This is a genomic window from Ruegeria marisflavi (genome assembly GCF_025673445.1).
In the GTDB taxonomy this organism is placed as follows: domain Bacteria; phylum Pseudomonadota; class Alphaproteobacteria; order Rhodobacterales; family Rhodobacteraceae; genus Ruegeria_B; species Ruegeria_B marisflavi.
On the sequence record NZ_JAOVQN010000028.1, the window covers coordinates 1 to 41,371 of the forward strand.

Sequence of the window (41,371 nt, forward strand, 5' to 3'; positions counted from 1 at the left end):
CGGACACAGGACTGTACTGACCAGCCGCGCAATCAGAGCATTTTTTCCTTGCAAAGCAGACGTCATACACACAGGACAAACCCGCCTTTTGCCCACGCGGCTTTCGCTGGCGCAGCATGGCTTCGCGGTCGCAGTGCCCCTTCTGTTGCGAGGCGGCGCATGTCACCGAAGTTGTCGTTCTCCGGAGTCGATCCGGTCCGAACCCATACCACGCTTTCGCTGCCAGAAGTTCAGACCTTCGAGATGCGGGACTTTTCTTCCGGTCGCTGTTGCAGCGATAGCCGCCTGCACGTTCGGCAGACCCGGTGGCGCCCGGTTCATGCGAAGGGTGCAGGTGAACTGCAATGTCGGGAAACTTGATAAGAGCAGCGGCTATCTCGCTGGTCAGACCGGATGCAATCAGTGATTCAGTCGTGTTGCGATCACGGCCTCGCTTCGCGGCGCACAGGCACCACTGCGGTGGGGGGGCGCGTCCTTGCGTCAGTTCCTCAAGTTGCTGTATTTCTCTGTACACCCACTTGGATCAGAGTCCTGCCTGTCTGCCACGTCGCACCACCGTCTCGGACGGCAGTTCATTGTAGACTTGCCGGTACAGAGCGCTCATCCGGCTCGGATCGTGAAACCCTTGACGCATGGCCGCTTGCTTGACCGCGCTGACCGCTCCGGACTGCAACAGCAAGTCCTGGCGAACAGCTACCAACCGCTTCATTCTGTAGAAGCGCATCGGCGTCGTTCCTGTAACCTCTTGGAAAGCCATGTTCAGTGTGGGCGCGCTGACAGCGAGCGCAGAACAGATATCCTTAAGGGTCAGGGATCCCGGCTCAGCCGCGTCGAAGAGCGCAACAGCCTCACCGACTAGCCGGGGAAGACCTCCGGCAACGACGGGCATTTCTGCGGTGGTGCGCCTTGTATCAAGCACCGTCACGGCCAGCGCGTGCACGATTTCCGCTTCGAAGATACGCGCTGCACGCGCCGGTTTCGGGAAAAGCGGTCGGCCGGACGCGCGCGACAGAAGTCGCTCGAAGGTCCGGATCAGCCGAGTTTTCAGACCGCTTGAAACTGAGACGATCCCCTTCTGCATAGCACTCGCCTCCGGATTCCGACCGAGTAGAGCCGTCAATTCCTGCCGCAACGCGTCTTTCGGCACCCTTCCGAAGTAGCCATATCGGCTCGGGGCGTTGATATAGCCTTCATCCATGTCCGCGTTGAAGAAAAAGGCGTTTCCGTCTCCTGATCGGCCATTGATGGTCCAGGTTTCCGCCTGCACAACCGGCAAGGTGAAATTCACGAAAGCCTTGTCCAGCTTCGTACCTATCGTCGCTTCTCCGATCAAGGCGATCCTTCCGAGCGTGACGGTTCCCGTAGCCGCCCAGGCCATGACGCCGCTTGCCCCGCTCGCGGACAGTGGCACGACGTCCATCTTTGGGGCAGCTATCATCTGCTCCACGTCGTCGATGGACCAGCGCGTCACATCTACTCCCAATGCATTCTTAAATTTTTGCATATCAACTTCACACTCATTTTCATCCAGTTGCTGCAGACTGAAATCTGGGATAGTTCGATCCGTGCGTTCGACTTTTCCATTGGGACCAACAAGGCCTTCTGGCGCGCAGTGCGTCAGCCATGGCCCTGCAGGAACGAGCCGAAGAAACCTTAAGAAGAATTGCACAAAAATAACCGGAGTGACAATAAAAGTGAAAAAATCCCTTTTGAGAATCGCATTGTCCTTCGCGCTGATCGGCTTTTCGATGCAATGCGCAGCACAACAGAATCCAGACGAGATCAACAACGGAACCAACCCAACGCTGCTCACAACGCAGATGGGCATCCAGTACCAGTTCAATCAAATCAACTCCAACCTGAACACAGGTCTGCTTGAACTGTTCTATACCAGGCCAATCGGGGATGGCAGCAAGGCCTTGCGGTTCACAGTCCCGTTTTCCGACAGCCCCTTTAATGCCAGCCCGTTCCTGGGTGACGCGGCTGCGGCAGCGGCGCTAAACCCGAATGTTGGCGAAGAGTTGCGGCTGGGGGATATCAGCATCACGTATATTGACGTGTTCTATCTCACCAAGAGAAACGGCGCCGCTTTTACATTCGAGGTGTTTCTGGATACGGCTGAGACAGACTTTGCCGGATACGGCCAGTTGGCGGCCGAAGCGTCAGCCTTTTATGCATGGTTCCTCGACAGCGGCTCGATCTTCGCTCCTGCCGTTGTTCACACCTTCGGCCTTGAGGGAGGGAACAGACAGGGCGCAAACGTCAACACTACCACGGTCGACTTCTACTATGTTCCAAAGCTGAAGAATCGTCGCTTTTATTTGACATTCGACCCGGCGATTATCCACGATTGGGAAGCCGGCAAGACATTTGGCAGCTTTCAAGTCACTGCCGGGATGCTGACGGGCAAGGCCTTCGGGGGAGACGGTCAAGTCTATGTCAAACCGGGCATTCTCATTGGCGGCGACAGGCCAGCCGAATGGTCGATCCAGGTGGGATACAAGGTTCTCAACTTCTGAAGACCCGAAACCCATGGCAAACACCGCTTCAAAGAGAACGAAGCGACCCTATCAAAAGTTCACAACATATCGAGGACACATACAGTGAAAAATCATACTCTGACTGTTCTTCTAAGCACTACGCTCGCCGTTTCGCCAGTTGGCCTCGCCGCGCATGAGGCCAATCACGCCGTCGTACCCGCCGGTGTTGTCGGAGACATCGAAACCACCACGGTCAAGATGAGGTTCGACAACGTGGTGATCCGCGGCGCGCAGGTGTTCAACGGCTGCGATGAAGAGCTTGCGGATGTCGATGTTCTGGTCAGCGGGAAACTGATTTCGACCATCGGCGCCGATGTCAAGGCGCCGGAAGGGGCCTTCGAGATCAACGGTGAAGGCTACACTCTCATTCCCGGCCTGATCGACGCGCATTGGCATGGCATCTTTGCAGAGGCGACGATCGGTCAATTGGCGCTGACCGGCGAGGGATACTGGAACCTGCTTGCGGCCAAGGCGCAGAACAATGCCCTGTCCCGCGGCTTTACCACCGTCCGCGATACCGCCGGGCCGATGTTCGACATCGCCAAGGCCACGAACGAGGGCCTGATCGACGGACCGCGGGTGTTTCCCTCGGGACCGGCGTTGTCGATCACTGCGGGTCACCAGGATTTCCGCCTGACGCGCGAGGTCCCGCAGGCTGCTGGCGAGTTGCACACTTTCGAGCGCGGCAACATGTTCTACATCACCGACGGTGTGCCGGATGTTCTCAAGCGTACACGCGAAAACCTCATGCAAGGGGCGACGCAGATCAAGTTGATGGCGGGCGGCGGCGTCACCTCGGCCTATGACCCGATCCACACGATCCAGTTCACCGACGAGGAGTTCAAGGCCGCCGTAGAGGCGACCGAAGCCTGGGGCACCTACGTCACAACCCACGCGATCAACAACGAGGCCGTTGTTCACTCCATCAAGAACGGGGCGAAAAGCGTTGAACACGCGCATATGTCCACTCGCGAGACCCTGGAGATGTTCAAAGAACACGACGTGTGGCTCAGCATGCAGCCCTTCCTTGACGACGAAGACGCACCGGCCCTGAACGAATTCCAGAAGGCCAAGTACAAGTTCGTGACCGACGGCACCGATTTCGTCTATCGCACCGCAAAGGAACTGGGCCTGAAGATCGCGTTTGGGACCGATACGCTCTTCAGCGCGGACCTCGCCAAACGGCAGGGCGCCGTGCTTGCCAAGATGCAGCGCTGGTTCACACCCTATGAGACGCTGAAGATGGCCACCTGCGACAACGCAGAATTGCTCAAAATGTCGGGGCTGCTGACGCCTTACCCGCTCGGCCCGCTGGGTGTCATCGAGGAAGGCGCCTATGCCGACATGATCCTCGTCAATGGCAACCCGCTGGAAAACCTCGACCTGATCAGCGACGCAAAAGCAAACTTTGGCATGATCATGAAGGATGGCATCATCTACAAGTACGACATGGAGTGACCTGACGTGCTTCGCAGAGCACTGTTCACCTTTGCTCTTGTCCTCGCGGCTGCCGCCGCGGGGGCGCAGGACGATCCCGTCCGACCAATCGTCATCACCAGCGTCAACGTCGTCGACAGGCGGAACGAGGCGCTCATCGAGAACGCCAATGTCGTCATCAATGGAAACCTGATTTCCCAGATCACGACAGAGGAGGTGGCGGTTGCCGGCGGGCGGGTCATCGACGGTGGCGGGCGCACCATGATTCCGGGTCTGACGGATTCGCACTGGCATATGAGCCTTGCAGAGCTGCCGAAGACCGCAACCTTGTTCGGAGATTCATTCGAAGTCGGCGCGCGGACTGTGATTGCAGTCGAGCGAACGCTGATGCGCGGTTTCACCACTGTACGCGATCTGGGCGGTAATTCCTTTGCTGTCCACAAGATGGTCGATCGCGGCGAAACGCTAGGTCCACGGATGCTGGTCTCTGGCCCGCCGCTCAGCCAGACAGGGGGGCATTACGACTATCGCCTTCCCTTTGAGGTACCTGCGCCCGCAGGCGACACGCTTGACTACTGGGGGCGCAATGGCCTCGTCGTGATCGCCGACGGAGTCCCTCTCGTGCAGCAGCGCGCGCGGGAAGTGTTCCGCATGGGGGCCGCGCAGTTGAAGCTGGCCGTGGGTGGCGGTGTCGCCTCTGTCTTCGACCCTCTCGATGTACGACAGTACTCGCTTGAAGAGACGAAACCCGCCGTGGATGTCGCCGAAAGCCACAACATCGACGTCGCCGCGCACGTCTATTCCGATGAAGCCGTGCAGATGGCGGTCAAACCGGGGGGCAAAAGCACTGACCACGGGTTCCTTCTGGGGTGCGAAATGCTGGGACTGATGAAGGAAAATTGCGTGAATATCGCGTTTGGCTCCAACGCGCTTTTCGACAAGGAAACGACGGATCGTCAGGGCAAGTTGTTGACCAAGCTTGAGCACTTGGGTTTCACGCCATTCGAGGCGCTGAAGATGGCGACATCAGACAACGCCGAACTCTTTGCGTTGGCTGGACCGCGGCATCCCTACCAGGAAGGCCCGCTAGGTCAGCTGACCGTGGGCGCCTACGCGGACCTGATCCTGGTGGACGGCAATCCGCTGGAAGACCTGAGCCTGATCGCCAATCCATGGGACAAATTTGACCTGATCATGAAAGACGGCGTGATCTACAAGTTCGAGATGGATTGACATGATCGGCCAGCCTAGAGACTTCGCGCTTTTGCAATCATTTCTTGGACGCCATTCAAGCCGGTGGAGAGAAATAGGGTTAACCCTGTTCCAGGACATCCCCAGCCGCTTCGTGGCTGGGCGCACCTCTCGTTCCGACCCCTCAGGTTTCTGGATTTATGCGCAAGTTTCCATCGCGTTTAACCGACCACCGGCCAGAAGAGCCGGTTGATCGTATGTTGTCATTTGCATTGACCGTAGTTCGGCTGCTCAAGGCACTGGTTCGTTCGTGGAGTGACGAGACATTTCGGGCGACCTTTGCTGTCGCGATGATCATGCTCCTGAGCGGCTCGGTTTTCTATCGCCAGGTTGAAGGATGGTCGTGGATCGACAGCCTGTATTTTTCGGTCACAACGATGTCGACGGTCGGTTTTGGCGATCTCAGCCCGACAACTTCCGCCGCGAAGCTGTTCACCGTATTCTATATCTTCGCTGGCGTCGGCATTTTCGTCGCACTATTCGCCCAATTGGCACGGGCGCTCATCCGATATGACCCGGGCAAAAAGGATGGACCATGACCAGAGATAATGGACCAGTTCCAAAGAAATCCGTTTTGCGCAGTTTTTTCACCACCTGCACCCCCGTACGCTTCGCTCTCTTCGCCAAGAGTACGACAATGGCCTGGTGGATCGCTCTATCGTGTGTCTGGGCGTCCCTTGTCCTGCCTGACAGCGCTTTTGCCGAGCCTGTCGAACTGGCTCGCTGGGGGGCACTGGCTCCGGCTACGGAACCCTATGATGACCCCTTTCTGGAAATGTCATACCAGCAAAAAAATGACCTTCGAACAATCCTCGACGCCGCTGGCAAGGTCGGCGATGCCGAACTCGAACAACGCTCGCAAGAAGCCCGGGCGCGGTTGCGCGACGACGGCTACGACGCTGACCAGCTGTTGGCCCAGCGGCTTGTCGTTATGGAGAAGCGCCGCGAAGAGGCGACCGGCGTAACAGGGCGGTTTCTGGGGCGCGAGGTGCTTGTCGATGGCTACGTCCTGCCCCTACATGCCGCAGACGGCCGCGTTCACAGCTTTCTGCTCGTCCCGTGGGTGGGGGCGTGCATCCATACGCCACCTCCACCACCCAACCAGATGATCCGTGTCGACGTTCCTGACGGCCTCGAAATCGACAAGACATTTCATGCAATTCGCCTGCGGGGCGTTCTTGAACACCAGCCGACTGTCAGCAATCTCTTCCTTGTCGACGGACAAAGGGTGGTCGAGGCCTCCTACACGCTCACCAATGCGCAGGCATGGGGCGAACCGGGCGAGATTCCGGTCGCTGCCGAGGCACCGGTCGACGGCAACCTTTTCGCGCGGGCGCAAATCTGGATCAACAACCTTTTCACCTCGGCCATGCGCTCTATCGAGGACGGGCGGTCACTCGGAGCAGCCGGTTTCGCCTTGATGGTCGCATTCCTTTACGGCGCCCTGCACACCTTGGGTCCGGGACATGGAAAGGCCGTTGTGGTTTCTTACTTCATCGGAGAAGGCGGTAGCCTTCGCCGCGGCATCCTGATGGGAAGCCGCATCGCGGTTTTCCACGTCGTCTCGGCCGTTGCCGTGGTCTTCCTCCTTGATCTGGCCGTGCGGCAGACAACCGGGGCAGCCCCGTCCGACTATCGGCTCATACGGCTTGGCAGCTACGGATTGATCGTTCTTATTGGGGCGACGTTGGTGTGGCAGGCGGCAAAGGCCCTCGTTCATCAACGGCGGCATCATGCCCATGGGCTCGACACCCACACGGGATGCGCTGCCTGCTCTGCCGCCAGTGCGTCCGCAAACCGGTCTGGCGCCTGGATCGCACTTGCTGTGGGCGCGGTTCCCTGCACCGGGGCGCTGATCGTGATGCTGTTCGGTCTTGCGAATGACCTGGTTGTACCAGCGATTCTGATGGTGATCGCGATATCAGCCGGGATGGCGGTTGCCATGTCCATGATCGGGATGGCGGCAATCTGGGGGCGGGCCGCGCTCGAACGCAGGGCCGGAACCAACCCGACCAGAAAAGCGCGGTTCGAAGCCGGTGTACGCCTCGTAGGGGCTAGTTTTGTCCTGCTACTCGGCTTGGCACTGTTTTTGACTACATGGTCCCAACCAGTCGGGACAGGCCCCGCGGCGGCCAGGGTCGCGCTCGCCGAGACACGCATATCAGGCGATATGTGAAGGCTTCGCACTTTGGCCAGCTAATCGGAGCGTCTCCCGCGTTGCTCTCCCGATAAGCTGATCGCGCCACTGCTTTGTTTCGGCAACTGCCACCTTCGCCTTGAGTACTGGGCGCAGTTCCTGTCCGGACGTCTTATTTCGAACTGCTTCTGGCTTACGGCATCATGCCGTTGCTGGCCGGAAAAGCCGTTTATCCGGTTGATCAGATTTCCTCGGCCAGTACTTTCCTGCACGGCGTTTGGTGTTGATGGAATTTACGCAAAGCCACTATCATGGATGAGATCAAAACCGTTGCCCAAGAGAGAGGTATAGAAACGCTTCACCTTGATCGTTGACCGCGTAATCAACGGCGTAGTCCAACCCGAATTTCTTGGCGATACGATACCTCAAGCCGACGCCAGCCGCAGCTCCGCCGTTTTTCGTCGAAATGGCGCTGATGCTTTCACCGCCGCCGCCGAGACCGGCAAACGCGACATAACCGAAACGTTCAGAGACGCGGCCTCGATACTCCACTTGGGCGGAGGCAGACCAGTTTTGCAAATTGTCCAGAGTGCCAAATCCACGCAAGCCATCAGAGAAACCAACACCGCAAGAGTCAAAGAATGGCGCATCACTACCAGCACCGCAGACAGAGGCAATGACAGCAAGAACACCACGTTCCCCAATCGCGTTGTAGGTAGATGCGGAAGCCACGCCTTTGTAGTAACTTCTGTCCGATATCGTCAGCAGGTTTCCGAATGCCTGATCCGTGATGCCCGCGTGCGAAATCTTTCCCGAGATCAGTACGCCGGTCGTCGGATAGAAAGTGTTATCTCGCGTGTCCCAAGTTGCATGTGCGCTGAATTTGACCAACTCGACGTCCAAATCAGGCCGCAGATCAACTGGAAAATCACTCACACGCAGAGTGCCCAATCCAATCGACGTGTCGAGGTATCCCAGGTTGAACCCGATTTTCAGTTGATCCGTAACGTTATAGCCCAAGATGGCGTCAACCGCTTTGCCGGATTGCGTGAGTGGCAACTTGAGCCTGCCAACGGGCAACGTGTAATTGACATCTGCGGTGCCGCCAAAAAGCCCGAGCGTCCAGCGCCCGTTGCCGAAGTTAACAAGCCCACCGCCACCGTAGCCGGTGCTTCCATTATCGGTCTTCAGCGTCGCAACACCGACCCCTGATGGCTTTGATCCAGGGAGGGTAAAAAGATAACCCGCGCCCAGGGAAATTCCGTTGCCGATCACATCGTTGCTGAAAGGGATCGGTGCGATGACCAGCGAGCCGCTTCTAAGGCCGACATCCGTTTGAGTTGCCGCGTCAACAGCGGTATTGCGTTGTTCGAAGAACGGGTTCTGCGCAAGGGCAGCGCCCGATAGGCTACCCGTGAAAAGGATCACCCGTAGCAAGGTGTTCGCTGCACCGGCAAGGCTAGCTCTGTCGCAAAAAGGAACACCGGAACGAAATCCCGATCCGTGCTTACGTGCAAGAACGATCAAACGATCAATCAACAAGATAGGTGCCCCTTTCAGCCACAAGCAAAGTGTCAGCGAAACCGAATGGAAACAAGCCGGGAACTGCTAGTCGAATTCGAACCAAGCTACGCAAGGGCGGTATGACTGCCTTTTAATCCGCACAACGACCGCGCCACTCGGAGAGAGCGGCAGCGCGGTTCAGCTTGAAAATCGTTCGAGTCGTGAGGCTGCGGAGAGAAAGTGGAAACCGCCCGTACAACAGGACCGCAATGCCCGAGCCAATGATGATGGCGTCCCAGCCCTTGTCTTCAGAGGTAGCCAAATCCGCTTTCCTTCGTGTTAAAATGGTTAGGCTAGAAAATCTATCTGCGTGTAAGGCTAACGGTTGGTGGCAACATCCGACTTGATCGCGATCAATTCAGTTGTGACGATCAGTTTCTCGCTTTGCCTTCCCACCAACATGCGCGGCAGGGCTTGCAGGTAACTCAGTAGCTGTTGCGGTTTTCCGTCATTCAAACTTGGCAGGGCGATGGCAAATAGGGGCTCGAGGCCGACTTTCGCGGCAAGTCGCTGCAAGGTCCGCTGTATCGCAATCCGGCCGCGCAGTTCACTGTCCTGGGCGCCTGGGCATCTCGGCTACACGTCCCCTCACTCCTCGACAAAGACCTCCGAGGTCGCCCCCAGCGCCGAAACCAGTGACTGGAACCGCGCCTCGGCCACTTCGCCAAAGAGCGCGGCGGCCTCTTTCGGCAGGTGCAGCTCCAGCCTGCGTTTCTTGGGGAACCAGGTCAGCCGCCCCATTCGCGCGTCGCGTTTCAGCCACAGCATCGCGCCGAACCGCATCGCCTTGCCCAGGGTCTCGGCCTGTTTCTGGCTCTTCTCGTCAAGCAGCGCATAGATCGGGTCGAACCGGTTGCCCTCGCGCTTGTTGCGATAGCGGTGTTGCAGCGCCAGGCCGATGAACACACGTTCGGAATGTTTCAGCCCGCCCAGGTTGGCACGGGTGACGTTGTCGAAACAGATCTCGGCGCGGTAATCGGGATGCGCCCGCCAGCTCACGTCATGCAGCAGGCAGGCCGCCTTGATCAGCCGCACCTGCGCGGGCGGGGCGGATTTGAACAGCGGCATCACAAACTCGAACAACTGCTTGCCGAACCCGGGCAGGCGGGCATCCTTGGCCTCGGCGAAATAGCTCGCCTCGATCAACGGGTCGCGGTCGCGCAGCCGCTGCGGCATCTGCTCGAACAACAGCCCCTCGCGGATCCCGTAGGACGAGATCGCGATATCCTTGGGCTTGAACTCGCGGATCAACCGGGTCAGCACGTCGATCGCATAGGGCACCAGCGATATCCGGGACGAGGACAGCCCGGTCTTGCTCCGCAGCTTCTCCAGATCCGAGTTCTCGATGAACTTCACCGTCTCATGCACGTCGCGCACGGTCATGCGGTATTCGTGCAGCACTTTCAGCGGATAGTTGCGGCGCAGCATGTCGATCCGCGCGATCGCCCGCCAGCTGCCGCCGACCAGGAACAGTCGGTCACGCTGCGGCCCCAGCTGCGCCTTCAGCTCACCCATCACCTGCTTGATATGCGCCTTGCGCCCCTTGCGGCCGCCCTTGATGTCGCGCAGCTTCAGCGGACCCAGCGGCGAGGTCACCCGCCGCCCGACCTGGTTGTTGGCGATCTCGGCCAGTTCCATCGATGACCCGCCGATATCGCAGATCAGCCCATAGGCGCCGGGCCAGCCCAACAGCACCCCCTGCGCCGACAGCCGCGCCTCCTCGTCGCCGTCGATCACCTGGATCTTCAATCCGGTCTCGCGCAGCACCTCGTCGCAGAACGCTTGCCCATCGGTCGCCTCGCGCACCGCTGCGGTGGCCACGGCAGCCAGCGGAGGCAGGTCCAGATCGTCCGCCATATGCTGAAACCGGCGCAGCGCCGCCAGCGCCCGCACCCGGCCCTCGGGGTTCAGCCTGCCGGATTCAGACAGGCCGGCGCCGAGCGCACACATGATCTTCTCGTTGTAGAAATAGGCGGGCGAGCGCGCCGCGCCATCGAACACCACCATCCGGACCGAGTTCGAGCCCACATCCACCACCCCGATTCGCGACAGGGCGCGGGCACTGGGATCGTTGAACAACGGGCGTCCAAAAGGCCCCCAATCCGGGAGGGTCGCTTCCGTAGGTTGGTTCATCTGGCCCTCAGTCTTGCTTGCCGCAGGATGCGGGATCGCTCCGCCCCGGTCAATTGCGCTCTCCCGCCGCACCTTCGTTCAACACCCGAGCCGCCAGCGCCCGGGTGATCTCGCGCCGCTCGGCCAGCGCCAGCCGGTCCAGCGCCGCGACCGTGCGCGCGGCGGCCTCGAAACTGCGGTCCATGTGCTTGACCAGATAGGCGATCACCTCGGGCCCGGGATAAAGCTGGCGGTCGATGAACAGCTTGGCCAGCACCGCGCCCAAAAGTGCATCGTCGGGCGGCTCCAGCGCGACATGCTGGGCGCCTTCGATCCGGCTTGTCAGGTCGGGCAGGGTCAGGTTCCAGAACCCCGGCGCCGACTGTCCGGTCATCAACAGCGCATGCCCCTGCGCCAGCGTCAGGTTGTGCAGGTGAAACAGCAGCGCCTCGCGCTCCCCGTCCCCGGAAATCGCGGGCACGTCCTCGACCGCGACCGGCCCCGCCGCCAGATCGGGAATCATCTCTTCGGTCAGTTCGGCCGCCGCCACGATCCGACCGCCGGTCTCGGCCGCCCAGACATGCGCCAGATGCGTCTTGCCCGCGCCCACGGGGCCGCTCAGCACCAGCTTGCCGCCGGGCCAGACATGGGCCGAGATCATTGCCACCGCCAGCGCGTTGGCGGGCGAGACGAAAAAATCCTCCCGCCCCAGCGCGGTCATCGCAGGGAGGTCGAAGCTGAGTTGTCGGGCCATCTATTCCGTGTCCTGTCCCGCCAGCCCGCGATACAGGCGGCTCCCCAGATATTGCGCGGTGGCAAAGCGCGCCAGAACGCCCAGCGCGGCGGCCACCGGCACCGCGACCAGCATGCCGACAAAGCCAAAGAGCGCGCCAAATACCGACAGCGCCAGCAACAGCCAGACCGGATGCAGTCCGACCGAACTGCCCACCAGCTTGGGCGTCAGCAGATTGCCTTCGACCACCTGCCCAATGGCGAAAATCGCGGCCACCAGCCCGATGGAAAACCAGTCGCCCCAGAACTGGAACAGCGCCAGACCGATGGCCAGCGCGCCGCCGATCAGCGCGCCGAGATAGGGGATGAAGGTCACCAGACCGGCGATCAGCCCCACCACCAGGCCGAATTGCAGCCCAACCAACATCAGCGCCACCGCATAATAGGTGCCCAGGATCAGACAGACCGTGCCCATGCCGCGTACGAACGAGGCCAGCACCGCGTCGATCTCTCCGGCCAGGCGCCGGACTACCGGCGCATGGTCCAGCGGCAAAAGCTGGTCGATGCGCGCGATCATCCGGTCCCAGTCCAAGAGCAGATAGACCGACACCACCGGCACGATGACCAGCAAAAGCACGACGTTGACCGCCGATCCGACCGATCCGGCAATGGTTTGCAGGAACTCGCCGGTGCGCGATTTCAGCATCTCTCCGACCGAGGCGATGATCTGATGCGCATTCGACCCCCGGTCCAGAACCGCCGGGAAATGAGTGCTGACAAAAGTGCGAAAATCCTGGAACAGCTGCGGCAGCGTGTTCACCAGGTCGATCATCTGTGCCACCAGCACCGGCACGATCATCACCATGGTCAGCACGAACAGCAGGACCGAGGCGATGGTGATCACCGCCGTGGCCGCGCTGCGCGACAGCCCCCATTTTTCCAGCCGGTCGGCGACCGGATCGACGAAATAAGCGATCGCCCCGCCGATCACGAACGGCAACAGCACGTCGCCCAGCAGATACAGCACCAGGACGATCACCACCGCCACGATGCTCCAGTATCTCAGTTGGTCCTTGACTGGCAAAGACATGCCGCCTCCGGTTCGATGGGTCCGATTTCGGTTTTCGCCGATGCGGGCGGGGCTTGCAAGCATTCCTTCCTTCGGGAACCATGACCCTGGCCGCCCGGATCGCGGCGTTTCGGGTAACGGGTTGAGGAGAGGGAATGAGTAGCCGCGCAGACCGGCGGGCAGAACAGGCGCAAGACGATCTGGACCAGGTCAACAGGATCGCAATGGCTACCGATATCGGCATTGTCTGGGAACTGCTGGTCGCGAGCCTGCGGTGGTTCGGCTTCGAACGGGTGAACCATGGCCTCACTCGGGGACGCGTCGGTACCAGCATCGGCGATCCGCAGGACGTACTGTTTCTCAGCACCGACGCGCTGGACCGGGTGCGCGCGCATCACACCTCGGGCCTTTACCGCAGAACCGCCGAATACCGCTGGGTGCTGGAAAACGTGGGTGCGGTGTCGTGGGGCTGGGTCCATGCCGAACGTGCCGCCGGCCGACTCTCGCCCGATGAATGCGCGGCGATGGACGAGATGGCGACCAGCCGCCGCCGTGCCGGGCGAAAGCCAGGCCGCGCTCGACGCCCGCTGGCCTGACGTTTCGGCCGCCGTAATGGCATTCTGCAACATTGCCCATCTAAAGATGTCGCAATTGCCGCTGCCGGTGCCGGGCGGTCGGTTCAGTCGCCGCCAGCGCGAGCTCCTGGACTGGGTGGCCGACGGCAAGACCATGCAGGACATCCAGATTCTGGCCGGCCTGTCGCTCAGCGCCATCGAAAAACACATGCGCAAGGCGCGCGACATGCTGGGGGTCGAGACCACCGCCCAGGCCGTGGGCAAGGCGGCGCTGCTGAAGCAGATGTTCGCCGGTCCCGACCATGACCCCGCCCTGTCACGATGAGGATTTCCGCACTCGCCCGGGGCCATGCGCCCATGCACCTTGTCACGGCTTCGTGAGTGAACTCAGGACCCACGGGTGCCTGGCAGGACATTACCGCCTGTCTCCGGGTGCCTTCCCCTTCGGGTCTTGAGAACCGGGACATTTCCCCGGTGAGGCAACAGCGCCGGTCCTTCCCCAGGGACTGGCGCCTTATCCGCCCCAAACCGTGCAAAAAACACCCAAACCCGCGCCCCGAAGTACCGCACGGCGATTGCCTGTCGCGGACCTTTGTCTTAGACCGCTCTGCAACGTTCCTTCACGAAAGACACTGCCCGATGCGCCTGTCGCGATACTTTCTGCCCGTTCTCAAGGAAAACCCCTCCGAGGCCCAGATCGTCAGCCACCGCCTGATGCTGCGCGCCGGCATGATCAAGCAGGCCCAGGCCGGCATCTATTCCTGGCTGCCTCTTGGCTTCAAGGTGCTGCGCAAGCTGGAAAACATCGTGCACGAGGAACAGATCCGCGCCGGTCACATCCCGATGCTGATGCCCACGCTGCAATCGGCCGATCTCTGGCGCGAAAGCGGCCGCTACGACGATTATGGCGAGGAAATGCTGCGCATCACCGACCGCCACGGGCGCGACATGCTGTTCGGCCCCACCAACGAAGAACTGATCACCGACATCTTCCGCGGCCATGTCAGCAGCTACAAGGACCTGCCGCTGACGCTTTACCACATCCAGTGGAAATTCCGCGACGAGATCCGCCCGCGCTTCGGCGTCATGCGCGGCCGCGAATTCCTGATGAAGGACGGCTACAACTTCGACCTCACCAAAGAGGACGCGCTGCATTCCTACAACCGCCACCTGGTCAGCTATATCCGCACCTACGAACGGATGGGCCTTCAGGCGATCCCGATGCGCGCCGATTCTGGCCCGATCGGCGGCGACGACACCCATGAATTCCTGGTGCTGGCCGAGACCGGCGAGTCCGAGGTCTTCTATGACAGCAAGGTGACCGATATTCGCCTGGGCGAACGCGAGATCGACTATGACAGCGTCGAGCAGTGCCGCGCGGTGATGGAGGAGTTCACCTCGCTCTACGCCCGCACTGACGAAACCCATGACGAGGCGGTGTTCAACCAGATCCCCGAGGAACGCCGCCGCAGCGCGCGCGGCATCGAAGTGGGGCAGATCTTCTATTTCGGCACCAAATATTCCGACCCGATGGGCGCCACCGTGCAAGGCCCCGATGGCAAACCGGTTCCGGTCCACATGGGCAGCCACGGCATCGGTGTGTCCCGCCTGATCGGTGCGATCATCGAGGCGAGCCATGACGACAAGGGCATCATCTGGCCCGAGGGCGTGACGCCGTTCCATTGCGGGATCGTGAACCTGAAACAGGGCGATGCAGAGGCCGACGCCGCCTGTGATCAGCTTTATGCCGCGCTGACCGCCATCGGTCTTGAGCCGCTCTATGACGACACCAACGAGCGGGCAGGGGGCAAGTTCGCCACCATGGATCTGATCGGCCTGCCGTGGCGTATCACCGTCGGGCCGCGCGGGCTGAAAAACGGGGTGGTGGAACTGACCAGCCGCAAGACCGGCGAAAGCGTCGAGCTGAGCCCGGAAGAAGCGGTGAAGAAGGTGGCGGAAATCTATGCGCCGCACCATCCGCATCTCGCGCGCGAAGAACCGGTGGCGGGCCGGTCCTTCCACACCTGGCTGTAAGGTATTCAAGGGGGCGGGCCGCCGCCGACCCGGATCCTCAGTGCATCGCGGCGCGGACGGGCGGGTTACGCATCAGGTACCCGTCCGCCGTTCCGCCCGGGGCGGCCTTGACACAAGGCCGGCCCAATCGGTCGATCAGGTGTTCCATGGTCAGGCCCAGAAATCGCAACCCGCACAGACGGGCACCGGTTTCCGTTTCAGTGATGCAAAACGCACCTCCACGAAACGCCAGGCCATAGCCGCGTTTCTGCATGGCATCGATCAGTTCGGGCCAGGATTGTGCGGCCTCGAACAGGGGCAACATCACCGCCCGGATCAGCGCCGCAGTTTCGCAGTCGATCACTGCAGACCCGTTCGGGGCCGTCAAAGGCATGGTTTTGATCGCGTTCATGAGCACCTCTCTCACGATGGCCCCCGCGTGGTAATGATGACAGCAATGGATTGCTGACTCTAAACATGCATGTCCTGCGTGTTAATTTTGGTTAAAATCTGGGGTATTTCGGTGACAATTCCCGGTGCTGCTGCCACAATGTTTCCATAGGCGAAACGCTGAATGGAATGGAGCTGCTGATGTCGCGTGAGTTTAAACAAAGCCGAGGGCAGCCGCGCCGCCCTCGGTACCTCGTGTTCAAGCCCGTCAGGAGAGAAGATCGTACTCGGTCCCGCCGATATTGATTATGATGCTACTTTGCGCGGCCCCATCGACCAGTGCAAAAATCACCTGCCCATTGTAATCGACGAACACTTCCTCAATCGCTTCGTCGCCCGGAGGATTGCCTCCCACGATGCCCGCATGGGTCATGTGAATCACGAAATCGTCGATGCTGGCATCAGACTGACCAAAGACAAGCACGTCGCCTTCATCCGCGTTATAATCCTGAATCCAGTCGGTGCCATGATCCGAGATGCCCAAATGATAGAACCTGTCCGCTCCTTCGCCGCCGTTTAAGCGGTCAAAACCGAAGCCGCCGTTGATGAAATCGTTGCCAGCGTTACCAAAGATCTGGTCGCTCAATCCGTTCCCGGCAAGCACGTCGTCGCCATCCTGCCCGGCTAGGAAATCAGTACCTGCACCACCAGAGATCGTATCCGCTCCGCCACCGCCGTAGACGACGTCGTTACCGCCTCCCGCGTCAACTAGGTCAGAGCTCTCCCCGGCATAAATCCAGTCTCCGAGATCGCTGTCGCTGTCACCGCCGAAAATTGTGTCGGCCCCTTCGGCGCCATTCAGGGTGTCGTTGCCATCGCCGCCGCGCAAAAGGTCATTTCCGGTCTCACCCAGTAGCCTGTCATTACCTGCCGCGCCGATTACAATGTCATTGCCCGCTCCGCCGCGCACCACATCGTTGCCCCCGCCGGCGTCGATCAGATCGTTGTCTGTGCCGGTGTTGAACACTTCGTTGGTGTCATCGCCGAAAAGAAGATCGACATCATCGTTGCCGTCGCTGGCCAGCACGTCTGCGGGCAGCAGTACTCCGTCAATTAAATGAACGATTCCGTTCGCGGCCTGGATGTCGAGTCCGATAATTGAGGGATCGGGCAATTCGGGATCGAGATCGCCAAGGTTGGTCCCGTCCACGGTGATCGAACCGCCCTGCAGCGTCACGATGCTGTCCATAGCGAGCACCTGGCTGGATTGCAGAGACTCGCCCGCAACGTGATAGGTCAGGACCTGAGTCAGCAACTCGATCGGTTCGCCGCCACTCAGCAGGTTCAGCCCGCGCAAGATGAAAGACAGCGCGCCCGCCTCGTCAGTCCCTTCGAAGCCCAGTGTCTGCGCCAGCGACAGGAAGGCGGTGTCGTTTGGGGCAAACACTGTCAGATCTGCGGAGGCGTCGTCCAACGCTCCCCCAAGACCGGCGGCGGACACGGCCGCCAGCAGCAGGTCAAAGTCGTTGCCGTTCTCGTCTAACTCACCCGAGGCTTCAACGATCCCTGTAATCGTCGGGGCGTCATTGCCAGAAAGGTCCATCGGCAGCATAACACGGTCGATGATGTGGACGATGCCGTTGTCTGCTGCCACATCGGTGGTGACAAGTGACGCGTCGATCAGATCGGGCTCGAAGTCCACCAGGGTGGGCGCATCCAGCGTGACGATACCACCCTGAAGCGTAGTGACTTCCCCTGCAGTCCCGATTTCAGATGCAGTGAGCGATTCACCCGCCACATGATACAACAGAACATCTCTCAACGTTTCGGCTGGAACAGCTCCGGTCAGGAAGGCCGTGACAGCGTCGGTATCGTTGGCATCGCCGTCATAACCCAGATCGGTAGCCAATTGCGCAAAGGCTGAATTGGCAGGGGCAAAGACCGTGAAATCGCTGGAAGCATCGTTCAGGGTGGCGACCAGGTCGGATCCGGGCAATTCGGTGTCAACGAAAGACAGTGTCGATACAAGAACGGAAAATTCCGCGCTCCCGGCGGCAATTTCTGTGATCGTGGGCATTCTATCCTCCAGATTGATGTACTGGGGCTACGCGGTCCTCGTCAGAGCAGATCATTTGGCAGAGATCACAAAAAAGTGAAAATAGAAGATCCGACCCATGGAACTCTACTGCCAATGCCTGTCTCTCGCTCGTTCGACCTACGCGTATATTTGGCGCCTCGGATGACTGCGTGACCGCTTTGTACATCCCGGATTTGTAATTTACAAAACGGCACATTGCGGGTTCAGACCATGTACAAAACGGTCAAAACGCCGTACATCGCCCGCAAACGAGCAGGAGCCAGACATGGCCAGACAACCGGCACCCTTTGCCCCTTTCGAGTGGAAGATCGCCTGGCGCTATCTCCGCGCCCGCCGCGCCGAGGGCGGCGTCAGCGTGATGACATGGATCAGCCTGATCGGTATCACACTGGCGGTGTTCGCCCTGATCGCGACACTGGCGGTGCGCTCGGGCTTTCGCTCCGATTTCGTGGGCACCATCCTGGGGGCAAATGCCCATGTAACCGTTTATAATAGCGGGGTAATTCGGGAAAATGGCCAGGTCGACCGCACCATTTCCGACTACTCGGAAATGGCCGCGCGGGTAGCTCAGGTGCCGGGCGTGACCCGTGCCGCGCCGCTGGTCAAGGGCCAGGTGATGGCCTCGGCCCAAACCCGCAACGCAGGCGTCGAGGTCTTCGGCATCGCCGCCGCCGACCTCGCCGGCCTGCCCGGCATTGTCGGCAACGACCGGTCCTACGGCGACCTCTCCCGCTTCGAAGACGGCATCGCAATTGGCTCCGGCATCGCCCGCGAGCTTGGCATCACGGTGGGTGACCGCATCAAGCTCATTTCGCCCAACGGCGCCCGGACACCGATGGGAACCTCGCCCCGGGTAAATGCCTACGAGGTGGTCTATGTCTTCTCCGCCGGGCGCTATGATATTGATAGAACACGGGTTTATATGCCCTTTGCCGAGGCGCAGAGCTACTTCAACCGCGAGGGCGTGGCCGACGAGATCGAGGTCATGGTGACCGAGCCCGAGGCGCTTGACCGGGTGCTGATCCCGATCCTGACCGCCGCAGGCGAGGGCGCGCAGGTCTGGACCTGGCAGGATGCCTCGGGCGGTTTCCTGCGCGCGCTCGAGGTCGAGGATAACGTGATGTTCATCATCCTCTCGATCCTCGTGCTGATCGCCACCATGAACATCGTCTCGGGCCTGATCATGCTGGTCAAGAACAAGGGCCGCGACATCGGTATCCTACGGACCATCGGACTGAGCGAGGGTTCGGTCCTGCGGGTGTTTTTCATCTGCGGCGCCTTCACCGGCATCATCGGCACCGCTTTTGGCGTGGTGCTGGGCTGCCTCTTCGCGATCTACATCGACCCGATTTTTTCCTTTGCAAACTATATGATGGGCGGCGGCGTCTGGGATCCGGCCATTCGCGGCATCTATGCCTTGCCCGCCGAACTGCGGCTTGCCGACGTGCTCAAGGCGGCGGGCCTGTCGCTGGGGCTTTCCTTTGTCGTGACCTATTTCCCGGCCCGCCGTGCGGCCCGGCTGAACCCGGTAGAGGCGCTGCGCTATGAGTGACGTGACCCTGCGCCTGAGCGACATCGAAAAGACCTATCTGCCTGGCACGCCCGGCGAGGTCCGGGTGCTGCGCGGTGCCGATCTGGAGTTGCACGCGGGCGAAATGGTGGCCCTGGTGGCCCCCTCTGGCGCGGGTAAATCAACCCTTCTGCATATCGCGGGCCTGCTGGATGTACCGGACGCGGGGCAGGTCGAAATTGCGGGACAGGACATGTCCGGCCGCGGCGACAGGGCGCGCACCATCGTGCGGCGGCAGGACGTGGGCTTCGTCTATCAGTTCCACCACCTGCTGCCCGAGTTCACGGCACTGGAGAATGTGACCCTGCCGCAACTCGCCAACGGGGTCTCGGAACGCGCCGCGCAGGCCCGCGCAACCGATCTGCTGACCCGCGTCGGCGTGGCCGAACGGGCCACGCACCGCCCGGCCGCCCTGTCTGGCGGCGAGCAGCAGCGGGTGGCCTTTTGCCGGGCGCTGGCTAATGCACCGCGCCTCTTGCTGGCGGACGAACCCACCGGCAATCTGGATCCTGCGACCTCGGAGCAGGTGTTCGATGCGCTGCTCGAACTGGTGCGAGGCACCGGTCTGTCGGCGCTGATCGCGACGCATAACATGGAGCTGGCGGCCCGGATGGACCGGGTACTGCGGCTGGACGATGGACGGCTTACGCCTGCTGGGTAAGCCAGACCCCGGCCGCCATCAGGGCGATGCCACCCGCGCGGGTCAGGCCCAGCGGGCTGACCTGGGCGCCGAAGAGGCCAAAATGGTCGATGGCAGCGGCCGAGATCAGCTGTCCGAGTAAAACAAAGAATACCGCGTTGCCCACCCCGAAATGTGGGGCGACATGGGTGATCGACAACACGTAAAAGGCCACCAGAAGCCCCGCCAGAAACAGGTGACGCGGCGCGCCGCCCAGTTTGTTCAGCGCCTGCGGCCCGGGAAGCAGCAGCATCAGCGCCGCCGATGCGGCAAAGGCCACCGCAAACAGCACGACCCCGGCCGTGGTCGGAGACCCGATGATCTTTCCCAGCGCGGCATTCAGCGCGGCCAGAACCGGGATGCCGATCCCGGCGATCAGCATGAGGGCAGCATAGTGAGGCATGAGGCAATCCGCGTCTGAGACAGGTGTTGATCTGGATCATTGCCTTGGCAGCAGGGATGCACAAGGCTGAACATGGGTGCGGGCGGAAACGGTATTGTGATGCGGATTGCTGTTGTGATGACGGTCTTGCTTGCGGCTTGCGCAACCACGCCCGAGGGCCGTGGTGAGCGCCTGTTTGCGCGAAACTGCATCTCCTGTCACGGAGCGACCGGGGCGGGGGATGGGTCAAAAAGTGCCGGGCTGCCGGTGCCCCCAGAAAACCTGCGCGGGTTGGCGGCGGGCAATGGCGGTATCTTTCCCACGGAACGAGTGATGGCTGCGATTTACGGCTATCCGGGCAAAGCGCATGCGGGAACCATGCCCGAGTTCGCCAGGGCGCTGGCGGGGCCAACTGTCTTGTGGGAGACGCCGGATGGCGAGAAGATCGAAACGCCGGTGTCCCTGGTCGAACTGGTGCGATATCTTGAAACACTACAGGAACCGTGACCTCGAAAAGGGAGTGTCTGATCCAATGAAACAAGCTTTGATGGCGGCGATGGCCGTGCTGGTATCGGCGACGGCGGGCCAGACGCAGGATGCAGCGGAGGGCGAACAACTCTATCGACATCACTGTGCGACCTGTCACGGGATCGAAGCAACCGGGCAGGGGCCGATGGCTGGGGTTCTTGTGATTCAACCAGCAGACCTGACCGCCCTTCAGGGCGAAGGTGAGTTTCCCGTCGCACGTGTCGTGCGCCGTATCGACGGTCGTGATCCGCTGGTCAGCCACGGCAGCCCGATGCCGGTCTACGGTCCCTATTTCGAAGGCCGCGATGTCGCGGTAAAGACCGAAACCGGACAGCCGATGTTGACCAGCCAGCCGATCGTCGATCTGCTGGCCTATATCCAAACTCTACAAGACCGCTGAAGAGGGGAAACGGATGCGCAGAGTTGTCGGAGTACTGATGCTGACTGCGGCGGTGGCGGCCTGTTCGGTTCAGGATACGATGCCCGGCCCGGCAGAGGGCGAGGCAATTTTTGCCGCCAATTGCGTTGCATGCCACGACTATCGGGGGCAGGGGGCGACGCTCTCTGGCGGGCAGAGCGCGCCCGATCTGACCGGCATCGCAGCGCGGCGGGATGGCGAGTTTCCGCGTGCCGAGATTCTGTCCAAGATCGACGGCTACGGCCATGGCAAGGTTTCCGCGACCGTGATGCCGGAATTCGGGTCCCTGCTCGAAGGTGAACTGGTTCCTGTCGATATCGACGGGGTGCCGACCCCGACACCCAGACCGCTGGCGGCGCTGCTGGCTTATCTGGAAAGCATTCAGGTCGCAGACGCAGGGTAACAACACCCGCCGGGGGTGGCGCCGGAACCCCGATGACCTCTGCATGGCGGACACGGCTCAAGGCTTAGTCGCAGATTCCTTTGAGCTCCGCCCCTTTCCAGGGCAACAAGACATCGCTTTCGCGGGACGACCGCGGCAGGTCGGATACCGGAAAGGCTGCGGACAGCATGCCATGCAGCCGCTTGGTGCGGGCCGCCTCGGGCGCCAGTGCACGACAGCAGACGTATTCTTCGACGATTGCGCCTTGCTGTTCGTACCCGTAGTCCAGAAAATCGGGCGAGGTCTCTAGCTCGAACAGGTAAGGATCGTCACTGGCGCCGTGTTCGGCGGCAGCCCGCAGCGGGTGGTACCCCGTCACATGCCGGTTCTGCCATTGCCAGACATGGGTCAGTTCGTGGGCCAGCAGCATCGCGGCAACGAGGTGCATGCGTTCGGGATAGTTCGGGAGGTAGTCTTCTAGATACCAGTCCTTGGTGAAAAACACCTTCTGGAACAGTGTCACGGCCGCCGGTTTGGCGGTCACGACCTCCTCTTTTGTTGGCGGCAGGATACGCTCGCGGCAGGTCACACGGGGGCGCGGTTTGCGTTGGAATGTGACCGCGCCCACCGGTGCGCCCTCAACCAGGCGGACCCGGTCCAGATCCAGAGCCGTCCCATGCAGACGGGACGCAAAATTGCGCTCGGTTTCTGTCAGCGGACGGCCACAAGCGGCAACCAGAAAGATCAGCAGTAAAAGACGCAGCATCATGGTTCAGACCCTAGCCGCACATGGCCACTCTGCAATAGGTAATTGATGTGCAGCGGGGCGGTTGCCTGTGTCGTGTTTGGGGCGGTCAGAGGCTCATCGCCAGAACGCGGCTGATCTCGGTCAACGACCGTCCGGATTGCTCCATCCAGGTGTTGAAGGCCGCTTGCACCTGTGCCATCGCCTTCTTGGAGCTTGGTGGCTTGTCGACCACCCCTTCGGCGATCATGCGGGCGGTGACGTCCCGCGACAGGATGAAACTGTCGCGACCGGCAAACCGCATCGCGTATTGGGCCGTTGTTCCGCCCAGCCGAGCACCGCGGGTCTTGAGCATGTCGAGCAGGCCGACATAGTCGGATGAAGGCCAGGTCCCCAACACCTTGCCCGCGCCGCCGTCCTGGCGCAGCTCAAGGAGAAAGGCGGCGTTGTCCCGCACAGTGGCGATCTTTGTTCCGTTACGCACGATCCGGGAGTCGACGAGCAGTGCATCGAACTTCTCTTCATCCATGAATGCGCACCGGCCGACGTCGAATCTGTCAAAGGCCACCTCGAACCCGTCCCATTTGGCTTCAATCACTTTCCAGTTGAAGCCGGCCTGAAAGATGCACTTGGTGATGACCGAGAGCCAGCGATCATCCGGCATTGCGGCCAACTCATCCTGGGTTTTCGGCTTTTGCAGTTTTTCTTCCAGCGCGGCTCTGCCGCCGTGGCGCGCGGCGGCCAGATCGTAGATTTCGTCGAAATGGTGCATATCCGATCTCCGTTCCCGCTCATCTCTCCACAGCGCCGACCGTGCCTTTGCTCAGGGGGCGTAAAAAGTGGCAGTCGCCGTCGCTACAAGCTTGCCGCTGGTCTCTTCGGTCATGTCGGCACGGGCAAAGACCAGCGCCTTGCCAGCACGCACAACTTCGGCTCGGCACAGGATAGCCGTACCCGTGCCCGGACGCAGAAACTGGGTATGAAGGTCTGTGGTCGCATAGAGTTTGAAGCTATCTCCATGCGCGACTGCGGCCAGCACCATCGTGGTGTCGGCCAGTGCCGCCAGAGCCTGGCCCGATACGATACCGCCCACACGCGCCAGATGGTCGGCAAGCGGCATTCGCATCAGCGCATGAGTCTTGTCGATGGAGATTACCGTCAGGTCCAGTGCACGGACCCATTCGGCGAAGTTCTCGTCGAGAATTTGTTGGGCGGATTCGACGGTTAGCATACCGCGGGTATTTCTTTGATTGGGGTCATGTCCTGCACCTGAGGGTGGCTTTCAAACAAGGATAGGCGCCCATTGCGATCAAGCCAAGTTGCGATTCTGGGGCCCTCAAGGCGGGCATCCGCAAAAAAATCTCGACAAAAGTGTCTGAAACCATGTTATTGACTGGTCAATCAATAACCGACTGCAACATCTGGCGTGACAGCTGGCGATGCAGGACGGATACTTAGCGAACCAAAGAAACAGGGAGACTGAGGATGAAGACCATCGGACTGGGAATCGCGCTGACCGCGTTGGCCGGTGCCGTGCAGGCCGCCGACATGGGCGCCGCGGACGAACCGATCAAGCTGGCGATCAATGAATGGACCGGACAGCACGTCACCACCCATGTCGCGGGCGAGATGCTCAAGGCGGCGGGATATAAGGTCGAATACGTGACCGCAGGCATGATGAACCAGTTCCAGGCGCTGGCGGATGGCGACATTCACGCGACGCTGGAAATCTGGTCGTCGAACGTGTCCGACGAATACGCAAAGAAAATCTCGGAGGGGACCGTTGTCGAAATCGGCGACCTCGGCCTGAATGCGCGCGAAGGCATTGCCTATCCGGCGCATGTTGCCGACCTGTGCCCGGGACTGCCCGCGTGGGAGGCACTGAAGGATTGCGCGCAGGTGTTTGCCACCGCCGAAACCATCCCGATGGGCCGGCTGGTCGACTATCCCGCAGACTGGGGCACGCCGGGCGCTGACCGGATGACCGGGTTCGACCTGCCGATCAAGGCGGTTCCCGCAGGGTCCGAAGGGGCGTTGATTGCCGAGTTGCGCGCCTCGACCGAGCGCAAGTCGCCGCTGCTCATCACCTTCTGGCAGCCGCATTGGGCGATGTCGGCCTATGACGTCAAATTCGTCGATCTGCCGGTGGGCAACGAGGAATGCTTCAACGATCCGGCCTGGGGCCCGAACCCGAATGCCGTGAACGACTGCGACTTCGCGCCCAGCCGTATCTTCAAGGCGTCCTGGTCCGGCTTTGCCGAAAAATGGCCAGCGGCCTATGAAATCCTGTCCAACTATCAGCTGAGCGTCGAGGCGCAGCAGCCGATGATGGGCAAGATCGACGTCGATGGCGGCTCGGTCGAGGATGTGGTCGCCGCATGGATGGCCGAGAACGAGGGCAGCTGGCGCCCCGTCGTCGACGCGGCAACCAAGTGAGCCACTGACGTGAGTACGTCGGATACGCCGGCCATTGCCTGCCAGAGTCTCTGGCAGGTTTTTGGCCCGAGCGCGGACAAGGCCCTGACCGAAGCACTGGCCCGGTCAGGGGGCAATGCTGATGCAGCGGCCGAGGATCTGCGCGCACGGGGGTATATCCCTGCGGTGCAGGACGCCAGTTTCGAGGTGCGCGAGGGCGAGCTTTTTGTGATCATGGGCCTGTCCGGTTCGGGCAAGTCCACGCTGATCCGCTGTATCTCGCAACTGTTGCCGGGCACTGGTGGCGAGATCCGCATCGACGGCGAGAACGTCATAGGCGCGAGCAAGCAGAAGCTCACCGAATTGCGGCGGCGAAAGCTGGGCATGGTGTTTCAGCATTTCGGCCTTTTCCCGCATATGACTGTGGCCGAAAACGTGGCCTATCCGCTCAAGGTGCAGGGAGTAGGGCGCAAGGAACGCCGCGCCCGCGCGCAGGAGGTGATCTCGCTGGTCGGGCTTGACGGGCGCGAGGACAGTTTCCCGCGCCAACTGTCGGGCGGACAACGCCAGCGCGTGGGTATTGCCCGCAGCCTGGCGGTGAATCCTGACATCTGGTTCCTGGACGAGCCCTTCTCGGCGCTCGACCCGCTAATCCGGCGGCAGTTGCAGGATGAGTTCCTGCGCATTCAGGGCGGCTTGCGGAAATCAATCGTCTTTATCACCCACGATATTGCCGAGGCTCTGAAACTGGCCGACCGGATCGCCATCATGCGGGACGGCAAGATCGTTCAGATCGGCACACCGACCGAAATCGTGTTGCAGCCGGTTGACGACTATGTGCGCGAGTTTTCCAAGGATGTTGCCAAGGGCCGCCATGCAAGGGTAGCCTCGGTCATGCAGGCGGGGGATGGTGAGCGTGGTCCTGACGATCCGGGCCTGACCACCAACATGACGCTCGACGCGGCGTTGGCGCGCTGCATGGAGCTTTACCAGCCGGTACCGGTACGGGATGCGGGCGGCGCGATTGTCGGGACGGTCAACCCTTCTGCTCTTGCCGCCGCCTTGCAGGTGGATGAGGCATGAGCGCGGTCGCAGATGTCGCGGCATCGCACGCCTCGCGACTGACAGTGGGGGCAAAGGCCGCCCTGATCATCGCGCTGGTGGGCGCACTCTGCCTGGCGCTGGAACCGGTCGTGCCCTGGCTTGGCGCCTGGCCCAAGACCTGGGTCTTGCCGATGACCGATTGGGTCGGTACCGCGCTGACCTGGCTGTTGGGCTGGATCAAACCGGTGGCCCGGCTGTTCTCGGACATCATGGTCTATCCGATGGACTGGGCGAACTCCGCCCTGAACGCCACGCCCTGGCCGATGGTGATCGGGCTTGTGACGGCGCTGGGCTGGTACCTTGGCGGGCTGTCGATGGCCGCTCTCGGTTTCTTTGGCCTGGGTCTGGTGCTGGCCTCGGGGTATTGGCACGAGGGTATGAACACGCTGGCGCTGGTCGCCGTGTCGGTGCCTGTGGCGCTGGTTATCGGTGGCGGTATCGGCATCCTTGCCAACGAGGTGCCGAGGGTGAAAGGCGCGGTTCAGGCGGTGCTGGACATCATGCAGACGGTGCCGACATTCGCATATCTCACGCCCTTGTTGCTGCTCTTTGGGTTTGGCCCGGTCGTTGGTCTGATCGCCTCGGCGATCTATGCCGCGCCGCCGATGGCGCGCAACGTGATGCTGGGGCTGGAGCGGGTCGAGGCCGAGATCAAAGAAGCCGCGATCATGTCCGGCGGTTCCCGCATGCAGCAACTGTTTCAGGTCGAGATCCCCTCGGCCTCGCGCCAGATCATGGTAGGCTTCAACCAATGCCTGATGGCCGCGCTCAGCATGGTGATCATCGCCGCCGTCATCGGGGGGTTCAACGACATCGGCTGGGAAGTGCTGTTGACCATGCGCAAGGCACAGTTCGGCCCATCGCTGCTGGCCGGCATGGTGATCGTGATCTTTGCCGTTGTGATCGACCGGATGAGCGCGGTGCTGGCGACAGAACGCAAACGATATGACCTGCGGGTTGTCTGGGCGGTTCTGGCCTTTGCCGTGGCATTCACCGTGCTGTCCTGGTCCAGCCTGCCGGGTGCGTCCGAGGTGGCAATGCTCGACGGGGTGGCCGACAGCATGGATCGCGGGCTGACCCGCTTTACCCAAGCTAATGGCATGGCGCTGGAGGCGTTGAAGAACAACACCCTCTTTTACATCCTGCTGCCGCTCAGGATCGGGCTGGATCAGGCTGTTCTGCCCTTTACCTGGGGGTTCATTTGGACCCCGGCGATGAGCGCCATGGTCTTCGGCCTGGGGGGCGCGCTGGGTCTCTTGCTGGCGTGGCGCGGTAACGTGACAGGCGGCATCGTTGTCCTGATCGCCTTTGGCATGATCGAGACCGGGGTGACCAACTTGCCCTGGCCCTTTGTGCTGACGGGGGCGGCGGCGCTGGGATATGTGGCAGGCGGTCGGCGGCTGGCCATCTTGGTGGTGGTTCTGCTTTGCACGATCCTGTTCTCGGGCCTGTGGGACCGGGCGCTTCTGTCGCTCTACCTCTGTGGCGCCTCGGTGTTTGCCTGTGCTGTTGTGGGCGGGGCTATTGGCGTGGCCAGTGCCATCTGGACCCCGGTCTGGCGCGTTGTGCGGCCGATCTGCGACATGCTGCAAACCATTCCGCTTTTCGTGTTCTTGATCCCGGTGCTGATGCTTTTCCAGATCGGTGAGTTCTCGGCCTTTCTGGCGATCTGCGCCTATGCCATCGTGCCGATGATCCGCTATACCCGCCACGGTCTGGTGGATACACCTGAGGAGATGATGGAGGCCGCGATATCCAGCGGCGCGACCGAGTGGCAGATCCTGCGCGATGTGCGCGCACCCTATGCCGCGCCGACGATCCTGCTGGGTCTTAACCAGACCATTCTCTATGCCTTCTCGATGCTGGTGATCGCGGCGCTGATCGGGACCACCGGTCTGGGCCAGTCGATCTATCTGGCGCTGGGACAGGCGGATGTGGGCCTGGGCATTTCGGCTGGGGCGGCGATGGCCATCCTGGCGCTGATTGCCGACCGGCTGGTGCAGGGCTTTGCCGAGGAGCGGCGCAAGGCGCTTGGCCTTTGATCCCGTCTTGCGGTCTGGCTTGACTTTGCGCAAGGCCGGACCGCAAGCGCCGATCTAGGATCGGTCGGAATGTGACGGAGGCAAGAGATGGGCGGATGGGGTGCGTTTGCTGCGGCTTTGGCCGTGTTCCTGCTCAGCCACGCTATCCCGGTCCGGCCGCCTGTCCGGCCCTGGTTGGTTGCGCGACTGGGGCTGCGTGGCTATCTGGTGGCCTATTCCCTGTTGTCGCTTGCGGTGCTGTATTGGCTGATCGTGGCCGCGGGCGCGGCGCCCTATGTCGAGGTGATCCCGCCCTTGCCCATCCTGCGCTGGGTTCCGATGATCCTGATGCCGGTTGTCTGCCTGATTGCCGTTGCGGGCATGCGCGTCTGCAATCCGCTGTCCTTTGGCGGAATGGGGCAGGGACCGTTCGACCCGGACGCGCTTGGCGTTCTGGCGTTTTCGCGCCACCCGCTGCCCTTGGCTCTGGCGCTCTGGTCGTTGGCCCATCTGCTGGCAAATGGCGATCTGGCACATGTGCTGCTGTTCGGCCTTTTTGCGGGCTTCGCAATGTTGGGCATGCGGCTGATCGACCGTCGCAAGCAGCGGGACATGGGCCGTGACTGGCACCGCCTTGCGGCGAACACGCGGTTTCTGTCTCTGCGGCATGGCGCCGAATTGTTGCGCCCGGTCGATATGATGTTGGCCGGGGCGCTGTTTGGCATCCTTCTGTTCGGCCACGTGGCGGTCATCGGCGTGTCACCGATGCCCTGAGGTGGCCGAAACGGGGAGGGCGTGCTAGATGATGCGTGATGTTGGAAGAAAGGATGGTTGGGAATGAACCTGGCCTATGTAACGACACAGGCGCGCGGCGCCACAGACCGGCTGCTGAGTGCCGTCGCCGAGCGGCTGGAAGCCGAAGGCGTACGCTTGGCCGGTGTGGTGCAGACCAATACCGAATGCGCCGACAATGCCCATTGCGACATGGATCTGCGGGTCATGCCGACGGGCGAAGTGATCCGGATCTCGCAATCGCTGGGGGCCGGTGCGCGGGGGTGCCGTCTGGATCCGGGCGAGCTGGAGCGCGCGGTGGGGCTGGTCATGGGCGCCTTGGGCAATGGACTCGATCTGCTGATCGTGAACAAGTTCGGCAAGCACGAGGCCGATGGCCGGGGCTTTCGTCCCCTGATCGCCGAAGCACTGGCGCAAGACATTCCGGTTCTGCTAGGGGTCAATGGTCTGAACGAGGAAAAGTTTCTCGACTTCACCGAAGGGGCTGCGGAGAAGCTTGAACCCGAAATCGGCAGGCTCGTCCAATGGATGCGTCGGGTTTTGGCGGAAAGAAGTCAGGCGGCTTAAGCGATTTGAGCGAAACCGGGGCGGGCATCCCTGTCCCGGAGCGCTTGGTCTAGTTGTGACAGCTTCAATCCCAGCACAGACGGGACGCACTCGTGCGTCAATGGCCCACGTGCCAAACTACGGTTGCCATCCTCCATCTGTTCCGTTCAATTGTCTGGAAAGAGATGGTGGGCGACCCTGGAATCGAACCAGGCGTGCGTCTCCGCGAGGGAGTTACAGTCCCCTGCCACACCTTGCGGCCTGTCGCCCACTGTCAGGCGTTGCACCTGACGTGGAGGCGTGATTACAAGCGCGCCAAAGGAGCGTCAACAGGAAAAAACCGCTTTGGCGCAGGAAACTTTCGCAGGCCCCGGAGGGCGCACAAATGAAGAAACCGAAATGGGTTGTCGAGAAGGAACAGGCCCGCAAGGCGGCGGCGGAAACCGTCTGGCTGTTCGGGTTGCACGCTGTTCGCGATGCTCTGGAGAACCCTGACCGGGTGAAACTGCGCCTGATCGTGACGCTGAACGCAAAGGACAAACTAGCCGAAGCGATCGCCGCCGCAGGGATCGAGCCGGAAATCGTTGACCCGCGCAAGTTCAGCGCGCCGATTGACCCGGGCTCTGTTCACCAGGGGGCGGCGCTGGAAGTCAAACCATTGGACTGGGGGCGGCTGGAGGATGTCTGCGTCGGGCTGGAATGCCCCCGGGTGATTCTGCTCGACCGGGTGACCGACCCGCACAATGTTGGTGCCATTCTGCGGTCGGCCGAGGTTCTGGGCGCCAGTGCCGTGATCGGGACGAGGCACCATTCGGCGCCGGAAACCGGCGCGCTGGCAAAGACGGCCAGCGGCGCGCTGGAACGCCAGCCCTATCTGCGTGTTCGCAACTTGTCCGAGGCAATCACCGAATTGCAGGGCATGGGTTACATCGTACTGGGGCTCGATGGCGAAGCCGAGGAAACGATCGAGACAGCGCTCGCAGGGCGGCGCGATCGGGCCGTTGCGCTGGTCCTGGGGGCCGAAGGACCGGGGCTGCGGCAAAAGACCAAGGACACCGTCGACAAGCTGGTCAAGATCGACGCAGCGGGCGGATTTGGCTCTCTCAACGTCTCGAACGCCGCGGCGATAGCCCTATATGCGTCAAGAGAACACTAGCCGCGCGTGGAGAGTTGCTTGAACGCTGAAATTGTAACCTGTTGCTACTGCGGCAGCCGAATTGGGGTATCGCGCAACGAACCCGGACGGCTGCGGTGCGATAGCTGCGGAGCGCCCGTAAAGCGTCCTGTTGCAGTTTCAGTGGCGCCCGTAGCTAGCGCCGCTTTTCCCTCCATGCGCAACGATGCCCCCAAGCCGGATAACAAGGCTTCAAAGAAGCAGAAGAAAAAGAAGAAGAAAAAGAGCTTGGCCCATCGGCTGTTCGACGGCGTGTCAGATGCTATCGAAGACCTCTTCGACTGATCGCCGCAACCTGTTCAGCGCACGTTTTGTTCACATATACGTCAGCGGTCTTTTCCAAAATGGTTGGAAAAGGCATTCTGATCCGATCTTGAATGGGTTCCAAAGGAATGGAGCAGGTCTGTTGCTGAACCGCCGACTTTTCATCACTGGTCTTGCGAGTGTCGCGATCGGCTCTGCCGCACGGGCAGATGCGCCGATGTTTTTCACCCAGGGCGGGGTTGCAATTCGCGGGTACGATACGGTGGCGTACTTCCGGAACGGTGCGCCGGAACGGGGGTCGCCCGATATCTCGGTCATGTGGAAGGCTGCCTCCTGGCATTTTTCCAGCCACGAGAACCGCGAAGCTTTCGAAGCCAATCCACGCGCGTTCGCACCTCAGTTCGGCGGGTATTGCGCCTATGCTGTGGGGCGAGGCTATCTTACGGAAACGGACCCTTCGACCTGGCGTATCGTCGAGGACAAGCTGTATCTGGTCCACTCGCCTGACGTGGCCCGCCTGTGGTTGCAAGATATCCCGGGTAACATCGCGCTGGCTGAAGAGAATTGGCCTGGCGTCCTGTTTCATTAGGGGCGGAACGGCGGATTCTTGCCGTGGATCAGCATGTCATCACAAATTTGATCGACGCCTCTTTTTTTTCATTCACGCATGCCTAAATGTCACAGTGACCGCGGAACGGAACTGCCGCGGGTCATTTCACTGTCCCTCGTTCCACACCTAACGCCCAGGCGAAAGCCTGGGCTTTTTTTCATGCCTGTCCGGGATGGGGCTCGCAGGGTCGCGAATGTGGCTTGCAGTGCGCGCGCCGGATACTAATCTGCGGCCATGCAAGAGTATTCCGATGAATTTCTGAAACAGGTTTTGACCAGGACCAAGGTCATCGCGGTCGTGGGTGTCTCGTTGAACCCGGTCCGCCCGAGTTATTATGTGGCGCGATACCTGGGGCTCAAGGGGTACCGGGTGATCCCGGTCAATCCAGGGCATGCAGGCGCGACCCTGTTTGGTGAAACGGTGCGCGGCAGTCTGGGCGAGATCGAAGAACCGGTCGACATGCTGGACATCTTCCGCCGGTCCGAGGCAGTCCCCCCGATTGTGGAAGAGGCCCTGAACGTCTTTCCGCATCTCAAAACCGTCTGGATGCAGATCGGGGTCGAGAATGCCGAAGCCGCCGCTATGGCCCGGGCACGCGGGGTGGACGTGGTTCAGAACCGCTGCCCCAAGATCGAGTATCAGCGGCTGTTCGGCGAGTTGCGCATGGGCGGCTTTGCCACCGGTATCATCTCGTCCAAGCTTTGAGGCTCAGGACGGCTGGCGGGCCAGTTTCTCGGCGGCCTTCTCTTCCAGAACTTCGCGTTGCGGACGCCAGTTGTATACGGTGTCGGCGCGTGTCGGGGACCAGAACAACTCTCCCGCATTACGCCACGGGTCCAGCACAACGCCCTCGTACATGTTGTCGCCCCGGCGGCTGATGACCGCAGTGCTGTGGTCGATGCGCCAGATGTTGTCAGGGGTGGCAATGGCGCGGTGAATGACCAGGGTGCGGAAATTCTCCTGATTCAGGCGCTTTTGCATGTCCTGGGCGTAGTGCACGCACAGCCCCCGTTCGCGAAAGCCGTTCAGAACCTTGGCGTTATGGATAATAGGGTTGCTCGTCACGTTATATTCGCGCGCCAATTGTCGGCCATAGCTATAGGAGATTTCGGCGGCGCGCTGCGCCTCGGCAGGGTCCACTTCCGGCCCGAGCGCGCGCAATTGTTGCGCCAGAGCGGTCACGTCCTTTTGGCTGACAGCCTGCGTATCCGTGCAGGCCGCGATGAACAGCACCGCCAGGATGGCGAGCAAGGCCCGGAATTTGGTCATGGGATGCCTCGGTTGGGTGGTCGGTTCAGGTGGTTGGATCGTACCGCTCAGCGCCGGTGGGTCAACCTTTGGGCCGCGCGGCCTTCTCGGCGATACCGCTCAGACCCTGTCGGCGGGCCAGTTCGGCCAGCACATCGTCGAGCGCCACGTCGCGGGCGGCCAGCATGACGAGGAAGTGATAAAGCACATCCGCCGCCTCTGAGGTGAGTTTGGCCCGGTCCCCCTTCACCGCTTCGATGATCGCCTCAATCGCCTCTTCACCGAATTTTTCGGCGCATTTCTCGGGGCCCTTTGCCAGCAGCTTGGCGGTCCAGCTGCTGTCGGGGTCAGCGCCTTTGCGGGCCTCGATGGTGGTGGCAAGGTCGTGAAGGATGTTCATGTCAGCCTCATCGGGATACCGGCAGCGGCCATGTGTTCCTTGGCCTCGCGGATGGTGTATTCGCCGAAGTGAAAGATCGAGGCGGCGAGTACCGCGCTGGCATGCCCCTCGGTCACGCCCTCGACCAGGTGATCCAGCGTGCCAACCCCGCCCGAGGCGATCACCGGCACGTCGACGGCATCGGCGATGGCACGGGTCAGCGGCAGGTTGAAACCCGATTTGGTGCCGTCGCGATCCATCGAGGTCAGCAGGATTTCACCGGCCCCCTTGGTGGTGACAAGGCGGGCGAACTCCACCGCGTCGATCCCGGTGGGCTTGCGCCCGCCATGGGTAAAGATCTCCCACCGTCCCGGCTCTACCGTCTTGGCGTCGATAGCGCAGACGATGCACTGGCTGCCGAACCGGTCGGCGGCCTCGGCGATGACATCCGGGTTGGCCACGGCGGCCGAGTTGAAGCTGACCTTGTCAGCGCCTGCCAGCAGCAGGGCGCGCACATCCGCATGTGTGCGCACGCCGCCACCCACGGTGAGCGGCACGAAACACTGTTCCGCCGTGCGGCTGACCACGTCGAACATGGTGCCGCGGTTTTCGTGGGTGGCGTGGATGTCGAGGAAACAGATCTCGTCCGCACCCGCTGCATCATAGGCGCGGGCGGCATCCACCGGGTCGCCCGCATCGCGCAGGCCAATGAAATTCACACCCTTGACCACGCGGCCATCGGCCACGTCGAGACAGGGGATGATGCGGGTTTTCAGCATGGCGGGCTCGCGGGTTGCCGGGGTCGCCCGTCTTTACTGTGCCCCCGGCGCGGATGCAATCGCGCCGCCGTGTCGGGCGATGCGGCGCATGGCCCCGCGCACGATCAGGATGTGAAACGGCATCACCACCGCCAGATAGACCCGCCCCAGCAGGTTGTTGCGGTGCACCCAGGTCGCCATGTGCAGCCGCCCGGCCTGTTGAATCAGCGAGATGCGAAAGTTCAGGTGGCTGTCATCGGCGCCCAGGATCAGCTCCTCCGTATCCTCGTGGGTGACCGGAAAGATCGCCTTGTCGCCGCTGTCCGACACCTCGGTCTTGAGCCCAAGCGGTCGCACGATCCAGTTGCGCAGGTGCATGAGGGCATTGGCCCAGCCGGGCAGGGCCAGCCCGATCTCTGCCACCGCGCGCGGCGATATCCGGCTCTCTACCGCGTAGCCGTCGATGAAATCGCCAGGCAGCACCGCCTGCCAAAGCTGCGCGGTCGCGGGCAGCGGGGTCTTTTCGACAACAGCATGGCTGCGGGTCATATGCGTACCCCTTGCGGTTTGCCCGGATCACACAGCAAAGCGCCCGGTTCCTAAACCGGGCGCGGTGTCGCAGTCCTCAGCCTTTGAGCGCGCTCAGCGCCTGTTTCAGGTCCAGCGCCCCGTCATACAGCGCCCGACCCGAAATCGCGCCGTTCAGCGCCGCGCCGCAGTCGCGCAGCGCAATCAGATCATCCAGCGAGGAGACCCCGCCCGAGGCGATGACCGGGATCGACACGGCATGGGCCAGCGCGGCGGTTGCCTCGATATTGGGACCCTTCATCGCGCCGTCGCGCAGAATGTCGGTATAGATGATCGCGGCCACGCCCGCATCCTCGAAGGATTTTGCCAGATCGGTAACCATAACGTCGGTCTCTTCGGCCCAGCCCTTGGTGGCGACGCGGCCATTGCGGGCGTCGATGCCCACGGCCACCTTGCCGGGGAAGGCGCGTGCGGCCTCACGCACCAGATCGGGGTTCTCGACCGCCACGGTGCCCAGGATCACTCGGGCCAGCCCCTTGTCCAGCCAGCGTTCGATCGTGACCATGTCGCGGATGCCGCCGCCTAGCTGCGCGGGTACCTTGCATTGTTGCAGGATCGCCTCGACCGGGGCGGCGTTAACTGGCTCTCCGGCAAAGGCGCCGTTCAGGTCGACCAGATGCAGCCATTCGCAACCAGCCTCCACGAATTCCAGCGCCTGCGCGGCGGGATTATCATTGAACACGGTCGCCTGGTCCATCTCGCCATGTACGAGACGCACGGCCTGGCCGTCCTTGAGGTCGATTGCGGGGTAGAGGATCATGGGCAAGCGGCTTTCTGCTGAGTGACGGCCGCGATATGGCACAAGACAGCGAGGCGATGCAACGCGACCCAAAGTCAGCCTTGCTCGACTGGCGCCGGGCGCGCCACACTGGCTGCAAACAGGAGGGAATACGAATGAACAGACTGATTCTCGCCGCTGCGCTTGGTCTTGGTGCCGCGAGTGCCGCCCTTGCCGATCCGGCGGCAGGTACCTGGAAAACCGAACCGGGCGATACGGGCGGCTATCTTCACGTTGCTGTCGCGCCTTGCGGTTCGAATGTTTGCGGGACCATCAAGACTGCTTTTGACAAGGATGGGGCCGAGCAGACAGATTACGAACACAAGGGCAAGCGTATGATCTGGGACATGCAGCCGGGTGGCGGCGGGTCCTATTCGGGGGGGCAGATCTGGGCGCCCGATTCCAACAAAACCTACAGCTCCAAGATGTCGCTCGATGGAAACGCGCTGACCGTCAAAGGCTGTGTTGCCGGTGGACTGATCTGTCGCGGCCAGACCTGGAAACGTGTCAACTGATCCTGGTAACAGCAGGGGCTGTTACCCCTGCCTTCGACGGGCGCATTCAGACGGCGCCGGTGTATTCACCCCGCGCCGGGTAATTGTTGGGGATCGCGAAATCCAGCGCCGCCACCAGTTCCGAGAAATGTGGACGCACAAAGGGCATGGTCTGCACCGCGCCGTAATAGAGCGTCCGCTCGGGCGCGACCAGGAACAGGCCCGGTTCCGAAAACAGCGCTGGCTCCTCGATCCCGATCGAGGTCTTGCCGCGCGAAGTCGAGATATAGAGCCCCCAGTCGCGCGCCTCGGCCAGCGGCAGATCGTAAGCAAAGCGCAAGGCGCGCTCGCCGCCGACCTTTTCCGCCATCGCCAGCGCGCGTTCTTCGCTGTCCGAGCTGACGGCAACGCAGGCCACGCCGCGTTCGGCGAAATCTGCCACCCGCTTCTCCAGCTCTTTCAGATAGGTGGCGCAGATCGGGCAATGCAGGCCGCGATAGAAACAGATCAGCGTCCCGCGCGTCGAGGTTTCGGCGGACAGATCGAACCTGCCGCCGCCCACCAGCGGCAGCGACAGGGGCGGGGTGGTCTGACGGGGCATCAGCATCGAAGATCTCCTTGGGATGTGAGTTGCCCCACCTTGTCGCAGGGTTTAGTGTTCGGGAAATCCGAATTTTCTGATAGAGGCTCCGATACTCGCATGGACAGGCTGACAACATTGATGGAGCGGTTCCAGCTGCGGGTCGAGGCCGCCGCGCCGGAGGAAGCCAATCTGCTGGCCCTGGCTGGGGCTAACGGGGTGCCGGGTGAATTGCTGTTTTATCCTGCAGACACGGGGCGGGCGGGCGATCCGCTGTTTGCGGCGCGGGTGAGCTGGTCGGGAGAGAGCAACCCGTTTCTGGCCGCGCTGCCCGAAGTGGTGCGCTTCGATCTGAGCGCTGATCCCGAGGCGCGCGCGGTGGTCGATCTGATCCGGGTTGAGGTGGCGGCACGGCGCTGTGGGGCGCAATCGGTGATCAACCGGCTGGGCGAGGTGCTGATGGTGCGGCTGTTGCGGGACCAGATCGCCAGGGGCGCGACCCGGCCGGGCCTGTTGGCCGGGCTCGCCGATCCGCGCCTCAGTCGGGCGATCGTGGCGATCCATGACCATCCGGGCCGGGTCTGGAGCAATGGTGATCTGGCGGCCGAGGCGGGTCTGTCGCTGTCGCGCTTTGCCGAGCTTTTCGTCGCGCAGGTGGGCGAGACCCCGATGGGATATCTCAGGCGCTGGCGGCTGATCCTCGCGGCCCAGGATCTCGGTCGCGGCGACCGGGTCGACCGGGTGGCACGGCGCTATGCTTATGGTTCGCCGGAGGCCTTTGCCCGCGCCTTCCGCCGCGCCCATGGGGTGGCGCCGATGTCGCTGCGCGCCGGATGAGGCGAAGCCGGTAAAAGGCATCTCTTTCAGGGGCGCCAGGTCAGGAAATTACCGATCATTTGCAGGCCGATGGCCTGGCTTTTCTCGGGGTGGAATTGCAGGCCAACCATGGTGTCGCGCCCGACCACCGCTGTGACCGGCCCGCCATAGTCCACATGGGCCAGCCGCTCGGCGGGGTTGGTGACACGGAAGTGATAGGAGTGCACGAAATAGACGTGATCGCCTCCGGTGATCCCATCAAAGATCGGGTGCTTTGCCTCGATCACCAGATCGTTCCAACCCATATGTGGCACTTTCAGCGCGACATCCGCAGGCGTAATCCGCACCACGTCGCCCGCGACCCAGCCCAGGCCGGGGGTCTCTTCGTATTCATGGCCCGTCGTGGCCATGAGCTGCATGCCGACGCAGATTCCCAGAAAGGGGCGACCTTTCTGCTCTACCGCCTCGACCATCGCGTCATAAAGCCCCTTGTGGCCGCGCAGTTCCGCCGCGCAGGCGGGAAAGGCGCCGTCGCCCGGCAGCACCAGCCGGTCGGCCCGGGCCACCAGATCGGCGTCCGAGGTCACCACCACCTCGCCCGCGCCGGTCTCGCGCGCCATGCGCTGAAACGCCTTTTCGGCCGAGTGCAGGTTGCCCGACTCGTAGTCGATGATTGCGGTGAGCATCAGAGCGTGCCCTTGGTCGAGGGGATGGCGTCGCCCTTGCGCGGGTCGGCCTCGACCGCCTGACGCAGGGCACGGGCCAACGCCTTGAACGCGGCCTCGGCGATGTGGTGGCTGTTCAGCCCGTGCAACTGGTCCACATGCAGGGTGATGCCGCCATGGGTGCTGAGCGCCTGAAAGAATTCGCGCACCAGCTCTGTATCAAACGTGCCGATCTTGGCTGTCGGCAGGTCCACGTTCCACACCAGGAAGGGCCGACCCGACAGGTCGAGCGCGCAGCGCACCTGCGCATCGTCCATCGGCAGGTGGCATTCGCCATAACGGCGGATGCCCCGCTTGTCGCCCAGGGCGGCGCTCAGCGCCTGACCCAGCGCGATACCGGTATCCTCGACCGTGTGGTGGTCATCGATGTGATAGTCGCCCTTGGCGCCGATCGTCATGTCGATCAGCGAATGGCGCGCCAGCTGGTCCAGCATGTGGTCAAAGAAGCCGACACCGGTCCGGTTGTCATAGGCTCCGGTCCCGTCGAGATTGAGTTCGACCGAGATCTCGGTCTCGGCGGTCTGGCGGCTGATACTGGCACGGCGCATGGGCGGGTTCCTTCTGGTCTCGGCTGGCTTTTGGCACGGGGCGCGCGCAAATGCCAGAGTGCCGCGACACGGGCACGGCGATCTGTTGCGCGAAAACAGGGGATTGCACCCGGTCGCGGCGCGTGTCAGCCTTTGGGCGAACCAGCTTAAGTGAGGCGGCATGACCACCTGTGTATTCATCCAGATTCGCTGCAAGCCCGGCAGCACCTACAAGGTGGCCGAGGACATCGCACTGCGCGAGATTCATTCCGAACTCTATTCCACCAGCGGCGAATACGACCTGTTGATGAAGCTCTATATCCCGGCGGGCGCGGATGTGGGCAAGTATATCAACGACCATCTGCTGGTGATCCCCAATATCGAACGCTCGCTGACCACGATGACGTTCAAGGCGTTCTGACCGGCGCCAGCGCGCCGTAGAGCGGGCAGCCCAGCGTCTGGTTCAGGGCGCGGATCAACTCTTCAACCGTTTCGGTCGAAACATATTCCCCGCCGGTGGCCTGGGCCAGGCATTCGGCCGGGCTGATTGTTTCGGGCACGGTGGGGTTGCCGTCGCCCCCCTCCCAACCAAAGAATTGCGAGCGCACGCGAAAGCCGATCACATGCACGGTCAGGCCCGGCGTGTCGCGGGCCAGATCGGCGGCCAGCGCGCAAGGCGCGCCGCCGCAGGTCTCTTCGCCATCAGTGACCAGCACGATGACGCCGGGGCGGGGGGGCTGGTCAAACACGCGGGCGGCAAGGTTGACGGCTTCGGTCAACGCGGTGTTGCCATCGGGCTCGATCCCGTCGATGAGGTTCAGGATCGGCCCCGCTGCGTTGGGGCTGGGCGCGAAGGTCATCGAGACCCTCTTGCACAGATCATCGTCCGTGTCCCCGTCCATGGCGGCACCATAGGTGACCAGACCCAGCCGGCGCAGCGCGGCAATCCGGGGCAGGGTGTCATGCATCGCCTTGCGCGCGTCCAAGATGCGCGGCCGGTCGAGGCCATTGTACCCCATCTCGGCCATCGAACCCGAGGCGTCGAACACGATCATCGCATCGCTGGTGCAATCGACCTCGCCAGTTGCTGACGCGGGAAGCAGGCCAGCAAAAAGAAGCGCCGCCACAAGGGCGGCGCGCCCAGGAGTCTTGGTTGCCGGGATGTCAGATCCACGCGCCATGCCTCAGCGTGACAGAGAGCAGGGCGGTCTGTCCATGCGCCAATGGTCGAAGGGTCAGACGGCGATCAGCCCCTTATCCTTCAACTCGGCATAGGCGCCGTCGACGGCTTTCTTGAGGCGGCGCAGCATCTCGTCCACCTCTTCTTTGGTGATGATCAGCGGCGGACAGAGCGCGGCCGAATTGCCCGCGACCGCGCGGATCAGCAGCCCGTTTTCCTGTGCCAGCCGCTGCACAGTGGCGCCGCCCGCGCCCTTTTCGATGGTCGCGCCGGTGGTCTTGTTCGACACCAGTTCCAGCGCCGCGATCAACCCCTTGCCGCGCACCTCGCCCACCAGCGGGTGGTCGGTGAAAATGGCGCGCAGCTGTTCCTGCATATAGGCGCCCACCTCGGCGGCATGTTCGAAGGTCTTGTCGCGCTCGTAGATCTCCAGCGTTTTCAGCGCCGCGGCACAGGCCACCGGATGCCCGGAATAGGTATAGCCATGGCCGAACACGCCAACCGCCGCCGAAGGCGCGATCATCTTTTCATACATCCAGCCCGGGATGACCGAGGCCGAGATCGGGAAGTAGGCCGAGCTGAGCTGCTTGGCAAAGGTCATCAGGTCGGGCTTGATCCCCATGGTGGTGCAGCCGAAATCGGCGCCGGTGCGGCCAAAGCCACAGATCACTTCATCCGCCCAAACCAGAATGTCATGCTTGCGCAGCAGCGCCTGGAGCTTTTCGTAATAGCCCTCGGGCGGCACGATCACGCCCGAGGCGCCGGTGATCGGCTCGACAATCATCGCCGCGATGGTATCGGCGCCCTCGGCCAGGATCTGCTGTTCCAGATTGTCGATAATGCGGTCGACGAACTGCGCCTCGGTCTCGTTGCCCTGACGCCCGGTATAGTAATGCGGCGCGTCCGAGCGCAGGATGTGCAGCGCCTCGACCGGCGCATCGAAATGCGCCAGGTTCGCCGGCAGCGAGGTCAGAGAGCCTGCGGCCACGGTCACGCCGTGATAGCCGCGCTCGCGGGTGATGATCTTGCGCTTTTCCGGCTTGCCGATGGCGTTGAAGTAATAACGCAGCATCTTGTAATGGGTGTCGTTGGCGTCCGAGCCCGAGTTGCCGAAGAAGAAATAGGCATCCTCGACAGGCACCATATCCTTGAGCTTTTCGGCAAGCTTCATGATCGGCTCATGGGTCTTGCCGCCAAAGGTGTGCGAGAAGGGCAGCTTGTTCAGCTGATCGGTGATCGCGCCGATCACCTCGGCATTGTCATAGCCCAGCGAGGTGCACCAGAGACTGGCCAACCCTTCGATGTATTCGTTGCCGTCAGCGTCGTAGACATAGATGCCCTTGCCGTGGTCCAGCACAAGCTGTTCGGTGGCGGCAAGGTTGGTGGTGGGATAGATCACAGGGGCCATGGCCAGATACCTCCGGTTAGCCGCGCGAAGCGGCGATTCAGTTGCGCTCAGCATTGCCGCAGATCGCAGGCCACGTCAAAATTTTTGATCAAAAAAATGTGCGACGGAAAGACGGGCCGGAACGCGAAAGGCCGCCCATCGGGCGGCCTCTTCGGTGTATCTGGAGCGGGCGATGAGATTCGAACTCACGACCCTTACCTTGGCAAGGTAATGCTCTACCCCTGAGCTACGCCCGCATCCGTTTGGCCATCCGGCCTGAGGTCTCAATCTGGAGCGGGCGATGAGATTCGAACTCACGACCCTTACCTTGGCAAGGTAATGCTCTACCCCTGAGCTACGCCCG

The 41,371-nt window shown here is 61.9% G+C and carries 47 protein-coding genes and 2 tRNA genes; 25 read left to right on the forward strand and 24 right to left on the reverse strand.

Translation table 11 applies throughout. From position 1 onward, the window contains the following. Positions 1-523 precede the first annotated feature (523 nt). Complete coding sequence (locus OEZ49_RS20165) at positions 524-1,843, reverse strand: AraC family transcriptional regulator (protein ID WP_263389976.1); 1,320 nt, start codon at positions 1,841-1,843, stop codon at positions 524-526. Here OEZ49_RS20165 and OEZ49_RS20170 point away from each other — a divergent pair. From OEZ49_RS20170 to OEZ49_RS20190, 5 genes are all read left to right on the forward strand, one after another. Then, positions 1,821-2,519, forward strand: coding sequence for a hypothetical protein (locus tag OEZ49_RS20170; RefSeq protein WP_234217485.1), 699 nt, complete (start codon positions 1,821-1,823; stop codon positions 2,517-2,519). The two genes, OEZ49_RS20165 and OEZ49_RS20170, sit on opposite strands and share 23 nt — an antisense overlap. 84 nt (positions 2,520-2,603) lie before the next feature. Continuing rightward, positions 2,604-3,998, forward strand: a complete 1,395-nt coding sequence (locus OEZ49_RS20175) for a metal-dependent hydrolase family protein (protein WP_164128131.1) — start codon at positions 2,604-2,606, stop codon at positions 3,996-3,998. A 6-nt stretch (positions 3,999-4,004) separates the two neighbouring features. Next, entirely contained in the window at positions 4,005-5,210 is a 1,206-nt protein-coding gene (locus OEZ49_RS20180) for a metal-dependent hydrolase family protein (protein WP_263389977.1), read from the forward strand. Positions 5,211-5,368: 158 nt separating this feature from the next. Continuing rightward, positions 5,369-5,767 (forward strand): potassium channel family protein, encoded by a 399-nt coding sequence (locus OEZ49_RS20185; RefSeq protein WP_263389978.1) that lies wholly within the window; start codon positions 5,369-5,371, stop codon positions 5,765-5,767. Positions 5,768-5,865: 98 nt separating this feature from the next. Further along, the gene (locus tag OEZ49_RS20190; RefSeq protein WP_263389979.1) at positions 5,866-7,404 is read left to right on the forward strand and encodes a HoxN/HupN/NixA family nickel/cobalt transporter; all 1,539 of its coding nucleotides are present in this window, start codon (positions 5,866-5,868) and stop codon (positions 7,402-7,404) included. 282 nt (positions 7,405-7,686) lie between these two features. Here OEZ49_RS20190 and OEZ49_RS20195 read toward each other — a convergent pair whose 3' ends face one another. The 5 genes from OEZ49_RS20195 to OEZ49_RS20215 form a co-directional block, all read right to left on the reverse strand. Further along, on the reverse strand, positions 7,687-8,907 hold the full coding sequence (locus OEZ49_RS20195; RefSeq protein ID WP_263389980.1) for a BamA/TamA family outer membrane protein: 1,221 nt from the start codon (positions 8,905-8,907) through the stop codon (positions 7,687-7,689). Positions 8,908-9,246: 339 nt separating this feature from the next. Then, complete coding sequence (locus OEZ49_RS20200; RefSeq protein ID WP_263389981.1) at positions 9,247-9,444, reverse strand: hypothetical protein; 198 nt, start codon at positions 9,442-9,444, stop codon at positions 9,247-9,249. Positions 9,445-9,516: 72 nt separating this feature from the next. Further along, complete coding sequence (locus OEZ49_RS20205) at positions 9,517-11,061, reverse strand: Ppx/GppA family phosphatase (protein ID WP_263389982.1); 1,545 nt, start codon at positions 11,059-11,061, stop codon at positions 9,517-9,519. A gap of 49 nt (positions 11,062-11,110) precedes the next feature. Beyond that, positions 11,111-11,794, reverse strand: coding sequence for a P-loop NTPase family protein (locus OEZ49_RS20210; RefSeq protein WP_263389983.1), 684 nt, complete (start codon positions 11,792-11,794; stop codon positions 11,111-11,113). Then, positions 11,795-12,862, reverse strand: a complete 1,068-nt coding sequence (locus OEZ49_RS20215; RefSeq protein ID WP_263389984.1) for an AI-2E family transporter — start codon at positions 12,860-12,862, stop codon at positions 11,795-11,797. It lies immediately after the preceding gene. 134 nt (positions 12,863-12,996) lie between these two features. Between OEZ49_RS20215 and OEZ49_RS20220 the strand changes: the two genes are divergently transcribed. From OEZ49_RS20220 to proS, 3 genes are all read left to right on the forward strand, one after another. Continuing rightward, positions 12,997-13,437 (forward strand): hypothetical protein, encoded by a 441-nt coding sequence (locus OEZ49_RS20220; RefSeq protein WP_263389985.1) that lies wholly within the window; start codon positions 12,997-12,999, stop codon positions 13,435-13,437. A gap of 16 nt (positions 13,438-13,453) precedes the next feature. Next, complete coding sequence (locus OEZ49_RS20225; RefSeq protein ID WP_263389986.1) at positions 13,454-13,741, forward strand: helix-turn-helix domain-containing protein; 288 nt, start codon at positions 13,454-13,456, stop codon at positions 13,739-13,741. A 314-nt stretch (positions 13,742-14,055) separates the two neighbouring features. Then, positions 14,056-15,450, forward strand: coding sequence for a proline--tRNA ligase (proS, locus tag OEZ49_RS20230; protein WP_263389987.1), 1,395 nt, complete (start codon positions 14,056-14,058; stop codon positions 15,448-15,450). A gap of 37 nt (positions 15,451-15,487) precedes the next feature. On the opposite strand, the gene OEZ49_RS20235 is transcribed toward proS, so the two are convergent. Continuing rightward, a complete protein-coding gene (locus OEZ49_RS20235) occupies positions 15,488-15,841 on the reverse strand; it encodes a hypothetical protein (protein ID WP_263389988.1) in 354 nt (117 codons plus the stop codon). Positions 15,842-16,087: 246 nt separating this feature from the next. Next, positions 16,088-17,896, reverse strand: a complete 1,809-nt coding sequence (locus tag OEZ49_RS20240; protein WP_263389989.1) for a fasciclin domain-containing protein — start codon at positions 17,894-17,896, stop codon at positions 16,088-16,090. Positions 17,897-18,182: 286 nt separating this feature from the next. Here OEZ49_RS20240 and OEZ49_RS20245 point away from each other — a divergent pair, with 286 nt between their 5' ends. After that, positions 18,183-19,469 carry a lipoprotein-releasing ABC transporter permease subunit gene (locus tag OEZ49_RS20245; RefSeq protein ID WP_263389990.1) on the forward strand — a complete coding sequence of 429 codons (1,287 nt, stop codon included), beginning with the start codon at positions 18,183-18,185 and terminating at the stop codon, positions 19,467-19,469. Further along, entirely contained in the window at positions 19,462-20,148 is a 687-nt protein-coding gene (locus tag OEZ49_RS20250) for an ABC transporter ATP-binding protein (protein ID WP_263389991.1), read from the forward strand. Before OEZ49_RS20245 ends, OEZ49_RS20250 begins: the two co-directional genes overlap by 8 nt. On the opposite strand, the gene OEZ49_RS20255 is transcribed toward OEZ49_RS20250, so the two are convergent. Next, positions 20,132-20,569: a DMT family transporter gene (locus OEZ49_RS20255; protein ID WP_263389992.1), complete on the reverse strand. Its 438-nt coding sequence runs from the start codon at positions 20,567-20,569 to the stop codon at positions 20,132-20,134. The genes OEZ49_RS20250 and OEZ49_RS20255 overlap by 17 nt on opposite strands. A gap of 99 nt (positions 20,570-20,668) precedes the next feature. On the opposite strand from OEZ49_RS20255, the gene OEZ49_RS20260 reads away from it, so the two are divergent. The 3 genes from OEZ49_RS20260 to OEZ49_RS20270 are packed head-to-tail and all read left to right on the forward strand — an operon-like array spanning position 20,669 to position 21,897. Beyond that, positions 20,669-21,055, forward strand: coding sequence for a c-type cytochrome (locus OEZ49_RS20260; protein WP_263389993.1), 387 nt, complete (start codon positions 20,669-20,671; stop codon positions 21,053-21,055). Positions 21,056-21,080: 25 nt separating this feature from the next. Further along, complete coding sequence (locus OEZ49_RS20265; protein ID WP_263389994.1) at positions 21,081-21,476, forward strand: c-type cytochrome; 396 nt, start codon at positions 21,081-21,083, stop codon at positions 21,474-21,476. A 13-nt stretch (positions 21,477-21,489) separates the two neighbouring features. Next, positions 21,490-21,897: a cytochrome c gene (locus OEZ49_RS20270; RefSeq protein WP_164131877.1), complete on the forward strand. Its 408-nt coding sequence runs from the start codon at positions 21,490-21,492 to the stop codon at positions 21,895-21,897. A gap of 64 nt (positions 21,898-21,961) precedes the next feature. Here OEZ49_RS20270 and OEZ49_RS20275 read toward each other — a convergent pair whose 3' ends face one another. The 3 genes from OEZ49_RS20275 to OEZ49_RS20285 all read right to left on the reverse strand — a co-directional run bounded on the left by OEZ49_RS20275 (position 21,962) and on the right by OEZ49_RS20285 (position 23,852). Then, entirely contained in the window at positions 21,962-22,645 is a 684-nt protein-coding gene (locus OEZ49_RS20275) for a hypothetical protein (protein WP_263389995.1), read from the reverse strand. Positions 22,646-22,730: 85 nt separating this feature from the next. Further along, complete coding sequence (locus OEZ49_RS20280) at positions 22,731-23,393, reverse strand: DNA-3-methyladenine glycosylase I (protein WP_263389996.1); 663 nt, start codon at positions 23,391-23,393, stop codon at positions 22,731-22,733. A gap of 51 nt (positions 23,394-23,444) precedes the next feature. After that, positions 23,445-23,852 (reverse strand): PaaI family thioesterase, encoded by a 408-nt coding sequence (locus OEZ49_RS20285; RefSeq protein ID WP_263389997.1) that lies wholly within the window; start codon positions 23,850-23,852, stop codon positions 23,445-23,447. A gap of 254 nt (positions 23,853-24,106) precedes the next feature. On the opposite strand from OEZ49_RS20285, the gene OEZ49_RS20290 reads away from it, so the two are divergent. From OEZ49_RS20290 to OEZ49_RS20310, 5 genes are all read left to right on the forward strand, one after another. Next, complete coding sequence (locus OEZ49_RS20290) at positions 24,107-25,057, forward strand: ABC transporter substrate-binding protein (protein ID WP_164131873.1); 951 nt, start codon at positions 24,107-24,109, stop codon at positions 25,055-25,057. A 9-nt stretch (positions 25,058-25,066) separates the two neighbouring features. Beyond that, positions 25,067-26,119 (forward strand): quaternary amine ABC transporter ATP-binding protein, encoded by a 1,053-nt coding sequence (locus tag OEZ49_RS20295; RefSeq protein WP_263389998.1) that lies wholly within the window; start codon positions 25,067-25,069, stop codon positions 26,117-26,119. Then, on the forward strand, positions 26,116-28,182 hold the full coding sequence (locus tag OEZ49_RS20300) for an ABC transporter permease (RefSeq protein WP_263389999.1): 2,067 nt from the start codon (positions 26,116-26,118) through the stop codon (positions 28,180-28,182). Before OEZ49_RS20295 ends, OEZ49_RS20300 begins: the two co-directional genes overlap by 4 nt. Positions 28,183-28,269: 87 nt before the next feature. Further along, the gene (locus OEZ49_RS20305; protein ID WP_263390000.1) at positions 28,270-28,935 is read left to right on the forward strand and encodes an NnrU family protein; all 666 of its coding nucleotides are present in this window, start codon (positions 28,270-28,272) and stop codon (positions 28,933-28,935) included. Positions 28,936-28,998: 63 nt separating this feature from the next. Then, positions 28,999-29,520 (forward strand): DUF2478 domain-containing protein, encoded by a 522-nt coding sequence (locus tag OEZ49_RS20310; RefSeq protein WP_263390001.1) that lies wholly within the window; start codon positions 28,999-29,001, stop codon positions 29,518-29,520. 165 nt (positions 29,521-29,685) lie between these two features. Here the strand turns inward: OEZ49_RS20310 and OEZ49_RS20315 are convergent. Beyond that, positions 29,686-29,769: transfer RNA gene (locus OEZ49_RS20315), tRNA-Tyr, on the reverse strand. 115 nt (positions 29,770-29,884) lie between these two features. Between OEZ49_RS20315 and rlmB the strand changes: the two genes are divergently transcribed. From rlmB to OEZ49_RS20335, 4 genes are all read left to right on the forward strand, one after another. Beyond that, positions 29,885-30,655, forward strand: coding sequence for a 23S rRNA (guanosine(2251)-2'-O)-methyltransferase RlmB (gene rlmB, locus OEZ49_RS20320; RefSeq protein WP_263390002.1), 771 nt, complete (start codon positions 29,885-29,887; stop codon positions 30,653-30,655). Between the two features lie 18 nt (positions 30,656-30,673). Next, on the forward strand, positions 30,674-30,958 hold the full coding sequence (locus tag OEZ49_RS20325) for a hypothetical protein (protein WP_263390003.1): 285 nt from the start codon (positions 30,674-30,676) through the stop codon (positions 30,956-30,958). Continuing rightward, the gene (locus OEZ49_RS20330; protein WP_263390004.1) at positions 30,933-31,526 is read left to right on the forward strand and encodes a YHS domain-containing (seleno)protein; all 594 of its coding nucleotides are present in this window, start codon (positions 30,933-30,935) and stop codon (positions 31,524-31,526) included. The genes OEZ49_RS20325 and OEZ49_RS20330 overlap by 26 nt, the downstream gene beginning before the upstream one ends. A gap of 255 nt (positions 31,527-31,781) precedes the next feature. Then, on the forward strand, positions 31,782-32,252 hold the full coding sequence (locus OEZ49_RS20335) for a CoA-binding protein (RefSeq protein WP_263390005.1): 471 nt from the start codon (positions 31,782-31,784) through the stop codon (positions 32,250-32,252). A 3-nt stretch (positions 32,253-32,255) separates the two neighbouring features. Here the strand turns inward: OEZ49_RS20335 and OEZ49_RS20340 are convergent, their stop codons facing one another. From OEZ49_RS20340 to hisA, 5 genes are all read right to left on the reverse strand, one after another. Then, entirely contained in the window at positions 32,256-32,816 is a 561-nt protein-coding gene (locus OEZ49_RS20340) for a hypothetical protein (protein ID WP_263390006.1), read from the reverse strand. A gap of 61 nt (positions 32,817-32,877) precedes the next feature. Then, positions 32,878-33,195, reverse strand: coding sequence for a phosphoribosyl-ATP diphosphatase (locus OEZ49_RS20345; RefSeq protein ID WP_263390007.1), 318 nt, complete (start codon positions 33,193-33,195; stop codon positions 32,878-32,880). Next, positions 33,192-33,953, reverse strand: coding sequence for an imidazole glycerol phosphate synthase subunit HisF (gene hisF / locus OEZ49_RS20350; protein ID WP_263390008.1), 762 nt, complete (start codon positions 33,951-33,953; stop codon positions 33,192-33,194). The genes OEZ49_RS20345 and hisF overlap by 4 nt, the downstream gene beginning before the upstream one ends. Before the next feature lie 33 nt (positions 33,954-33,986). Further along, complete coding sequence (locus OEZ49_RS20355; protein WP_263390009.1) at positions 33,987-34,481, reverse strand: DUF2867 domain-containing protein; 495 nt, start codon at positions 34,479-34,481, stop codon at positions 33,987-33,989. Between the two features lie 76 nt (positions 34,482-34,557). Then, positions 34,558-35,280, reverse strand: a complete 723-nt coding sequence (gene hisA, locus OEZ49_RS20360; protein WP_263390010.1) for a 1-(5-phosphoribosyl)-5-[(5-phosphoribosylamino)methylideneamino]imidazole-4-carboxamide isomerase — start codon at positions 35,278-35,280, stop codon at positions 34,558-34,560. 134 nt (positions 35,281-35,414) lie between these two features. Here hisA and OEZ49_RS20365 point away from each other — a divergent pair, with 134 nt between their 5' ends. Continuing rightward, positions 35,415-35,813, forward strand: coding sequence for a DUF2147 domain-containing protein (locus OEZ49_RS20365; protein ID WP_164131859.1), 399 nt, complete (start codon positions 35,415-35,417; stop codon positions 35,811-35,813). Between the two features lie 46 nt (positions 35,814-35,859). Here the strand turns inward: OEZ49_RS20365 and OEZ49_RS20370 are convergent, their stop codons facing one another. Further along, complete coding sequence (locus tag OEZ49_RS20370) at positions 35,860-36,399, reverse strand: peroxiredoxin-like family protein (protein WP_263390011.1); 540 nt, start codon at positions 36,397-36,399, stop codon at positions 35,860-35,862. A 93-nt stretch (positions 36,400-36,492) separates the two neighbouring features. On the opposite strand from OEZ49_RS20370, the gene OEZ49_RS20375 reads away from it, so the two are divergent. Beyond that, positions 36,493-37,209, forward strand: a complete 717-nt coding sequence (locus tag OEZ49_RS20375) for a helix-turn-helix transcriptional regulator (protein ID WP_263390012.1) — start codon at positions 36,493-36,495, stop codon at positions 37,207-37,209. Between the two features lie 26 nt (positions 37,210-37,235). Here OEZ49_RS20375 and hisH read toward each other — a convergent pair whose 3' ends face one another. Both hisH and hisB read right to left on the reverse strand, forming a co-directional pair. Then, a complete protein-coding gene (gene hisH, locus OEZ49_RS20380) occupies positions 37,236-37,874 on the reverse strand; it encodes an imidazole glycerol phosphate synthase subunit HisH (RefSeq protein ID WP_263390013.1) in 639 nt (212 codons plus the stop codon). Further along, complete coding sequence (gene hisB / locus OEZ49_RS20385; RefSeq protein ID WP_263390014.1) at positions 37,874-38,461, reverse strand: imidazoleglycerol-phosphate dehydratase HisB; 588 nt, start codon at positions 38,459-38,461, stop codon at positions 37,874-37,876. The genes hisH and hisB overlap by 1 nt, the downstream gene beginning before the upstream one ends. A 160-nt stretch (positions 38,462-38,621) precedes the next feature. On the opposite strand from hisB, the gene OEZ49_RS20390 reads away from it, so the two are divergent. Further along, the gene (locus tag OEZ49_RS20390; protein WP_044029069.1) at positions 38,622-38,861 is read left to right on the forward strand and encodes an Lrp/AsnC ligand binding domain-containing protein; all 240 of its coding nucleotides are present in this window, start codon (positions 38,622-38,624) and stop codon (positions 38,859-38,861) included. Here the strand turns inward: OEZ49_RS20390 and OEZ49_RS20395 are convergent. From OEZ49_RS20395 to OEZ49_RS20405, 3 genes are all read right to left on the reverse strand, one after another. Next, entirely contained in the window at positions 38,848-39,621 is a 774-nt protein-coding gene (locus tag OEZ49_RS20395; protein ID WP_263390015.1) for a vWA domain-containing protein, read from the reverse strand. The two genes, OEZ49_RS20390 and OEZ49_RS20395, sit on opposite strands and share 14 nt — an antisense overlap. 54 nt (positions 39,622-39,675) lie before the next feature. Then, complete coding sequence (locus tag OEZ49_RS20400) at positions 39,676-41,028, reverse strand: aminotransferase (protein ID WP_263390016.1); 1,353 nt, start codon at positions 41,026-41,028, stop codon at positions 39,676-39,678. Positions 41,029-41,189: 161 nt separating this feature from the next. Beyond that, positions 41,190-41,264: transfer RNA gene (locus tag OEZ49_RS20405), tRNA-Gly, on the reverse strand. Positions 41,265-41,371: the final 107 nt, after the last annotated feature.

Bases quoted from the DNA above. Each gene is read 5' to 3' on its own strand.
- OEZ49_RS20170 (WP_234217485.1), top strand. From the start codon at position 1,821: ATGGGCATCCAGTACCAGTTCAATCAAATCAACTCCAACCTGAACACA.
- OEZ49_RS20185 (WP_263389978.1), top strand. From the start codon at position 5,369: ATGCGCAAGTTTCCATCGCGTTTAACCGACCACCGGCCAGAAGAGCCG.
- OEZ49_RS20190 (WP_263389979.1), top strand. From the start codon at position 5,866: ATGGCCTGGTGGATCGCTCTATCGTGTGTCTGGGCGTCCCTTGTCCTG.
- OEZ49_RS20205 (WP_263389982.1), bottom strand. From the start codon at position 11,061: ATGAACCAACCTACGGAAGCGACCCTCCCGGATTGGGGGCCTTTTGGA.
- OEZ49_RS20210 (WP_263389983.1), bottom strand. From the start codon at position 11,794: ATGGCCCGACAACTCAGCTTCGACCTCCCTGCGATGACCGCGCTGGGG.
- OEZ49_RS20215 (WP_263389984.1), bottom strand. From the start codon at position 12,862: ATGTCTTTGCCAGTCAAGGACCAACTGAGATACTGGAGCATCGTGGCG.
- OEZ49_RS20220 (WP_263389985.1), top strand. From the start codon at position 12,997: ATGAGTAGCCGCGCAGACCGGCGGGCAGAACAGGCGCAAGACGATCTG.
- OEZ49_RS20225 (WP_263389986.1), top strand. From the start codon at position 13,454: ATGGCATTCTGCAACATTGCCCATCTAAAGATGTCGCAATTGCCGCTG.
- proS (WP_263389987.1), top strand. From the start codon at position 14,056: ATGCGCCTGTCGCGATACTTTCTGCCCGTTCTCAAGGAAAACCCCTCC.
- OEZ49_RS20235 (WP_263389988.1), bottom strand. From the start codon at position 15,841: ATGAACGCGATCAAAACCATGCCTTTGACGGCCCCGAACGGGTCTGCA.
- OEZ49_RS20240 (WP_263389989.1), bottom strand. From the start codon at position 17,896: ATGCCCACGATCACAGAAATTGCCGCCGGGAGCGCGGAATTTTCCGTT.
- OEZ49_RS20245 (WP_263389990.1), top strand. From the start codon at position 18,183: ATGGCCAGACAACCGGCACCCTTTGCCCCTTTCGAGTGGAAGATCGCC.
- OEZ49_RS20250 (WP_263389991.1), top strand. From the start codon at position 19,462: ATGAGTGACGTGACCCTGCGCCTGAGCGACATCGAAAAGACCTATCTG.
- OEZ49_RS20255 (WP_263389992.1), bottom strand. From the start codon at position 20,569: ATGCCTCACTATGCTGCCCTCATGCTGATCGCCGGGATCGGCATCCCG.
- OEZ49_RS20260 (WP_263389993.1), top strand. From the start codon at position 20,669: ATGCGGATTGCTGTTGTGATGACGGTCTTGCTTGCGGCTTGCGCAACC.
- OEZ49_RS20265 (WP_263389994.1), top strand. From the start codon at position 21,081: ATGAAACAAGCTTTGATGGCGGCGATGGCCGTGCTGGTATCGGCGACG.
- OEZ49_RS20270 (WP_164131877.1), top strand. From the start codon at position 21,490: ATGCGCAGAGTTGTCGGAGTACTGATGCTGACTGCGGCGGTGGCGGCC.
- OEZ49_RS20275 (WP_263389995.1), bottom strand. From the start codon at position 22,645: ATGATGCTGCGTCTTTTACTGCTGATCTTTCTGGTTGCCGCTTGTGGC.
- OEZ49_RS20280 (WP_263389996.1), bottom strand. From the start codon at position 23,393: ATGCACCATTTCGACGAAATCTACGATCTGGCCGCCGCGCGCCACGGC.
- OEZ49_RS20285 (WP_263389997.1), bottom strand. From the start codon at position 23,852: ATGCTAACCGTCGAATCCGCCCAACAAATTCTCGACGAGAACTTCGCC.
- OEZ49_RS20290 (WP_164131873.1), top strand. From the start codon at position 24,107: ATGAAGACCATCGGACTGGGAATCGCGCTGACCGCGTTGGCCGGTGCC.
- OEZ49_RS20300 (WP_263389999.1), top strand. From the start codon at position 26,116: ATGAGCGCGGTCGCAGATGTCGCGGCATCGCACGCCTCGCGACTGACA.
- OEZ49_RS20305 (WP_263390000.1), top strand. From the start codon at position 28,270: ATGGGCGGATGGGGTGCGTTTGCTGCGGCTTTGGCCGTGTTCCTGCTC.
- OEZ49_RS20310 (WP_263390001.1), top strand. From the start codon at position 28,999: ATGAACCTGGCCTATGTAACGACACAGGCGCGCGGCGCCACAGACCGG.
- rlmB (WP_263390002.1), top strand. From the start codon at position 29,885: ATGAAGAAACCGAAATGGGTTGTCGAGAAGGAACAGGCCCGCAAGGCG.
- OEZ49_RS20330 (WP_263390004.1), top strand. From the start codon at position 30,933: ATGCTATCGAAGACCTCTTCGACTGATCGCCGCAACCTGTTCAGCGCA.
- OEZ49_RS20335 (WP_263390005.1), top strand. From the start codon at position 31,782: ATGCAAGAGTATTCCGATGAATTTCTGAAACAGGTTTTGACCAGGACC.
- OEZ49_RS20340 (WP_263390006.1), bottom strand. From the start codon at position 32,816: ATGACCAAATTCCGGGCCTTGCTCGCCATCCTGGCGGTGCTGTTCATC.
- OEZ49_RS20345 (WP_263390007.1), bottom strand. From the start codon at position 33,195: ATGAACATCCTTCACGACCTTGCCACCACCATCGAGGCCCGCAAAGGC.
- hisF (WP_263390008.1), bottom strand. From the start codon at position 33,953: ATGCTGAAAACCCGCATCATCCCCTGTCTCGACGTGGCCGATGGCCGC.
- OEZ49_RS20355 (WP_263390009.1), bottom strand. From the start codon at position 34,481: ATGACCCGCAGCCATGCTGTTGTCGAAAAGACCCCGCTGCCCGCGACC.
- hisA (WP_263390010.1), bottom strand. From the start codon at position 35,280: ATGATCCTCTACCCCGCAATCGACCTCAAGGACGGCCAGGCCGTGCGT.
- OEZ49_RS20365 (WP_164131859.1), top strand. From the start codon at position 35,415: ATGAACAGACTGATTCTCGCCGCTGCGCTTGGTCTTGGTGCCGCGAGT.
- OEZ49_RS20370 (WP_263390011.1), bottom strand. From the start codon at position 36,399: ATGCTGATGCCCCGTCAGACCACCCCGCCCCTGTCGCTGCCGCTGGTG.
- OEZ49_RS20375 (WP_263390012.1), top strand. From the start codon at position 36,493: ATGGACAGGCTGACAACATTGATGGAGCGGTTCCAGCTGCGGGTCGAG.
- hisH (WP_263390013.1), bottom strand. From the start codon at position 37,874: ATGCTCACCGCAATCATCGACTACGAGTCGGGCAACCTGCACTCGGCC.
- hisB (WP_263390014.1), bottom strand. From the start codon at position 38,461: ATGCGCCGTGCCAGTATCAGCCGCCAGACCGCCGAGACCGAGATCTCG.
- OEZ49_RS20390 (WP_044029069.1), top strand. From the start codon at position 38,622: ATGACCACCTGTGTATTCATCCAGATTCGCTGCAAGCCCGGCAGCACC.
- OEZ49_RS20395 (WP_263390015.1), bottom strand. From the start codon at position 39,621: ATGGCGCGTGGATCTGACATCCCGGCAACCAAGACTCCTGGGCGCGCC.
- OEZ49_RS20400 (WP_263390016.1), bottom strand. From the start codon at position 41,028: ATGGCCCCTGTGATCTATCCCACCACCAACCTTGCCGCCACCGAACAG.